Annotated in this window: 61 protein-coding genes (1 of these 61 cut by a window edge); 31 read left to right on the forward strand and 30 right to left on the reverse strand. The window is 50.9% G+C overall.

The genetic code is table 11. The features are described from left to right. On the reverse strand, positions 1-399 hold the start of the coding sequence (gene ftsY, locus QWY82_RS03720) for a signal recognition particle-docking protein FtsY (RefSeq protein WP_290260028.1). Its footprint begins 651 nt before the window's first position; only the first 399 of its 1,050 coding nucleotides appear in the window; the start codon lies at positions 397-399; the stop codon falls past the left edge of the window. A gap of 117 nt (positions 400-516) precedes the next feature. Here ftsY and rsmD point away from each other — a divergent pair, with 117 nt between their 5' ends. Both rsmD and coaD read left to right on the forward strand, forming a co-directional pair. Continuing rightward, the gene (gene rsmD / locus QWY82_RS03725) at positions 517-1,095 is read left to right on the forward strand and encodes a 16S rRNA (guanine(966)-N(2))-methyltransferase RsmD (RefSeq protein WP_290260031.1); all 579 of its coding nucleotides are present in this window, start codon (positions 517-519) and stop codon (positions 1,093-1,095) included. A gap of 63 nt (positions 1,096-1,158) precedes the next feature. Continuing rightward, positions 1,159-1,656 carry a pantetheine-phosphate adenylyltransferase gene (gene coaD, locus QWY82_RS03730; protein ID WP_290260033.1) on the forward strand — a complete coding sequence of 166 codons (498 nt, stop codon included), beginning with the start codon at positions 1,159-1,161 and terminating at the stop codon, positions 1,654-1,656. A gap of 3 nt (positions 1,657-1,659) precedes the next feature. Here the strand turns inward: coaD and QWY82_RS03735 are convergent, their stop codons facing one another. The 5 genes from QWY82_RS03735 to rpmB form a co-directional block, all read right to left on the reverse strand. Continuing rightward, positions 1,660-1,977, reverse strand: coding sequence for a hypothetical protein (locus QWY82_RS03735; protein ID WP_290260035.1), 318 nt, complete (start codon positions 1,975-1,977; stop codon positions 1,660-1,662). Positions 1,978-2,103: 126 nt separating this feature from the next. Then, complete coding sequence (mutM, locus tag QWY82_RS03740; RefSeq protein ID WP_290260036.1) at positions 2,104-2,919, reverse strand: bifunctional DNA-formamidopyrimidine glycosylase/DNA-(apurinic or apyrimidinic site) lyase; 816 nt, start codon at positions 2,917-2,919, stop codon at positions 2,104-2,106. Positions 2,920-2,928: 9 nt separating this feature from the next. Further along, positions 2,929-3,618, reverse strand: a complete 690-nt coding sequence (gene tsaA, locus QWY82_RS03745) for a tRNA (N6-threonylcarbamoyladenosine(37)-N6)-methyltransferase TrmO (RefSeq protein WP_290260038.1) — start codon at positions 3,616-3,618, stop codon at positions 2,929-2,931. Between the two features lie 61 nt (positions 3,619-3,679). Further along, positions 3,680-3,835, reverse strand: a complete 156-nt coding sequence (gene rpmG, locus QWY82_RS03750) for a 50S ribosomal protein L33 (RefSeq protein ID WP_290260040.1) — start codon at positions 3,833-3,835, stop codon at positions 3,680-3,682. A 19-nt stretch (positions 3,836-3,854) separates the two neighbouring features. Beyond that, on the reverse strand, positions 3,855-4,091 hold the full coding sequence (gene rpmB / locus QWY82_RS03755) for a 50S ribosomal protein L28 (protein WP_290260041.1): 237 nt from the start codon (positions 4,089-4,091) through the stop codon (positions 3,855-3,857). 332 nt (positions 4,092-4,423) lie between these two features. Here rpmB and QWY82_RS03760 point away from each other — a divergent pair, with 332 nt between their 5' ends. The 6 genes from QWY82_RS03760 to QWY82_RS03785 are packed head-to-tail and all read left to right on the forward strand — an operon-like array spanning position 4,424 to position 10,664. After that, complete coding sequence (locus QWY82_RS03760; RefSeq protein ID WP_290260043.1) at positions 4,424-5,518, forward strand: glycosyltransferase family 4 protein; 1,095 nt, start codon at positions 4,424-4,426, stop codon at positions 5,516-5,518. Next, complete coding sequence (wecB, locus tag QWY82_RS03765; RefSeq protein ID WP_290260045.1) at positions 5,515-6,675, forward strand: non-hydrolyzing UDP-N-acetylglucosamine 2-epimerase; 1,161 nt, start codon at positions 5,515-5,517, stop codon at positions 6,673-6,675. The genes QWY82_RS03760 and wecB overlap by 4 nt, the downstream gene beginning before the upstream one ends. A gap of 6 nt (positions 6,676-6,681) precedes the next feature. After that, positions 6,682-7,344: a YrbL family protein gene (locus QWY82_RS03770; protein WP_290260047.1), complete on the forward strand. Its 663-nt coding sequence runs from the start codon at positions 6,682-6,684 to the stop codon at positions 7,342-7,344. Continuing rightward, entirely contained in the window at positions 7,344-8,336 is a 993-nt protein-coding gene (locus tag QWY82_RS03775; protein ID WP_290260049.1) for a glycosyltransferase family protein, read from the forward strand. The genes QWY82_RS03770 and QWY82_RS03775 overlap by 1 nt, the downstream gene beginning before the upstream one ends. Further along, positions 8,333-9,526, forward strand: a complete 1,194-nt coding sequence (locus QWY82_RS03780) for an O-antigen ligase family protein (RefSeq protein ID WP_290260051.1) — start codon at positions 8,333-8,335, stop codon at positions 9,524-9,526. Before QWY82_RS03775 ends, QWY82_RS03780 begins: the two co-directional genes overlap by 4 nt. Continuing rightward, complete coding sequence (locus QWY82_RS03785) at positions 9,519-10,664, forward strand: glycosyltransferase (protein WP_290260053.1); 1,146 nt, start codon at positions 9,519-9,521, stop codon at positions 10,662-10,664. The genes QWY82_RS03780 and QWY82_RS03785 overlap by 8 nt, the downstream gene beginning before the upstream one ends. On the opposite strand, the gene QWY82_RS03790 is transcribed toward QWY82_RS03785, so the two are convergent. Then, a complete protein-coding gene (locus QWY82_RS03790; RefSeq protein ID WP_290260056.1) occupies positions 10,618-11,529 on the reverse strand; it encodes a mitochondrial fission ELM1 family protein in 912 nt (303 codons plus the stop codon). The genes QWY82_RS03785 and QWY82_RS03790 overlap by 47 nt on opposite strands. A 94-nt stretch (positions 11,530-11,623) precedes the next feature. Then, positions 11,624-12,298, reverse strand: a complete 675-nt coding sequence (gene radC / locus QWY82_RS03795; protein WP_290260058.1) for a RadC family protein — start codon at positions 12,296-12,298, stop codon at positions 11,624-11,626. Positions 12,299-12,418: 120 nt separating this feature from the next. Between radC and coaBC the strand changes: the two genes are divergently transcribed. The 4 genes from coaBC to slmA all read left to right on the forward strand — a co-directional run bounded on the left by coaBC (position 12,419) and on the right by slmA (position 17,807). Beyond that, positions 12,419-13,615 carry a bifunctional phosphopantothenoylcysteine decarboxylase/phosphopantothenate--cysteine ligase CoaBC gene (gene coaBC / locus QWY82_RS03800; RefSeq protein WP_290260059.1) on the forward strand — a complete coding sequence of 399 codons (1,197 nt, stop codon included), beginning with the start codon at positions 12,419-12,421 and terminating at the stop codon, positions 13,613-13,615. A 48-nt stretch (positions 13,616-13,663) separates the two neighbouring features. Beyond that, the gene (locus QWY82_RS03805; RefSeq protein ID WP_290260061.1) at positions 13,664-16,087 is read left to right on the forward strand and encodes a phosphomannomutase/phosphoglucomutase; all 2,424 of its coding nucleotides are present in this window, start codon (positions 13,664-13,666) and stop codon (positions 16,085-16,087) included. An 86-nt stretch (positions 16,088-16,173) separates the two neighbouring features. Next, positions 16,174-17,079 carry an acetylglutamate kinase gene (gene argB / locus QWY82_RS03810; protein ID WP_290260063.1) on the forward strand — a complete coding sequence of 302 codons (906 nt, stop codon included), beginning with the start codon at positions 16,174-16,176 and terminating at the stop codon, positions 17,077-17,079. A 113-nt stretch (positions 17,080-17,192) separates the two neighbouring features. Next, on the forward strand, positions 17,193-17,807 hold the full coding sequence (gene slmA, locus QWY82_RS03815; RefSeq protein WP_290260065.1) for a nucleoid occlusion factor SlmA: 615 nt from the start codon (positions 17,193-17,195) through the stop codon (positions 17,805-17,807). A 30-nt stretch (positions 17,808-17,837) separates the two neighbouring features. Here the strand turns inward: slmA and QWY82_RS03820 are convergent, their stop codons facing one another. Then, positions 17,838-18,470 carry a hypothetical protein gene (locus tag QWY82_RS03820; RefSeq protein WP_290260068.1) on the reverse strand — a complete coding sequence of 211 codons (633 nt, stop codon included), beginning with the start codon at positions 18,468-18,470 and terminating at the stop codon, positions 17,838-17,840. Between the two features lie 10 nt (positions 18,471-18,480). Beyond that, complete coding sequence (pyrE, locus tag QWY82_RS03825) at positions 18,481-19,131, reverse strand: orotate phosphoribosyltransferase (protein WP_290260069.1); 651 nt, start codon at positions 19,129-19,131, stop codon at positions 18,481-18,483. Positions 19,132-19,410: 279 nt separating this feature from the next. Between pyrE and QWY82_RS03830 the strand changes: the two genes are divergently transcribed. Continuing rightward, positions 19,411-20,184, forward strand: a complete 774-nt coding sequence (locus QWY82_RS03830; RefSeq protein ID WP_290260071.1) for an exodeoxyribonuclease III — start codon at positions 19,411-19,413, stop codon at positions 20,182-20,184. A gap of 83 nt (positions 20,185-20,267) precedes the next feature. On the opposite strand, the gene rph is transcribed toward QWY82_RS03830, so the two are convergent. After that, on the reverse strand, positions 20,268-20,987 hold the full coding sequence (gene rph / locus QWY82_RS03835; protein ID WP_290260073.1) for a ribonuclease PH: 720 nt from the start codon (positions 20,985-20,987) through the stop codon (positions 20,268-20,270). A gap of 107 nt (positions 20,988-21,094) precedes the next feature. Here rph and QWY82_RS03840 point away from each other — a divergent pair, with 107 nt between their 5' ends. From QWY82_RS03840 to QWY82_RS03860, 5 genes are all read left to right on the forward strand, one after another. Further along, on the forward strand, positions 21,095-21,961 hold the full coding sequence (locus tag QWY82_RS03840) for a YicC/YloC family endoribonuclease (RefSeq protein WP_290260075.1): 867 nt from the start codon (positions 21,095-21,097) through the stop codon (positions 21,959-21,961). A 13-nt stretch (positions 21,962-21,974) separates the two neighbouring features. Next, on the forward strand, positions 21,975-22,595 hold the full coding sequence (gmk, locus tag QWY82_RS03845) for a guanylate kinase (protein WP_290260078.1): 621 nt from the start codon (positions 21,975-21,977) through the stop codon (positions 22,593-22,595). Between the two features lie 107 nt (positions 22,596-22,702). After that, a complete protein-coding gene (gene rpoZ, locus QWY82_RS03850) occupies positions 22,703-22,951 on the forward strand; it encodes a DNA-directed RNA polymerase subunit omega (RefSeq protein WP_290260080.1) in 249 nt (82 codons plus the stop codon). Positions 22,952-22,974: 23 nt separating this feature from the next. Next, positions 22,975-25,071 carry a RelA/SpoT family protein gene (locus QWY82_RS03855; RefSeq protein WP_290260082.1) on the forward strand — a complete coding sequence of 699 codons (2,097 nt, stop codon included), beginning with the start codon at positions 22,975-22,977 and terminating at the stop codon, positions 25,069-25,071. 102 nt (positions 25,072-25,173) lie between these two features. Then, positions 25,174-25,557 (forward strand): RidA family protein, encoded by a 384-nt coding sequence (locus QWY82_RS03860; protein WP_290260084.1) that lies wholly within the window; start codon positions 25,174-25,176, stop codon positions 25,555-25,557. Position 25,558: 1 nt separating this feature from the next. Here the strand turns inward: QWY82_RS03860 and QWY82_RS03865 are convergent, their stop codons facing one another. Further along, positions 25,559-26,371 (reverse strand): NAD-dependent epimerase/dehydratase family protein, encoded by an 813-nt coding sequence (locus QWY82_RS03865; protein WP_290260086.1) that lies wholly within the window; start codon positions 26,369-26,371, stop codon positions 25,559-25,561. 87 nt (positions 26,372-26,458) lie between these two features. On the opposite strand from QWY82_RS03865, the gene QWY82_RS03870 reads away from it, so the two are divergent. The 3 genes from QWY82_RS03870 (at position 26,459) to QWY82_RS03880 (ending at position 30,939) form a co-directional block, all read left to right on the forward strand. Continuing rightward, positions 26,459-27,379 carry a hydrogen peroxide-inducible genes activator gene (locus QWY82_RS03870; protein WP_290260088.1) on the forward strand — a complete coding sequence of 307 codons (921 nt, stop codon included), beginning with the start codon at positions 26,459-26,461 and terminating at the stop codon, positions 27,377-27,379. Then, positions 27,372-29,456 (forward strand): ATP-dependent DNA helicase RecG, encoded by a 2,085-nt coding sequence (recG, locus tag QWY82_RS03875; protein WP_290263429.1) that lies wholly within the window; start codon positions 27,372-27,374, stop codon positions 29,454-29,456. The genes QWY82_RS03870 and recG overlap by 8 nt, the downstream gene beginning before the upstream one ends. Before the next feature lie 94 nt (positions 29,457-29,550). Continuing rightward, on the forward strand, positions 29,551-30,939 hold the full coding sequence (locus tag QWY82_RS03880) for an aminoacyl-tRNA deacylase and HDOD domain-containing protein (protein WP_290260090.1): 1,389 nt from the start codon (positions 29,551-29,553) through the stop codon (positions 30,937-30,939). 36 nt (positions 30,940-30,975) lie between these two features. On the opposite strand, the gene QWY82_RS03885 is transcribed toward QWY82_RS03880, so the two are convergent. Then, on the reverse strand, positions 30,976-32,259 hold the full coding sequence (locus QWY82_RS03885) for a dicarboxylate/amino acid:cation symporter (protein WP_290260092.1): 1,284 nt from the start codon (positions 32,257-32,259) through the stop codon (positions 30,976-30,978). Between the two features lie 75 nt (positions 32,260-32,334). Continuing rightward, positions 32,335-32,610, reverse strand: a complete 276-nt coding sequence (locus QWY82_RS03890; protein WP_290260095.1) for an HU family DNA-binding protein — start codon at positions 32,608-32,610, stop codon at positions 32,335-32,337. 179 nt (positions 32,611-32,789) lie between these two features. Here QWY82_RS03890 and QWY82_RS03895 point away from each other — a divergent pair, with 179 nt between their 5' ends. The 5 genes from QWY82_RS03895 (at position 32,790) to QWY82_RS03915 (ending at position 37,560) form a co-directional block, all read left to right on the forward strand. After that, positions 32,790-33,344, forward strand: a complete 555-nt coding sequence (locus QWY82_RS03895) for a chorismate--pyruvate lyase family protein (protein WP_290260097.1) — start codon at positions 32,790-32,792, stop codon at positions 33,342-33,344. Between the two features lie 10 nt (positions 33,345-33,354). After that, positions 33,355-34,287 (forward strand): 4-hydroxybenzoate octaprenyltransferase, encoded by a 933-nt coding sequence (ubiA, locus tag QWY82_RS03900; protein ID WP_290260100.1) that lies wholly within the window; start codon positions 33,355-33,357, stop codon positions 34,285-34,287. A gap of 75 nt (positions 34,288-34,362) precedes the next feature. After that, positions 34,363-35,064, forward strand: coding sequence for a phosphate regulon transcriptional regulator PhoB (gene phoB / locus QWY82_RS03905; protein WP_290260102.1), 702 nt, complete (start codon positions 34,363-34,365; stop codon positions 35,062-35,064). 9 nt (positions 35,065-35,073) lie between these two features. Next, entirely contained in the window at positions 35,074-36,369 is a 1,296-nt protein-coding gene (gene phoR, locus QWY82_RS03910) for a phosphate regulon sensor histidine kinase PhoR (RefSeq protein ID WP_290260104.1), read from the forward strand. 51 nt (positions 36,370-36,420) lie between these two features. Then, on the forward strand, positions 36,421-37,560 hold the full coding sequence (locus tag QWY82_RS03915; protein WP_290260106.1) for a GNAT family N-acetyltransferase: 1,140 nt from the start codon (positions 36,421-36,423) through the stop codon (positions 37,558-37,560). A gap of 345 nt (positions 37,561-37,905) precedes the next feature. Here the strand turns inward: QWY82_RS03915 and QWY82_RS03920 are convergent, their stop codons facing one another. The 11 genes from QWY82_RS03920 to QWY82_RS03970 all read right to left on the reverse strand — a co-directional run bounded on the left by QWY82_RS03920 (position 37,906) and on the right by QWY82_RS03970 (position 47,273). After that, positions 37,906-38,511 carry a DUF938 domain-containing protein gene (locus QWY82_RS03920; RefSeq protein WP_290260107.1) on the reverse strand — a complete coding sequence of 202 codons (606 nt, stop codon included), beginning with the start codon at positions 38,509-38,511 and terminating at the stop codon, positions 37,906-37,908. 43 nt (positions 38,512-38,554) lie between these two features. Further along, positions 38,555-39,397, reverse strand: a complete 843-nt coding sequence (locus QWY82_RS03925; RefSeq protein WP_290260109.1) for a response regulator — start codon at positions 39,395-39,397, stop codon at positions 38,555-38,557. Positions 39,398-39,470: 73 nt separating this feature from the next. Next, positions 39,471-39,815, reverse strand: a complete 345-nt coding sequence (locus QWY82_RS03930; RefSeq protein WP_290260111.1) for a hypothetical protein — start codon at positions 39,813-39,815, stop codon at positions 39,471-39,473. A gap of 252 nt (positions 39,816-40,067) precedes the next feature. Then, the gene (gene yaaA / locus QWY82_RS03935; RefSeq protein WP_290260113.1) at positions 40,068-40,844 is read right to left on the reverse strand and encodes a peroxide stress protein YaaA; all 777 of its coding nucleotides are present in this window, start codon (positions 40,842-40,844) and stop codon (positions 40,068-40,070) included. Between the two features lie 15 nt (positions 40,845-40,859). Continuing rightward, entirely contained in the window at positions 40,860-41,336 is a 477-nt protein-coding gene (locus QWY82_RS03940) for a DUF4265 domain-containing protein (protein ID WP_290260114.1), read from the reverse strand. Positions 41,337-41,519: 183 nt separating this feature from the next. Then, positions 41,520-41,747: a hypothetical protein gene (locus QWY82_RS03945; RefSeq protein ID WP_290260116.1), complete on the reverse strand. Its 228-nt coding sequence runs from the start codon at positions 41,745-41,747 to the stop codon at positions 41,520-41,522. A 137-nt stretch (positions 41,748-41,884) separates the two neighbouring features. Then, positions 41,885-42,607, reverse strand: coding sequence for a phosphate signaling complex protein PhoU (gene phoU, locus QWY82_RS03950; protein WP_290260118.1), 723 nt, complete (start codon positions 42,605-42,607; stop codon positions 41,885-41,887). 13 nt (positions 42,608-42,620) lie between these two features. Further along, complete coding sequence (gene pstB, locus QWY82_RS03955) at positions 42,621-43,436, reverse strand: phosphate ABC transporter ATP-binding protein PstB (protein ID WP_290260120.1); 816 nt, start codon at positions 43,434-43,436, stop codon at positions 42,621-42,623. 52 nt (positions 43,437-43,488) lie between these two features. Then, positions 43,489-44,772, reverse strand: a complete 1,284-nt coding sequence (pstA, locus tag QWY82_RS03960; RefSeq protein WP_290260122.1) for a phosphate ABC transporter permease PstA — start codon at positions 44,770-44,772, stop codon at positions 43,489-43,491. After that, a complete protein-coding gene (gene pstC, locus QWY82_RS03965; protein ID WP_290263432.1) occupies positions 44,765-46,153 on the reverse strand; it encodes a phosphate ABC transporter permease subunit PstC in 1,389 nt (462 codons plus the stop codon). The genes pstA and pstC overlap by 8 nt, the downstream gene beginning before the upstream one ends. 79 nt (positions 46,154-46,232) lie before the next feature. Further along, entirely contained in the window at positions 46,233-47,273 is a 1,041-nt protein-coding gene (locus QWY82_RS03970) for a PstS family phosphate ABC transporter substrate-binding protein (protein WP_380736106.1), read from the reverse strand. Between the two features lie 169 nt (positions 47,274-47,442). Between QWY82_RS03970 and QWY82_RS03975 the strand changes: the two genes are divergently transcribed. From QWY82_RS03975 to QWY82_RS03985, 3 genes are read left to right on the forward strand one after another with little or no spacing between them, the layout of a single operon-like run. After that, the gene (locus tag QWY82_RS03975) at positions 47,443-47,967 is read left to right on the forward strand and encodes a TRAP transporter small permease subunit (RefSeq protein ID WP_290260125.1); all 525 of its coding nucleotides are present in this window, start codon (positions 47,443-47,445) and stop codon (positions 47,965-47,967) included. After that, complete coding sequence (locus QWY82_RS03980) at positions 47,964-49,328, forward strand: TRAP transporter large permease (RefSeq protein WP_290260126.1); 1,365 nt, start codon at positions 47,964-47,966, stop codon at positions 49,326-49,328. The genes QWY82_RS03975 and QWY82_RS03980 overlap by 4 nt, the downstream gene beginning before the upstream one ends. Before the next feature lie 36 nt (positions 49,329-49,364). Then, the gene (locus QWY82_RS03985; RefSeq protein WP_290260128.1) at positions 49,365-49,757 is read left to right on the forward strand and encodes an acyl-CoA thioesterase; all 393 of its coding nucleotides are present in this window, start codon (positions 49,365-49,367) and stop codon (positions 49,755-49,757) included. Between the two features lie 73 nt (positions 49,758-49,830). Here QWY82_RS03985 and QWY82_RS03990 read toward each other — a convergent pair whose 3' ends face one another. Both QWY82_RS03990 and uvrD read right to left on the reverse strand, forming a co-directional pair. Further along, positions 49,831-50,955 carry a TRAP transporter substrate-binding protein gene (locus QWY82_RS03990; protein WP_290260130.1) on the reverse strand — a complete coding sequence of 375 codons (1,125 nt, stop codon included), beginning with the start codon at positions 50,953-50,955 and terminating at the stop codon, positions 49,831-49,833. Positions 50,956-50,985: 30 nt separating this feature from the next. After that, positions 50,986-53,163 (reverse strand): DNA helicase II, encoded by a 2,178-nt coding sequence (gene uvrD, locus QWY82_RS03995; RefSeq protein ID WP_290260132.1) that lies wholly within the window; start codon positions 53,161-53,163, stop codon positions 50,986-50,988. Between the two features lie 156 nt (positions 53,164-53,319). Here uvrD and hexR point away from each other — a divergent pair, with 156 nt between their 5' ends. Continuing rightward, positions 53,320-54,171, forward strand: coding sequence for a transcriptional regulator HexR (hexR, locus tag QWY82_RS04000; protein ID WP_290260133.1), 852 nt, complete (start codon positions 53,320-53,322; stop codon positions 54,169-54,171). 62 nt (positions 54,172-54,233) lie between these two features. Here the strand turns inward: hexR and QWY82_RS04005 are convergent, their stop codons facing one another. Together QWY82_RS04005 and QWY82_RS19890 are read right to left on the reverse strand one after the other, a co-directional pair. Continuing rightward, the gene (locus QWY82_RS04005) at positions 54,234-54,827 is read right to left on the reverse strand and encodes a PDDEXK family nuclease (RefSeq protein WP_290260135.1); all 594 of its coding nucleotides are present in this window, start codon (positions 54,825-54,827) and stop codon (positions 54,234-54,236) included. Continuing rightward, the gene (locus tag QWY82_RS19890; protein WP_353958674.1) at positions 54,793-55,047 is read right to left on the reverse strand and encodes a helix-turn-helix domain-containing protein; all 255 of its coding nucleotides are present in this window, start codon (positions 55,045-55,047) and stop codon (positions 54,793-54,795) included. Before QWY82_RS19890 ends, QWY82_RS04005 begins: the two co-directional genes overlap by 35 nt. Positions 55,048-55,155: 108 nt before the next feature. On the opposite strand from QWY82_RS19890, the gene QWY82_RS04010 reads away from it, so the two are divergent. After that, positions 55,156-56,331, forward strand: coding sequence for a DNA methyltransferase (locus tag QWY82_RS04010; protein ID WP_290260136.1), 1,176 nt, complete (start codon positions 55,156-55,158; stop codon positions 56,329-56,331). Between the two features lie 147 nt (positions 56,332-56,478). On the opposite strand, the gene QWY82_RS04015 is transcribed toward QWY82_RS04010, so the two are convergent. Further along, positions 56,479-56,898: a hypothetical protein gene (locus tag QWY82_RS04015; protein WP_290260138.1), complete on the reverse strand. Its 420-nt coding sequence runs from the start codon at positions 56,896-56,898 to the stop codon at positions 56,479-56,481. Positions 56,899-56,986: the final 88 nt, after the last annotated feature.

Genomic DNA, 56,986 nt, shown 5'->3' on the forward strand with positions numbered 1-56,986 from the left:
GTCGATAACGAGCGGCTTTTCCACCGGCAACAGCAGCTCGCCGAGCGCCTCGCGCAACAAGGCCAATAGCGCCTGGGGATCTTTTAATTGTTTGCGCGCAACGCTGTCAGTCAAAGACGCAATAATATCGGTGGTTGCCTCTATACCGACATCGGCAACCAACAATTGCGACTCCAAATCTTCTAGCAGCTCATCATCAATGGCCTTTTTACCCAAGAACAGGTTGCCAATGCCTTCGGCAAATTGACTGCGGGTGCGGCTCAGCCCGGCCCGAATACGGGCAAACAGGCTCGGCTTATCGGCCGGTTGCGGCGCCAGTTCGGGCGCAGGCACCTGCTCGACCGACTCAGCACTGGGCGCGGCTGGCTGTTCTTTTTTCTTAAACAACTTGGAAAACATCGGTACTCACTAACTAAAATGGCGTTAAAATGCGCGCGCAAACTGGGGCGCGCTGCCCAGATTGGATAAAAGAGCGCTATCCTACCACTCCCAGCGAAAATTGAGTTGACCCATTGCATGAAAAACCGCCAAGCCTCTGCCAGCCATCAAGGCGGCCAGCTAAGACTCATTGGCGGTCAATGGCGCGGGCGAAAGCTCAGTTTCCCGACCCCAGACGGCCTCAGACCCACGGGCGATAGAATCCGCGAGACGCTTTTCAACTGGCTCCAGGCTGATGTGGTAGACGCCCGCTGTCTGGACCTGTTCGCCGGTTCAGGGGCTTTAGGCTTAGAGGCACTGTCCCGTGGCGCTGCGCACTGTACGCTGTTGGAACTTAACAAACAGGCTTGGCAACAGTTGCGACACAACTGCGACTTACTGAAAGCGCAAGGCGCCGATGTTCTCAATGTCGATAGTCTGGCCTGGTTAGCACAGACCGACCAACAATTTGACCTGATCTTTCTCGATCCGCCCTTTGCCCAACAACTATGGCAACGCGCCATTGAATTGCTGAATCGATCGAACTGCCTTTCCGATCAGGCGATTGTCTATGTGGAAAGCCCAAAAAACCTTCCCCTGGAAACGCCACCCCATTGGCACTTGAGCCGAGAAAAGGTCGCGGGTGAAGTTTGCTACCGGCTCTATCGCTTACTTTAAGAAACGCCCCCAGCTTGATACTATCGCCAGCTAAATAACGCCTTCTAAATATTTGGTGACTGAATGCGCACTGTAGTTTACCCCGGCACTTTCGACCCGCTAACCAATGGTCATATTGACTTGGTTGAAAGGGCCTGCCGTTTGTTCGACAAGGTCATCATTGCCATTGCGGCGAGCACCAAAAAGAATCCGCTCTTTACCCTCGAGGAGCGCGTAGCGCTAGCGCACGAAGTGCTTGGGCATCTACCCAACATTGAAATTTGTGGTTTTGATATTTTATTGGCGGATCTAGTAAAGCAGAAGCAGGCCCAAGGCGTACTGCGCGGCCTGCGCGCCGTATCTGATTTCGAATATGAATTTCAGTTGGCGAATATGAACCGAGCGCTGCTGCCAGAAATGGAAAGCCTCTTTCTTACCCCTTCCGAACACCTATCCTACATCTCGTCCTCACTGGTGCGAGAAATAGCGTCGCTGGGCGGAGACGTAAGTAAATTCGTGCACCCCTTGGTGAAGGATGCACTCATCGCACGCTATAAAAAGAACACCGACAAGCAGAAGTAGGTGTTACTCGACGTCGTGCTGGTAGCCAGGCGTGGTGCAACCTAAGCAGCGGACAAAGGTGGTCTCACCTGGGCCAACCACTAAGGTCTGAGCAGACTGCTTAACGTTGCCGCCAGCGGCAGAGAAGGGCAGGGCCACCAGAAACGCGGCTGTGCCTAACACCGTTACACCCAACATGACGGGACGCACAATCACCAGATCTAATGCCATAGCGGCCGCAGATGGATCTTCCAACTCGCCGTCTTTAGCAAGCGCAAAACTAGACATGGCTAAACAAGTGGTTAAAGCAACGGCTCTAACGCTCAATTTTTTCAGATTCACAGCGAGTCTCCTCAGTTATCGTCCTGAGTATGCCATTACTACTTGGGCAAGTACCGGACTTTACGCATTGTACATAAAGTATAAAGCCATCAGTGGCTTAGCGTCGAATGCTAATGTGCAGTGTAGCTAGTGCTGGCAATTGGCACAATATACCGTGGCGCGATTGCTGACGCGAACTTCTTTCAACGGGGTGTGACAGACTCGACAAGGTTCGCCGCCACGCCCGTAAACTAACAACTTCTGCTGGAAGTAACCCGGTTTACCATCGCCGCCGACGAAATCTTTCAACGTAGTTCCGCCCTGCGCAATGGCCTTGGCGAGCACGGATTTTATATGCCCCACCAATAACCGCGCCTTCGGTAAGCTCAAGCTGCCCGCGGCTCGGCGCGGCCTCAGCCCCGCCATGAACAACGCCTCATTAGCGTAGATGTTGCCCACGCCCACGACAACATGGCTATCCATAATAAAGGTTTTCAGGTTTTGCTTTTTCGCGCGCGACCGCTGATACAAATACTCAGCGGTAAATGCCTCGGACAGCGGCTCTGGGCCAAGCGAGACCAACAACTTATGGGTCAGCACATCGCCCTCAGCCCAGAGCCAACAGCCGAAACGGCGCGGATCGGTATAGCGCAGGCCGGTGCCATCGCTGAACTGCAAATCCACATGATCGTGCAAACCTGGTGGCTCTTGGATGGAAATAACCCGCAGGCTGCCCGACATGCCAAGGTGCACCAACACATGACCGCGCGCAAAACCCAAGAGTAAATACTTACCCCGGCGCGAGACCGAGCGCAAGGTTTGGCCTTTTAACAGCACCGCTAACTCGCCTGGGATAGGCCAGCGCAGCGAAGGGTTGCGCACGACCAAGGCTGTGACTTTTTTGCCCTGTGCATGCGGCTCTATACCTCGACGGGTGGTTTCGACTTCGGGTAATTCCGGCATACCAACTCCTTAGCTGCGCAATGGTTGCAGAGCGATCACTTCAATCGACCAGACTCCAGGCTCAGCGGCTAAATAGCGCCACTGGACATTGAAATCGAGTAAGTGCATACCGTAAATTCGATCCGGCTCGGGGGTCTGATAGGCTGGACGCGGGTCTTGGGCTAAAACTTCGACAATCAGCTGCGCCACCGCCGGATTAATAGAAAGGCCCTGTGCAAATTCAACTTTAATGGGCTCTGGCGCCGCAGGTGCAAGTAGATTGCGCGCAGCGGGCACCAGATCCACGTAGGGTAGGTAGGGTTTAATATCGACCACCGGCGTGCCATCCACTAAGTCCACCCCCGAGAGCCAAAGTAACACCTTGGCACCATCGACTTCGACGCGATCTAACCTCACTACGGAAAGGCCTAAAGCGTTTGGCCGCACCGGCGACCGACTAGCGAAAACCCCAATACGTTGATTGCCGCCCAGCCGCGGTGGCCTGACCTTGGGGCTTTTCGACGCCGGGCTTTGGTGGAAGATAAATTGTAGCCACACATGGCTAACACTCTCTAGTCCTTGCACAGCATCGGCCTGATTGTAGGGCGGTAGAAGCTCTAGACAGGCGCAAGCAGAAGGCGCCAAGGCCGGCTGGCGCGGCACGCCAAACTTCTCCTTGAAACAGGAGTGCACGATACCGATAGTTTGAAGTGTGTGCATAGCGGCTGGCCAGATACGAAAAAGCCCGGCATTACCGGGCTTTTTCAAGGTGAAAGATCAATTACTTGATCTTGCCTTCCTTATAAACCACGTGCTTGCGAACAACGGGATCATACTTTTTGATCTCCATCTTCTCAGGCATGGTGCGCTTGTTCTTGTCAGTGGTGTAGAAATGACCAGTACCGGCACTTGAGTTCAAACGAATTAAATCACGCATGGTATTTGCTCCAGCTAAATTAAACGGCTTCGCCGCGCGCGCGCAGGTCAGTCAGCACTAGGTCGATGCCACGCTTGTCGATGATGCGCATGCCTTTGGCAGATACACGCAACTTAACAAAGCGCTTCTCAGACTCAACCCAGAAGCGGTGTGAGTGAAGATTGGGCAAAAAACGACGCTTGGTGTGGTTTTTCGCGTGGGAAACATTGTTACCGGTAACTGGACGCTTACCAGTAACCTGACATACCTTGGACATCGTATTGCCTCGTCTGTAAATCGTTCTCGACCCACCAAATGGATCAGAGGTTGCAAGAAATCTGTGTATCGGGGGCCACCCGGAGAGCAGCCATAGGCGCCCCACCAGAAAGAGCCGCGTTTTATACCAGAAAGAGGGTCGGCATACAACAAAAAAAGCTTTTGATTGGCCTACTTCATTGATCATAGCGGCTGCAGGCGACAATCGTTATCATTGTCCTATTTTTATCTCACTTGAAATTCACGCCCCAATCAGCATTGGCCATAGGTAAGGGAGGGGCGTTAACGCCCGACCACTATATGTGGTCGCCAGCCACTTGAAGAGCTAATTTAATGAAAGTTTTAATGGTTACTACCGATTTTCCACCCACCGTTGGTGGCATATCCGCACATGTATACGAATTAGCCAAAGCCATGGTCAGTGCAGGTCATCACGTTTCAGTGCTATCGCGACGGCATACCACCTCAGAAGCCGAACGAGAAGAAATGGACGGTATTAGCGTCTATCGCATGTTCTATCGGGGACCAGGCTTCTTATACGGGCTACAAATTAATCGTAAAGTGGCGGCACTGATACCTGTAATTAAGCCCGATATTATTCACATTCACGCCATGCGCCCGCTTGAATGGTCCAACATAAAGGACATTCCCTTAGCCTATACCAACCACACATCGGGTTACCTGAAGCGTTTGCGCAAAGGCGGCTTCCGAAGGCTTTGGCTGTTAAAACGTCTATTTGCAAAGCCAGCTTTATTTCTCGCGCCAAGCCGCGAGTTGCTTGAAACGCCCTTTGCTATCTCAAGTGAGAAGTTATTCATTCCCAATGGGGTGGATGCCAGCCGTTACGCTCGTAACTCTCAGCTTCGCGAGAAAATTCGTGCCTCTCTTTCTATTGCACCTGACGAGCGACTTTGCATTATCACTCGGCGCCTAGTCTGGAAAAACGGGGTGATTTTTTTAGCCCGCGCGAGTGAGTTTGTAACTAATCCGAAGTTGAAATTTCTGGTCATCGGGGACGGCCCTGAACGCCAGCAAGTGGAAGAGGTGTTTAAGCACCATTGCGGTGATCGCGTTACATTTTTAGGCAGTAAACTACACGAAGAAATTATTCAATATTACAGTGCCGCCGACTTTTCCGTTCTACCGTCGCTGATGGAAGCTACTAGTATTAGCGGTTTGGAAGCCATGGCTGCCTCGCTACCATTAGTTGGAACCCGCGTCGGAGGTATCCCAGACTTAATAGAAGAAGGTGCCACTGGCTTTTTATGTGCGGACCAAGACCCGAAAGGATTGGCAGACGCCATTAATCGAGTACTCAATTGCGATATCGACGCTTTCGGCAGAGCCGCCAATAAGCGCGCCACTGAGCACTTTGATTGGGCGCAAATCGCCTCGCAAACTGTTACAGCCTATGAGACCGTTTTATGAAAAAGGTAATGCTAATTTTCGGCACACGCCCTGAAGCGATAAAAATGGCGCCGCTCGTGCACGAACTCAAAAGCCGACCACATGAATTTGAAACAACCGTCTGCATTACCGCGCAGCACCGTGAATTTCTCGATCAGACATTAGCCACCTTTGAAATCGAACCCGATTTTGATTTGGATATCATGCGACCCGGCCAAGATCTATATGACGTCACAACGAAATCGCTAACAGGCCTACGTGATGTTTTCTCGAGATACCGACCAGATATCGTTTTGGTACATGGAGACACAACCACATCCTTTGTTTCAGCCTTAGCTGCTTTTTATCAGCAAATTCCAATAGGCCATGTGGAGGCAGGGTTGCGCTCGAATGACATCTACTCACCCTTTCCCGAAGAAGCAAATAGGCAACTAACCTCCAAACTCGCTAACATACACTTTTCACCGACCGAGAAAAATAAACAGGCGCTGATAGCAGAAAACATTAGTCAAGACAACATTTTAGTTACCGGCAATACCGGCATCGACGCATTATTTTTAATTTTGGAAAAGCTGACTCAAGGGACCGATTATAAACGTGAAGTCTTGCTACAGATCGCAAACGCAGGCTACAAGCCAGCCATCGCAAATCAGCTAAACCAAAAAATTCTTCTGGTCACAGGTCACCGAAGGGAAAACTTCGGGCAAGGGTTTATCAACATCTGTAAAGCGATCAAAGCAATCGCACAAGCACACCCTTATCTCGATATTATTTATCCTGTGCACCTGAACCCCAACGTTAAGAAGCCGGTCTTTGAGATGTTAAGCGGATTAGATAATGTCTATCTAATCGCTCCGCTTTCCTATGAGCCTTTCGTTTTGTTAATGACACATGCATACCTCATTTTAACCGACAGTGGCGGGCTACAAGAGGAAGCACCCGCTCTCGACATTCCCACACTGGTCATGCGTAACAATACCGAAAGAGCCGAAGCCATTGAAGCTGGTACAGTCAAACTTGTCGGCACCAACAGTGAATCTATTTTTGATGCCGCCAATGAATTACTGAGTAATTCATTGAGTTATAACGCCATGTGTACAGCGTCTAATCCGTTTGGCGACGGGAAGGCATCTAAGCGAATAGCCGACCACCTCGCCAAACCAAATTCGATTAACTGATCCTGTATGACAGTACAACATCAGCTCTGGCAGGGCTATCAAATTATTGCGCGTGGCGCCAATCGCATATGCGTGCAAGACCCCGCAAGCACCGACCAATGTATCAAGTTTGATCTTCCCAGTGAGCAAGCAAAACCTGGCTTAGCAAATTGGTTGCGCCGACGTAAAGCCATGCTTTTTCCTAACAATAGCTTTGCCGATCAGGAGTTTAGAAAATATAAAGCACTTGAACAACGAATTGGAAATGCAGCTCGAAATCACATTGCCCAATGTATAGCGCTGGTCAATACATCTTTTGGACGCGGCTTAGTTTGCGAACGCGTTTACAACCAAAACGGCACGGCTGCACAACCCATTTACTACTATTTTGAACATGAATCCACCCTAAGTTCAGACGCACTCATCGATGCCATTTATAAATTCGGTGACTTTTTGTTGAGACATGACATTCCACTTTTTGATTTAAACCCAGGTAATTTATTAGTACAGCTTAATAACAGTGATAACAAGTGCACTATTTACTGCATAGATTTAAAAAGCTTGGGTCAGTGTAAGGAAATTATACCGCTTTCGCTTTGGTTTAAACCCTTAAGAAAAAAGAAAATTCAAAGACGAATTAGCCGTTTAGCAAATGCCGTTCGCGCTAGAAAATTTAGGAAAAGCCCCTAATGAAGCCCATAAAAATATTACATTGCGCGAATTTCAGTGAACTTAAAAATGCCGAAACGTTCTATTCGATTGATAGAAAGTTATCCAACGGCCTAACGAGAAATGGGCACTTTGTATATAACTTTAGCTATCGAGATATCGCCAAGTCAGAGCGCAAATTTTTTATAAAAAGCATTGGCAAAGGTGCCATGCAAAAAAGGCTAATAACGACCTTAGATAATTTACAGCCGGACTTATTGTTATTAGGCCACACTGAGCTAATCTCGGAAAACTTACTTGCCACTATAAAACTCAAGCATCCAAACCTTAAAATTGCAATGTGGTGGGTAGACTGGATTCACAACCTAAAGCATCAAGCTAGTAAAATTCATTATGTCGATCATTTTTTTATTACTACAGACCCAATTGAACTTAAAAGTTTAGGAATCGATGACGATACACTTAAAAAATGCCATTACCTCCCCAATCTTTGCGATAGTTCCATCGATAGCTTTAAAGCCTTTGAGAATGGGAAGTATTCCTACGACCTTTTATTTATTGGGCGGTATGACGCCGAGCGTGCACCCCTGTTAAACCATATTCAAGACAAATATAGCAACTACAAACTAGGTATTTTCGGGCAAAACAGAGAAAGTTTAGTTTTTGGCGCTGATTTCTATCGTGTTTTATCAAACTCAAAAATTGCATTAAACTACAGCAGGTCAAACACGCTGAACAAATACTCCAGCGATAGATTAATACAACCAGTAGCCAACGGCGTACTTACCCTTTCAGCCTATTTTCCAGGCTTAGAAACTTTGTTCCAAACTAACGAAGTTCCATCCTTTTCGAATTTCGATGAACTTGACGATTTGCTCGAACGCTATCTAAAAGATGACGAAGCGCGACGCGGAGTCGCACGAGCGGGTCACATGCGCGCACATAAGGACTATGAGACCCTATCTGTAAGTCGAGCAATGTTAGAAATTATCTATCAGGAGAAGCTTTCTTGATTCAATTTTTCAGTGCTATCGTTGGACTATGGATATTTTCCATTCCGTTTAAGAACGCTTTATTTGAACTCTCATCGGCATTTCTCATAGGCTCGACTGCACTCGTCGTCATAGCAAACCGACTACAAAACCAAGTGAAGCACATACCCGCTTTGCCAAAAAGCCTAGCCTTAAGTTTTATGGCTGCGGCCGCAAGCCTTTTTATTGCCAATTATTTTGGCCGTCAAATGCCTTCCGGCTACTGGGTTAGCGCACACTTCATTGTTCGTTACGGCGGCATCTTTTGCTGTCTTTACTATCTGTATTGCCAGGGATACCTAACCAGCAAAACAATTTTTAGAGCTACAGCCCTAGCACTTATCGCTCAGGCCGGACTTGGCATGGCACAGCTTTTACTGCATTTCGACATTATTAGAGATCAGGTCGTCACAACGGGAACGCGTATTTATGGCGGCACATTTAATCCAAACCCTTTTGGCTTATTAATGGCCATAGGCGCCTCCCTTGCTTTCGCCAGACTGGTTAAATTTTCCCACTTAGAACTAAAAAAGTTTCTATTGTGCACGGCCTTGTTAATATTTTTTGTATTCTGTCTACTGCTGTCAGGCTCGCGTTCATCTTGGATAGCCTTTGTGGTATTTTTATTTGTTATCGCGCTCACAACTGGTCGTGTTTTTATCAAGCGCATCCCAATAGTCATTTCAACAACAGTGGGCATAGGCCTAGCCGTATTTCTTTTCCATCCAATGACAAGCACCAACATCGATCGGCTTTTTTTGAGTGACAGCTCATATCGGTTTACTATTTGGCAGACAGCATTTAAATTGTTTCAAGAGGCGCCTTTTTTTGGCTATGGTTTCGGAGATTTTTCTGGGCTGTCTGGACTGCCCTTTGCCTCTGTTCATAACAGTATTATAGAGCTACTGTTATATACAGGATTGGTTGGGCTGTTATGCTACGGTTTTCTATTAGCTAACATACTCAAGCTTTTATGGCAGACAAGTTCACAGATTTTATTCGCAATTTTTACAGCTATGTTGTTCGCATCCCTGTTTGATCACAGCTTAATTGATAGTAAAATTTTCCTATCTTGCACAGTAGTTATCGTTGCACAAGCTGCCATCCGCTGGGTTCAAATACAAGCTACAGCGGCACCTACACATCAACAGCAGTTACCAAACCGTGAATAAACTTACTGTAGTTCAAGTACTGCCTGAGCTTAACGGCGGCGGGGTCGAACGTGGCACCTTGGAGATTGCCGAGGCCTTAGTCGCTGCCGGTCACCAATCTATCGTCATTTCTGCCGGCGGGCGTTTAGTGGCAGAGCTTGAGCAAAAGGGCTCTCAACATATCAATCTTGCCATCCATAAAAAAAGCTTGTGGTCTTTACGGCAGGTTTGGGCGTTACGAAGACTTTTTCTAGAGCTGAAGCCCGACATTATCCACCTTCGTTCACGCTTGCCTGGATGGTTATGCTACCTCGCTTGGAAGACCTTACCGATTAAACACCGGCCACATTTCATCACTACCGTACATGGTCTACATTCGGTAAATGCCTACAGCAAAATTGTTGTCAAGGGGGAGGCTGTCATTGCAGTGTCTGACACTGTGATGGACTACATTAAGACAAATTACCCCGATTGCTTTGGTCCCCACTGCCAACGTATTTATCGCGGTATCGACCCTGTTGTATTTCCACGAGATTTTAGACCCAGTGCCACTTGGCTTACTACTTGGCAAGCGCAGTATCCTCAACTGTCCGGGCACAAGGTGCTCTGCCTGCCGGGTCGCATTACACGTTTAAAAGGCCACTTAGAGTTCATCGAACTTATTCATGAATTACATCAGAAAGGACAAGTCGTATTCGGCTTGATTGTGGGTGGCGACGACCCGAGGCGCCAAGGCTATTTACAAGAAGTGAAGCAACGCATTGCCGAACTTGGTTTAAGCAAATACATTATTTTCGCCGGTCATAGAGCGGACATTAAGGAAATTTACGCGATTTCTGATCTAGTATTTTCGCTTTCTACCAAGCCCGAGTCTTTTGGCCGTACCGTTTTAGAACCTCTGGCAATGGGTCGACCGGTTGTGGCTTACGATCACGGTGGCGTAGGGGAAATAATGGCGGCGCTTTACCCAGCTGGCCGGGTGCCCTTGAAAGATCAGGCGGCGCTACTCGAAACGACGGAAAAATTGCTACAAGCACCTAGCACGCCTAGCGAAAAAAACCCGTTTCTATTAGCCACGATGATTAACAAAACCTTGGCGCTTTATCAAAATATTAGCGCGGAAAAAAGCGTTCAGCCAACCAACTTGCCGCACGCTTAGCCTCCCATAGGGGGGGCTTTTGGTCCAGTTTCTGCAGCTCGTTGCGCGCCTCGAAGGTAACCACACGCCCTTCAGAAATCAAGGTTTGCAAACCCGCCTGTATGCGTCCTGTCACTGGATCAGGCAAACTCAGCAAGCCTGTGGGCGCGCCCGATGTAAGCGCCTCGTAAACCATGGAAACGCTATCAGGTGTTACCCATACCGGCGCGCTCTCGGCAATTTGATTCACCAACCAACCCGGCGCGGTGTTCAGGTGCGAAAGGCAAGTTAAATTAGGAAGATTGTGTTTATTAAGCTCGGCTAAAAAACTTGCCGGGGTTCGTCTCGAATCGGTCAACAGCCATTGTTTAGCTGGATTTTCACTGCACAAACGCTGCACTTGACGCACTAGAGCTGCATCATCCCAACCATAATGTTTAGACGGCCCACCAATCAACACTAGCCCTGGGCTATCGTGCCTGCGCACGGCGCTGGGCTGTACGTGATTCAGGACACCGCGAGTCACTAACACATTATCTCGCCGAGGCGGCGAATCGTGCTCAGGTACGATGGCCGCATCAAGCCAAGCATAAGGAAAATTTGGTCGCATCAGTAAGACAGCCGGCTTGTCAAAGAATCGCTTGCTCGCCAACAACGCGCGCTGGGTACCGGAGCCTGCCGATACAATTAGATCCGGTGTCGGCAGGTCGGGGGCTAAATTTATTCCGCGCCAAACAGTCATCAGACCTAACCGCGCGTTGTCATTAACGAAATGATATTGGGCGCCAATTTGCGCACTGAGCTGCTGGGCCAAACCCAGCAGCTGATTGAGATGACCAGGCTTTTGATCAGTAATCAACCAAATAGTCGGTGAATCCTTACTCATTACCGCTCCAAGGCTGGCCGGCCATAATGGCGCTGAACGTGTGCGCGCATTCTAGGCCTGGTGACAGCGGGATCGCAAGAATCACCCTTGAGCCCTATACCAAGCCACGCTCCGCTAACGACGCACAGTAACCATCACCCACAATGAGATGATCCAAGACCCGAATATCTACCAGCGCCAGCGCTTCTTTTAATCGACGGGTAATGGCTATATCAGCCTGGCTAGGTTCCGCGACACCGGAGGGGTGATTGTGTACCAAGATCACCGCAGCAGCCGTTTTGAGTAGCGCGCATTTGACCACGTCTCTCGGATACACAGATGCGCCATCTAAGGTGCCTTCAAACAGATGAACAAACTCAATTAGCCGATGCTGGGCGTCTAACAGCAGTAATGCAAACACTTCCCGGTCTTTGTGGCGTAGCTGCGCTTGCAGGAAGCGCGCTACTAAGTCGGGACTGGATAGCATAGCGCCACGCTTCAACTCCGCGTTCAAATGCCGGCGGGACATCTCCAACACCGCCTGAAGCTGGGCAAACTTGGCGTCGCCTAAGCCTTTTCCCTGAATAAAATCCTCTCGACTTGCCTCCAGTAGCGGCCGCAAGCCGCCAAATTTGGTCAGCAGGTCGCGAGCCAAATCCACGGCCGTTAAGCCGGCGAGCCCAGTGCGCAAGAAAATGGCTAGAAGCTCTGCATCCGATAGCACCGCCGAACCCTGTGCCAGTAATTTTTCCCTTGGGCGTTCGCCCGCAGGCCATTGGCTGATGGCCATTCGATCCTCCTTGATCACTTATATGGCGAGATTTCACACGCTTGGCGCGCGTCGACTACGATAGTCACGCCGACAATGGTATCTTAGCCCCTTACTCAAACCTTGCCAGCCACAGGTGCTATGTCAAGCCTAATCAATAAACACGTACTACTGGGTGTCAGTGGCGGTATCGCCGCCTATAAAAGCGCCGAACTCATCCGTCGACTTAAAGATTTAGGTGCCGATGTGCGCGTAGTCATGACCTCGGCGGCGCAGGAATTTATTACCCCGTTAACCCTGCAAGCACTATCGGGCAACCCAGTTTACACCGAGCTTTTAGACCCAGAGGCCGAGGCCGGCATGGGTCATATTGAGCTAGCGCGTTGGGCCGATATTTTTTTCATCGCCCCCTGTACGGCAGATCTTATCGCGCGCCTAGCCTTAGGCCAAGGCAACGACCTACTTACCACCATCGCACTGGCCTGCCAAGCGCCCTTAGCCCTAGCGCCGGCCATGAATCAGGCGATGTGGAGCCATGCTGCAACACAGGATAACCTCGCCCTGTTAATCAACCGTGGCGCCAAGGTATTTGGCCCTGACAGCGGCAGCCAAGCCTGCGGCGATACCGGCTTTGGCCGTATGTCCGAGCCGGCAGTATTAGCGACACAACTGAGCGAGTGCTTTAGCTCTGGGCTACTAAGCGGCTTGAATGTTGTTATTACCGCTGGACCGACCCGCGAAGCCATAGATCCCGTGCGCTATATCAGCAACCATAGCTCCGGCAAAATGGGCTATGCACTGGCCCAGGCCTGTGCCGAGGCTGGCGCTCGCACCCGTCTCATCAGCGGGCCGACACAACTGAGCTGCCCGGCCAATGTCGAGCGCATCGACGTCACAAGCGCACAGGAAATGCTGGATGCTGCGCTAGCTTGTAAAGCTGATATATTCATCGGTGCCGCTGCCGTCGCCGACTATCGCCCCGAGACCATCGCCGAGCAAAAAATCAAAAAGCAGGGCGCCGATACCGGCACAACAACGCTGACCTTGGTTCAAAACCCAGATATCATTGCCACCATTGCCAGCGATATCAACAAACCCTTTGTGGTTGGCTTTGCAGCTGAAACGGAAAATGTCGTCAGTTACGCCCGAAGCAAATTGATTAAGAAGCGCTTAGACTTAGTAATTGCCAATGACGTATCCCGTCAAGACATCGGCTTCAATAGCGACGACAACGCTGTAACGCTAATTTCAGCCACTGGTGAAGAGTACCTAGAGCCACGCAGTAAGTATCAGTTAGCACTAGAACTCGTTCGACGAATTGCTATCGCCTATCGCTAACCAGCAAACTTAATTTTGACCATTTTATAGATACACAAGGAATCGAAGGTGTCTGCAGAGCAAAAGCCGAAATCACCAAGCCCAAAAAAGCCCAAGCAAACCCCCTATTTTTTGATCTTTACGCTCGCCTCGCTTTTACTAACGGCACTTTTGGGCTGGGTGGGCTTTCAGCAATTCGTTGTTAAGTCCGAAGCTAACACTTTAAGAACATTGGCCGACGTCGAGCTTAAAAAGCGCGTTGGCGCCATTGAACAGTGGATCAAAGCCCTACAAGTAGATGTAGCCCAATTTGGCGAAAGAGATGCATTGGCAACGGCCGTTGCCTACCAAGACGAAAATGTTATCGCAGATTATCGCCGTGCTGTTGATAAAAGCATCAAAGGCGTTAAGCATATTGATTTTTTCCCGCGCGGAAGCGCCGAGCTCAAACAAGACGCCGAATTCCCGATTAATTTCGTGCAAATGGATTTAATCTTTACCGCAGAATCACGCCAAACACTTCTGCCAGAAGCGGTTCGCATCAATAACACTTGGTTCATTCAGATCGCCACCGGGCTACCTACCGACCCGGCCAGTCCGGCTTTAGGCTCAATGCTGGTTACCTTAGACGCCGATGCCTTGCGCCAGCTATTGAAAAATCAGGATCAACAACTTGGCCAAACAACCGTCAAGCAAGTTTTCAATTCATCATCTAGCAGCACTTTTTTAAGCTCGGGCGTAGGCGACTCGGAACTAACTTTAGTCGAACAAGTACCGGGCAGCAATTGGCACGTGGAGTTCGTGCCCTCCTACATGTTGATGGAGCGCGCCGCTATCAACCCCATTCCCTTCATCGTTGGCTGTATTGTCGTTTTCCTGGTTTTGATATTTGTTAGCGCCTTTGCATCGTGGAAGTTACTTGCACATCAAGCGGTTCAAAAGGCTCATAAAGCGCGCGAAAAGGCCATGATGGCCGCTAAGCCTTCGCAAGAGAAAGGCGCGCTCGATATTGAAGTAAAAGAAGAAGACAAAAAACTGTTGGGCAACAAGGAAGGCTCTCTCGCGCCGCCGGTAGCAGCCTCATCGAACCAAAGTTCATTAGAACAAACAGAAGATAACAGTGCGCTGAAAAAGATTTTCCGTGCTTACGATATTCGGGGCGTGGTGGGCGAGCAATTAACACCTGCGTTTGCGGAAACTTTAGGCAAAGCCTTAGGCACTGAAGCGCTCGAGCTTGGCGAATCTACCTTATTAGTTGGCCGCGACGGCCGAGTGCACAGCGAAGAACTCAGTATTAACTTGATCAACGGCATTTTGAGTACCGGCTGCAACGTTATCAATATAGGACTGGTGCCATCACCCGTACTCTACTTTGCTTGTGCCACCATTGGCAGCACCAAGAGCGGCGTGGTAGTAACCGCTAGCCATAACGCTGGCGAATACAATGGTTTTAAAATGGTGTTAAACGGCAATACGCTCACCGCCGACGCCATTAACGCCATCTATACCCGTATTCAACGCACGCAATTTAGAACTGGCAGCGGCGTAGAACAAATGGAGGATGTTTGCGCAGATTATATCGATCGCATTTTTTCCGATGTAGCCCTCGCTGGCGATGTGAAATTAGTGATCGATGCCGCCAATGGCGCAACAAGTGAAATAGCGCCGCAGCTATTCGAAGAACTAGGGTGCGAAGTAGAGCCCTTGTACTGTGAAGTAGATGGCCGCTTCCCCAATCACCAGCCCGATCCCAGTCGGCCGGAAAACCTCAAAGCCCTGATCGCAAAAGTGCAGAGCTCCGGTGCTGACTTAGGTGTTGCCTTTGACGGCGACGGCGATCGCTTAACCATCGTGACACCTAAGGGGCAGATTATTTGGCCAGATCGACTTTTGATGCTGTTCGCCAAAGACATTGTCTCTCGCAATCCCGGCGCCGATGTGCTCTTCGATGTTAAAAGCACGCGCCAGCTCAACAGCTTAATTACCAGCTATGGCGGCCGGCCTATCATGTGGAAAACCGGCCACTCGAACATGAAACAAAAAATGATCGAAACTGGTGCGTTATTAGGCGGCGAACTTTCAGGCCATATTTTCATCAAAGATCGCTGGTTCGGTTTCGACGATGCTATGTACGCAACGGCTCGATTGCTCGAGATCATGACCCTGCGCGATCAGGATATCGATAGCATTTTTGACGCTTTCCCGGTGCTGCCAAGCACGCCGGAAATTCTTTTGCCCTATCCCGAAGAGAAGAAATTTATACTCGTCAATAAGCTCATTGCCGACGGTAATTTTCAAAGCGGAAAAATCACTACCATCGACGGCCTCCGGGTCGATTTTGCCAAGGGCTGGGGGCTGGTCAGAGCATCTAACACAACGCCGGCGCTCACACTCAGATTCGAAGCCGATAGCGACGAGACTATCGAGCAGTTAAAAGGATTATTTAAACGAGAAATAGCCAAAATTGATCCTTCACTCGCGCTCGACTTTTAATCTTGAGTGAATTCAATACTGGCTGTCGAATTAATGAGTTTGGTTGCTATAACGCCTATAAAAAATACTAGTCACAGAGGTTAAAAATGTCACTTTCACGCGACAACGCCATGCAAATTGCAAAGGTACTTACCGAGTCCTTGCCCTACATTCAGCGCTTTACGGGTAAAACCATCGTCGTCAAATTTGGCGGCAACGCCATGGTTGATGAGGCTCTACAAAACAGTTTCGCTCGCGATATCGTTTTGATGAAGCTTGTCGGACTAAACCCTGTTGTTGTGCATGGCGGTGGGCCTCAAATTGGTCAGCTCTTGGAAAAGCTCAGTATTAAATCTGAGTTTGTGGACGGCATGCGCGTTACCGATAGCGCCACCATGGATGTAGTAGAAATGGTTTTAGGCGGCTCGGTGAATAAGCAAATTGTCAGCCTCATTAATCGCAACGGTGGCAAGGCCATTGGCTTGACAGGTAAAGACGGCAAACTCATTCGCGCACGCAAAATGACCGTGACCCGAAAGACGCCCGGTATGAATGCCTCCGAAATCGTCGACATAGGCCATGTGGGCGAAGTAGCAGCGATTAACACCGAAGTTATCGACATGTTAACCAACAGTAACTTTATACCCGTGATAGCCCCCGTTGGCGTCGGGGCAGATGGCTCGGCCTACAACATAAATGCCGATCTAGTGGCCGGGAAAATTGCTGAAGTACTGCAGGCGGAAAAGCTGATGTTATTGACCAACGTCGCCGGCTTACTCGACAAGCAGGGCCAAGTGCTCACGGGTCTATCAACCCAACAAGTTGATGATTTAATTGCAGATGGGACTATTTACGGCGGCATGCTACCAAAAATTTCCTGCGCCCTAGATGCCGTTAAATCCGGCGTCACCTCGGCACATATTGTCGATGGCCGGGTGGATCATGCAGTTCTGCTTGAGATTTTTACCGATACGGGAGTTGGCACTAAAATAACTAACGCAAAATCTGAATAGATTTGCACTAGAATAGGTTTGGCTAGACGCCAAACCACTTTTTTTCGTTGAAGCACAGCGCCAATGTAGCTAGGATAAGCGGTTACATCTGATCAAAGAATTCCGAAGGTCTTATGACAAACTCGTCTACCAAGGTATCCCGGCGCCAGCAGATTCTAGAATCCCTAGCGCACATGTTGGAAACCAGCCCTGGAGCCCGCATCACCACCGCGGCATTGGCAAAAGAAGTAGGCGTATCTGAAGCAGCTCTTTACCGGCACTTCCCCAGCAAATCGAAGATGTTTGAAGGCCTAATCGAATTTATTGAGGAAACTCTCTTCTCCAGAATTGGCCTGATACTTAGCGACGCGGATGCCGCCGAAGCCCGCTGTCAAAAAATATTTTTCCTGTTGCTCACCTTTACCGAGCGCAACCCCGGCATCACCCGCATATTGACCGGTGATGCCCTAACCGGCGAAACCGAGCGCTTGCATACCCGTGTGCAACAATTATTTGAGCGTATTGAAACGCAGATTAAACAAATATTACGCGAAGCGGAAATCCGCGAAGGCCTGCGCCCCAAACTACCCCTAACCGCTGCCGCAGGTTTATTAATGGCAACTGCGGAAGGGCGCATCGCCCAATTTGTGCGGTCTGGCTTTAAGCGCAAACCAACTGAGTTTTGGGGGGAGCAGTGGCCGGTATTGATGCAAGATTTTTTTTACGAGCCAATCGCCCAGTTGAATTAAATGTAAAAAAGGCCGCTCGAGCAGCCTTTTTTATTTCTTTGTGTGTATTAAGCTAAACCGCTCTTTATCCAACTCAAACTTTTCGGCAATATCTTCGTATTCCCATTCCCGCTGAATATATTTTTCACGGGTATCTTCGAGCTCCTGCTGCAAGCCCGCTAAGGTATCGTAAATCACCTGCGGCACCGGCTGGCCTCGACGCTCAAAACTCGCGCCTCTGCTGTATTCGCTCCGCACTTGCCCTTGTACCGTATTTAAATTGCTGATGAGGATAGACATACTGGCTTCAATATCGGCCAGCTTTCTCTGCTTAGCCGCCTCAATATCCTCCACCGTACTGTAACGGCGCAGCAGTGCGGCATCCCATTCATCTAGCTCTTGTTGCTCGGCTTTTTTCTCAGCCGCGCGCTCCGCTTCTTCACCGGTTAACGCCCGTGGAACTACCTTTAATACCACACCAGACAGGCTGACAATTTCATAGCCATTTTGCGCCGCTTCTGCCGGCAGCGAATGGTGCATGACCTTGGCGCCCGCCGCATTTGTGTAGCGGTAAAAAACCTTTTCGCCAACCAGGTCGCCAGTCTTGCCATCATCTGCAGGTAACGCAAACGCCGCAGAGGAGGTTAGGAGGCTGAAGGCCAGCCCGGTGATCCACTTTCTCATAACATTGCCTTTACTCGTTGTTAATGCCGTAAGTCTTACGATATTGACGAATCTTTTCTACCATCGTTACTTGGCTTGGATCGGCTTCAAGATAACTGATAATGTGGCCGAGGTTAATAATGCTGATCACCGGTATGCCAAACTCTTGCTCAACTTCGGTAATCGCCGACAGCTCGGCCTTGCCCCTCTCTTGCCGATCTAGGCCGATTAAAACCGCGGCGGGCTTGGCCTTAGCCCCCTCAATAATAGCCATCACCTCGCGTATTGCGGTACCCGCGGTAATCACGTCATCAATAATTAATACCTTGCCCTGCAGTGGTGCGCCCACCAAGCTACCACCCTCGCCATGTGCCTTCGCTTCTTTTCGGTTGAAGCAATAGGGTAAATCGCGCCCATGATGATCGGCTAAGGCAACCGCCGTGGTCGCAGCGAGGGGAATACCTTTATAGGCCGGACCGAAGATAAGGTCGAAATCAACGCCTGCGGTTTCAATGGCTGCGGCATAAAACCGGCCCAAGTCGGCCAGTGCGCTACCGGTTTGAAACTTGCCGGCATTGAAAAAATAGGGGCTAACACGGCCGCTCTTGAGCGTAAATTCGCCAAAGCAGAGGGCCTGATGTTTAATCGCCAGCTCAATAAATGCGCGCTGGTATGTTTGCATGATGAATTCCCGTATCAAAAACTGAAGTTCTGAACTATGTTTAAATCTAGACGTTTAATCTGAACGTTTAATCTAAACTCTATTTCAACGGAGGTTAGATTTGGCTCAGCCTATTTACTGGGTCGTTATTTTGGCACATTTGGCTGTTTCGCACCCTAGCTAAAAATAAATGTCGTGGTACCGAAACTAAAACAGCCTGAGTCGTGTCTTATAAACCCAATGTTTACAAAAACTTATAACACTCGGGTATCATACACAGTCCGTTTTTAAGGGGCTAACATGCGCATTATTAATCTCAGCGTCGATGGGTTACACCAGGCGGCACAGCGCGGTCTGTACGACTGGCTGGAAGAGCAAGACGCTGACATCATTTGTCTGCAGGATTTGCGGGCACTGGAATATGAGTTGGACCACGATGTTTTTCATCCGAAGGGTTACAACGCCTATTTTTTCGATTCCGGTGTTAAGCACTACAACGGCGTAGCCATCTACAGCCGGCAGGTGCCCAAAGCCCTCATCTACGGCTTCGGCTTTGCTAGCGGCGTGGATATGGAGGGTCGCTACTTGCAGATTGACTTCGATAAAATCAGTATCGGCAGTCTACTTGCGCCCGCAGCCATGGCGGCGAACGAGTCGCAGGAAGTCAAAATGAAGTTTTTTGACGACCTGCAAGCGCACCTGATCAAGATCAGCCGCAAGCGTCGCGATTATGTGTTTTGCGGCAATTGGGCCATGGCGCACAAGGCCCGCGACGTAAAAAATGCCAGCGCGCACGAGGGCGATGTGGGCTATCTACCGCACGAGCGCAATTGGCTAAACCAGCTATTCACCCAAATTGAATACACCGATGCCTTTCGCAAGGTAAATAACGATGCCGATGAATACAGCTGGCTGCCCACCGAGGGCGACTTGAATGGCAGCGAATGGCGAACCGATTTCCAAGTGGTTTCCAACAATCTGGCCAACCGCGTTGAGTACGCAACCATATATAAGGGCCAATCGTTTTCTAGCCACCGGCCGGTGATCATCGACTACGATCTGGAAATTGAATAGATCTCATCAGGACACCAGACAGTCAGAAATAAAAAGGGCCAAAAGGCCCTTTTTATTTCTATCTGCTTAGAATGCAGTAGACACTAACTCGCTAACGCCGCTTTCTGCAATTGATGCAGCTCGGCAATGCCTTTCTTCGCTAGCGCTAACATAGATGCAAACTCAGTCTCGCTAAACGGCTCCGCTTCTGCTGTGCCCTGAATTTCGATGATGCCACCGTCGTCGCCGAGGACAATATTCATATCAGTTTCGGCGCTTGAGTCTTCGGGGTAATCCAAATCCAACACTGGCTCACCTTCATATATACCCACAGAGACAGAGGCAATCATGCGCTTGAGCGGTGACGATTTGATCATGCCTTTGGCGATCATGGCATTAATAGCATCCACTAAAGCGACGCAAGCACCGGTAATCGAGGCCGTACGGGTGCCGCCATCGGCTTGAATAACATCGCAATCAATAGTGATCGAGTTTTCACCCAGTGCCTTGAGATCCACAGCTGCACGCAATGATCGACCGATCAAGCGCTGAATTTCTACCGTGCGGCCACCCTGTTTGCCGCGCGCCGCTTCACGACCCATGCGGGTACCGGTGGAGCGGGGCAGCATACCGTACTCGGCAGTTATCCAACCCTGGCCCTGACCGCGTAAAAAATGGGGCACACCGGCGTCCACGCTGGCGGTGCAAATCACCTTGGTATTACCAAACTCCACCAGAACTGAGCCTTCGGCATGGCAAGTGAATTGACGGGTGATACGCACGGGGCGCAGTTGATCGACGCTTCGGCCGCTGGGTCTTTGCATGAAAATACCTTTGAGATTGGGTTTAGCTTAGGACGTAATGGGGCGATTATACCGGCGATTGGCTGTGGTAACATGCCAAGTTCACAGTGCTTTTGGGAAACAGGATTATGCCGCGCAGTATGACGGGCTTTGGCCGCATCGAAGCCAGCTTTGACTGGGGTAATTTGAGTTGGGAGGTGAGGAGCGTCAACCATCGCTACCTAGAGCCACATTTTCGCCTGCCGGAAACTCAACGCCAATGTGAGCCCGCGCTGCGCGATGTACTGCGCAAAGTATTGAACCGCGGCAAGGTAGAGGCGACGCTACAACTTCAGGTGGGCAAGGGCGACAACAGCGAGCTCTGTCTCGATAGCCAACGCATCGATCAAATCATAAACGCGGTCGAGCAACTTGGCCGGAGCAACGCTAACCTCGCCCCTATCAACCCACTAGAACTGCTGCGTTGGCCTGGTGTGGTAGTTGAAGACAGCCTCGACCACGAGGCTCTCAACGCCGCCGTGGTACAAGGGTTCGCCGACGCGCTAACCCAGCTAAGCGCAAACAGAGAGCGCGAAGGCGCTGAGCTCGGCCAGTTTATCGAGCAGCGTTTAGCAGCCATCGCCGAGCAAGTTGCCGAAGTGCGCAAGCTCATGCCCAGCATTTTGCAGGCACAAAAAGAAAAGCTTGTGGCTCGCGTGGCAGAGCTAAATGTACAGCTTGAACCTGAGCGCATCGAACAAGAAATCGCTTTATTGGCGCAGAAAGCCGATGTAGACGAGGAGCTCGATCGCCTGAGTGCGCACATTACTGAAGTTCGGTTAACCTTAAAGAAATCCGAACCCATCGGTCGCCGGCTCGACTTCTTAATGCAAGAGTTAAACCGCGAAGCCAATACACTTTCATCTAAGTCGGTGGTGAGTGAAACCACCCAGGCGGCGGTGGAGCTGAAAGTATTAATCGAACAAATGCGCGAACAAGTACAGAACATCGAATAGGCGGCCAATGACTATGCAAAACTCTCGCGGCAATCTATTTACCGTATCGGCACCCTCTGGTGCCGGCAAAACCAGCCTGGTTGCGGCCTTGATCGAGGCCATGGACGGTATTCGCGTGTCGGTATCCCACACCACCCGCGCCATGCGCCCGGGCGAACAAGACGGGGTGAACTATCACTTCGTCAGCCGGGACACCTTTACCGAGATGCTCAACAACACCGCCTTCCTTGAACACGCGCAGGTATTCTCTAACTTTTACGGCACCTCGAAAGCCTGGGTTGAACAGCAACTCGCCAGCGGTATGGATGTGATTTTAGAGATAGACTGGCAGGGCGCCGAGCAAGTGAGACGCTTGATCCCCGACACCATTGGCTTATTTATTTTGCCGCCCTCCAGAGAGGCCTTACATCAGCGCCTCACTGGGCGCGGCCAAGACAGCCAAGACATCATTGACGCGCGCATGAAAGAGGCGATCAATGAAATGACCCACTATGTCGAAGCCGATTACCTAATCATCAACGACCAGTTCGATGTCGCCTTAGCAGACTTTAAAGCCTTGGTGATGAGCCAGCGCCTAACCCAGCAACGGCAAGCACAAAGACATCAGCCTTTATTGGCAGAGCTATTGAGCTGACTGGTTGTTTTGCGTACACTTGCCAGCCTTTTTCTCGGCACCCGTCGAAGGGCTAATAGGCTATTATCAAGACTGGGTGTTTTCACTGGTTTACCGGAATAAAATTTATGGCACGCATTACCGTTGAAGATTGTCTGAACCATGTTGATAACCGTTTTGAGTTGGTTATTGTGGGCAGCAAGCGCGCTCGTCAAATCGCTGTTGGCGGCAAAACCCCATTGGTGCCTGAGGAAAACGACAAGCCCACCGTTATCGCCCTGCGCGAAATCGAAGAGGGTTTGATCGACGCATCCATTCTGACTCAGAAAGACGAGCCAGAATATGAAATCGAAGCCCCCATGCTTACCGAAGAGTAATGCGTACTAGGTAGGAGGCAGGATTGCAAACCATCGACGCCCTCGCGCATCAACTTTCCTCCTATTTAGAACCCGCTCAAATCAATTTGGTCCGTCGCGCCTATCTCTATGCAGAGCAGGCGCACGACGGTCAAAAGCGCCGCTCCGGCGACCCCTACATCACCCACCCACTCGCCGTTGCCGTGATTTTGTCGGGCATGCACATGGACCATCAAAGCTTGATGGCCGCCATGTTGCACGATGTCATCGAAGATACTGGCATCGCCAAAGTCGCACTGGGCGACCAGTTTGGCGATACCGTCGCCGATCTAGTGGATGGCGTCAGCAAACTGACCCAGATCGAATTCGAATCTCAGGCGGAAAAACAGGCGGAAAACTTTCAAAAAATGACCTTGGCCATGTCGCGCGATATTCGCGTAATTTTAGTCAAGCTGGCCGATCGGCTACACAACATGCGCACCCTCGGCGTTATGCCGCCGGAGAAAAAGCGCCGCATCGCCCGGGAAACACTGGAAATTTACGCGCCTATCGCCCACCGACTGGGCATGAACGACATGCGCATCGAATTTGAAAACCGCGGCTTTTCCGCCATGCACCCGCTGCGCGCCAAGCGCCTCAAGGCGGCCTTGCAAAGTGCCCGCGGCAACCGCAAAGAGCTGGTCGATCAGATCAATCAAAGCCTGCAATTGCGACTCGAGGCTGAACACATTAACGCCTTAGTCATAGGCCGCGAAAAGCACCTGTACAGCATTTACACCAAGATGCGCTCGAAGAAGAAGTCGTTCAAAGAGATTATGGACGTCTACGCCTTTCGCATCATCGTCGACTCAGTGGACACCTGCTACCGTACCCTAGGCGCCATTCACAACCTCTATAAGCCCATCATTAGCGAATTCAAAGACTATATCGCCATCCCCAAAACCAATGGCTATCAATCTTTGCACACAGTGTTGGTGGGTATGCACGGAGTGCCCATCGAGGTGCAAATTCGCACTAAAGAAATGGATGAAATGGCCAATAGCGGCATCGCTGCGCACTGGTTGTACAAGGCCAACGACAACCCCAACGCCAGCCACTTGCGGGCGCGCCAATGGGTCCAAGGTCTACTCGAAATGCAACAGCGGGCGGGCGATAGTTTGGAGTTTATCGAAAACGTCAAAATTGACCTTTTCCCCGACGAAGTCTACGTATTCACGCCAAAAGGCCGCATCGTTGAGCTGCCTAGCGGTGCGACGGCGGTGGATTTTGCCTACGCCGTACACACAGATGTAGGCAATGCCTGTGTAGCATGTCGCATTAATGATCGGCTCGCGCCCCTGTCGCAGACACTGCAAAGCGGCCAAAAAGTCACCATTATCACCGCCTCAAGCGCGCAACCTAACCCCAGTTGGCTGAATTTTGTCACCTCGGGCAAGGCGCGCTCGGCCATTCGTCATTTTCTCAAGCACCAGCGCCATCACGAATCCATCGATCTCGGCCGCCGGTTGTTAACCCGCTCGCTGGCCGATCGCGGTATCGACCTGCAAAACTTGGACAAGGATGAGCGCAAAGCCTTGCTCAAAGAGTGCGGGGTTAACTCGCTCGAGAGCCTGTTCGAAGACGTAGGCCTGGGCAAGCGCTTGCCCCACGCGGTGGCCAATTTAGTGCAATCGGAAAACAATAAAGCCAATAGCCAATCGCCGCTGATGATCGAATCTTCCGACGGCATGATGATTAGCTTCGCGCGCTGTTGCCGGCCCATTCCTGGCGACCCAATCCTCGGTCACATCAGCGCCGGCAAAGGCTTGGTGGTACACCACGATACTTGCCGCAACATCGCCGAGCTGCGCGAAAACCCAGAGAAGATATCCATCGTCAATTGGTCGCCCGATGTGAAAGGCGAGTTCCCGGTGGATATCCGGGTCGAGGTGGAATCGGGCCGCGGTATCATCGCCAACTTAGCCACCCGGATTACCGAGCAAAACGCCAATATTGAACAGATTCAGGTGCACGAGCGCGATGCCCACAACAGCGTGATTAACCTGACCATCGATGTCAGCGGGCGGGTGCATTTAGCCAATATTATTAAACGCCTGAAAAGCTTGCGCTCGGTGATTCGCATTAGTCGGCACCGCAATTAGCGTTCGACAAACACCCACCACCTAACCGGCGTACCTATTTGACGACTCGCTAGTCAGCGGCTTAAGCTGGCCGTTTTTATTCACCTGTGACAGGACAAGACCATGACCAACAAAGCCATCATCAGCACCGACAAGGCACCCGCCGCCATTGGCACCTATTCGCAGGCGGTCAAGGTCAACAACACCGTGTACTTGTCTGGCCAAATCCCGCTTATTCCAGAGACCATGGAGATGGTGGGCAACGATTTTCGCGCCCAAGCGACACAGGTGTTTAAGAACCTCAGCGCCGTGTGCGAAGCCGCCAATGGCAGCTTGGCGCAAATCGTTAAGTTGAATTTGTACTTAACCGACTTGAGCCACTTTCCCGTGGTCAATGAGGTGATGGCGGAATTTTTTGAAGCGCCTTACCCAGCCCGCGCCGCCGTCGGCGTTAAAGAGCTGCCAAAAGCGGCGATGTTTGAAGCCGAAGCGATTATGGTTATCTAACCTAGCTGGGCTGGAGCTTATCCAGCCCATAACCCTCGCGCCAGCTGGGGTAGCGAAAACGAAAACCACTGGCCAGCAAGCGCGTATTGCGCAGCCGCTTGCCAGAAAAAGGTGCGCCGGCACTAGCGCTCGGCGCCGGTCTTTGCAGGGCCGTTGCCAAAGCGCGCACAACCTCCCCTAACAACACCGGTTCGCTATCGGTCACCAAATAATGGCTTTCGGGCGCCTCGAGCTGCAGTAAATGCGCCACTGCACTGGCACCATCGTCTACATGAATTCGGTTACTGTAGGCCAATAAATTGCGCGAAATCGGTATTCCGTGGCGAACCTGCTCAACTAAGCGTGCGCGGCCGGGGCCGTAAATGCCGGAAAAACGCGCAATAATGACCTCTAAACCAGCATTCAACAAAATTCCTTCAGCCTCCAACAAGCGCACGCCGTTAAACTGGCTTGGCGCTACGATACTGGTTTCATCCAACCATTCACCTTGGTTTTGACCATAGACGGCGGTGCTAGAAACAAACAGGATGCGCGGCCGCAATTGGCGCTGCGCTAAAAGCTCAACCAATAAAGCCATAGGTTCAACATAGGCGCGGCGATAACCCTCATCGCTGCGCTCGCTGGGTGTGAGGGTCACCACAATCTGATCAAATCTTTGCTCTAACAACGCCCCCATGGCCGCAGCATCTAGGGCGTCTAGTTGCCGGCAAAAGGGCTCAGGTCTGGGGCTGCGCCTTATAGCCACGATATCGCCGGGCAATAAAGGCTGTAAACGTTGCGCCAAATCGCCAAAGCCAATTAATAGAGTTTTCAACGGATTAGATTCCATAAATAGGGGCTATCGATATAACAGGTTCTGATATAAAGTCGCAATCATACGTGAACCGGTCGGAAAAATGCCATGACGCTCAATGAATTGCGCTATATCGTCACGCTAGCGCAAGAACAACATTTCGGTAAAGCCGCCGAGCGCTGCTATGTGAGTCAGCCGACCTTGAGCATTGCGGTAAAAAAGCTCGAGGAAGAGTTGGGTATCGCGCTATTTGAGCGCTCCAAAACCCGGGTTCAAGCGACGCCCCTAGGCGAGAAAATTGTCACCCAAGCGCAGCTCGTGCTCGAGCAAGCGGCGGCCATTAAAGATATCGCTAAATCGGGCAAAGACCAGCTCTCTAGCCCCCTGCATGTGGGCGCTATTTTCACCATCGGCCCCTACCTATTTCCCCATTTTATCCCCGAATTGCAGCGAATAGCGCCAAACATGCCGCTTTATGTTGAAGAAGGTTACACCGCAACTTTGCGCCAACGGCTGCGCAAGGGCGAGCTCGATGTGATCATTGTGTCGCTGCCCTTTACCGAGGCCGATGTGGTCACCCAAACCCTATATGACGAGCCCTTTGTGGTGCTCATGCCAAAGGATCACCCATTAGCCGCATTCGACGTGATTGATACGCCGCAATTGCACGAATACAACGTCTTGTTACTCGGCGAAGGCCACTGCTTTAGGGATCAGATACTCGACGCCTGCCCAGCGCTGCTAGCCAGTGCCGACCCCAAAGCTGGGCATATTCGAACTGCCTCCAAAGGCAGCTCGCTCGAGACCTTACGGCATATGGTGGCGTCAGGTTTGGGTATCACTATCCTGCCTTACTCGGCCGCCGAGGCCACGCGCTACGCCGACGATCTGTTGGTCTGCCGCCCCTTTGCCGAACCGGCGCCTCGCCGAACCGTTGCCATGGCTTGGCGCGCCAGCTACCCGCGCTTTAAGGCCATTGACGCCCTGCGTGCTTCGATCAATCAATGCCACTTACTTGGTAATGACTAGCCCGGCACCGACACTGGATCGGGTTGAGCTAACAGCGCTAAAAGGCGTTGGCAAGGCCCTGGCCGAAAAGCTCACCAAGCTTGGTCTACACAATGTACAAGACCTCTTGTTCCACTTGCCCTTGCGCTATATGGATCGCACCCAAGTCACCCCCATAGGCGCGCTGCAACCACAGAGCACGGTGGTTATCGAGGGCGAGATTAAAGCCGCCGATATCGTGTTCGGCAAGCGCCGCTCGCTGGTGGCGAAACTGCAAGATAATACCGGTACCATCACACTGCGCTTTTTCCACTTTAACCAAGCGCAAAAGCAAAGCTTGGCCAAGGGCGTTCGGCTCAGGTGTTTTGGCGAAGCGCGCCGAGGCGCCTCTGGCCTAGAGCTGTACCACCCAGAATACGAATTGGTCGACCAAAATACCGAGCCGCTGGCAGATAAGTTGACCCCAGTATATCCAGCCACCGAAGGCATCACCCAGCCGCGTATTCGCACCTTGGCGCAGCAGGCGCTAACGCTGCTTAGCGCGCAAAGTTTGGCCGAGTTGCTACCGAAAGATTTACAGCAGCGCTACCAACAATGGCCCTTGGCACAAGCGCTGCACTACTTGCATCAGCCGCCCAAGCAGGCCGACGTCGAGCAACTAACGCTCGGTGCGCACCCAGCGCAGCAGCGGCTGGCCTTCGAAGAACTCATGGCACACCACGTTAGCTTGTTGTCTTTGCGGCAGCAGATTCAATCCGAAGGCGCGCCGGCCTTGCCATTAAATACCGATCGACTCGACGCCTTCCTGAACAATTTACCCTTCGCACCCACCCAAGCGCAGAGTCGAGTCGCCAAAGAAATTGCCAGCGATCTGGCCCAGCCTCTACCCATGCTGCGATTAGTGCAGGGCGATGTGGGCTCAGGCAAAACCCTGGTGGCAGCCATGGCAACCTTGCAGGCTATTAACAATGGTTTTCAAGTGGCGCTCATGGCGCCCACGGAAATACTCAGCGAGCAGCACCGGGTTAACTTTTGCCACTGGTTCGAACCGCTCGGCATTAGCGTTGGCTGGCTCACCGGCAAGCAAAAAGTCGCCGAGCGGCGGGACCAACTGGCAGCCTTGGCGGACGGCAAGACACAGTTGATTGTCGGCACCCACGCACTGTTTCAAGAGCAGGTGGTGTTCGCCGATTTAGGCCTAGTGATCATCGATGAACAACATCGATTCGGCGTCCATCAGCGGCTAAGTTTACGGGAAAAGGCCGGCAGCGAGCGGCGTCCACATCAGCTCATTATGACCGCCACACCGATTCCAAGAACCCTAGCTATGAGCGCCTATGCGGATCTGGACTGTTCGGTTATCGATGAGCTGCCGCCGGGGAGAAAGCCCGTGACCACGGTGGTGATCAATCAAGATAGGCGCGACCAAGTGGTACATAGGGTGCGCGAGGCCATCGGCCAAGGGCGCCAAGTATATTGGGTCTGCACCTTGATCGAAGAGTCCGAAACCCTCACCGCGCAAGCGGCACAGGCAACCCAAGAGGAGCTGGCTTTAGCCCTGCCCAATGTTGCTATCGGCCTGGTGCACGGGCGGTTGAAATCGACGGAAAAAGAGGCGGTGATGGCGAGCTTTAAGGCGGGCGACATCCCGCTGCTGGTGGCCACTACCGTGATCGAGGTAGGCGTCGATGTGCCCAACGCCAGCTTGATGATCATCGATAACCCAGAGCGCCTAGGTCTGGCGCAACTGCATCAATTGCGCGGCCGAGTAGGGCGCGGCACGGCGGAAAGCCACTGTGTACTGCTCTATTCAGGGCCATTGTCCAACCACAGTCGAGCTCGTTTGGAAGCCATGCGCAGCTCTAATGACGGCTTTTTCATCGCCGAGAAAGACCTAGAGTTGCGCGGCCCGGGCGAAGTGCTTGGCACCCGGCAAACCGGTGAAATGGCATTTCGCATCGCCGATTTACAGCGCGATGCCGATTTAATTCCTCTTGTTCGAGAGGCCGCGACAAATTTATTACAACAATATCCAGCGCACGCCCAAGCGCTTACGCGAAGATGGCTAGGTTATAACGAGGTCTATGCCAAAGTGTAGATTTAGACGCCAGTTATTCTAAGAAGTGCCTATCCGATGACCTACACTTAACTACACTTTACAGTGCAGACGATGATGGATCAAAGGAGCCTCTGTGCCGCTATCAAACAGTGTTACGCAATTTCTGGATAAGCAACAACTTGAATACCAGCTTACCGCCCCCCTAGATGCTCCTATTTGGCACGATCAGCAACTTCGTAACAATGGCGCCGCAAGAGCAACGCTACTGGAAGACAGCAACGAGAAGGTGCTTGCTATTTACCCAGCCGATTCTCTTCTCGACTTAAGTGCCGTTAACCGTCTGCTCGGTCGCGAGATGCAGGCCATAGCGCCAGCCATACTCGATACGCTGTATGAAAAACACCACCTTTCCTCGGTACCGGCACTGCCGGGCTTAGCCGGTATGAGAACCGTTATCGAGCAGAGCTTATACCAGCGAGACCCGTTATTTTTAGATGCTGGTAGCCGGGAGCAGATGCTAGATTTGTCGCAAATATCTTTTAAAACTCTGGCTAAAGACGCGATTAGCGGTGAAATATCCATTCCAATCAGTAAAATTGAACAGCCGACTCAAGCCAGCGACCAAGACATTATTCTGGCCTCGGTGCGCCAATTCACCGAGCTGCGGGTCAAGGAGCGATTAGAGGAAACCCTCGAGCTTCCACCCCTACCGGAAACCGCGCAACGCATTATTAAACTGCGTGTCGACCCAAATGCCGACATCAGCGATTTAGCCAACATCGTCGAAACTGACCCTAACTTGGCAGCGCAAGTGGTGAGCTGGGCCGCCTCGCCCTACTATTCGGCTCCTGGCAAAATCAAATCCATTCACGATGCCATCGTTCGTGTGCTCGGTTTCGATATGGTACTTAACCTAGCGCTGGGCTTAGCGCTTGGAAGGAACCTTGCCATGCCAAAAGACGGGCCTTTCGGCGTTACCCCTTACTGGCGCCAATCAGTGTACATGGCGGCGGCGATGGAGGGCTTAGTCACTGCCATTCCGCGCGAGAACCGGCCAAGCTTTGGTATGGCCTATCTATCCGGTTTACTTTTTAACTTCGGCTATTTGGTGATGTCAGAAGTGTTTCCGCCTTACTTCCACAAACTCTGTCGCATGATGGAAGCCAACCCCCATGTAGATCACACCTTGGCAGAAAAACATTTACTGGGTTTAACGCGGGATCACATCGCCAGCTGGCTCATGGATTTGTGGAACATGCCGGAAGAAATTGTCTTTGCGCTGCGCTACCAGAACGAGCCTAATTGCCAAGGCGAGCACGCGTCCTATGCAAAACTGCTGTTTGTCGCTCGGCGTTTACTGTCTCAGCGCGGCTTGCAGTGTGGCCCCAAATTAGACATACCGGCCTCGGTCTTCGAAGACCTGGGCCTAGACCCAATAAAAGCCGAAACGACTATCGACAACATTCTCGAGTGCTCGGTGGAACTCGAAAACATTGCCAACCATATGGTCCCAGCTGCCTAGGCGGCGTCGTTAAACGCACCGACAGGCGCGTTATCTTCAGGCGATATGGCCCGGTAGCGACGGGTCTTCGTTGAAACGCGCTTCATCTAACATGCCTTCACTTTTAGCAACCACTAACGTAACCATGGCGTCACCACAAACATTGACCGCGGTACGGGTCATGTCCAGCAATCTATCGACGCCAATAATTAACGCTATACCTTCGACCGGCAAGCCCACTTGCTCTAATACCATTGCCAGCATAATCAAGCCGACACCGGGCACGCCGGCCGTGCCGATAGAGGCTAGGGTGGCCGTTAAAATAACCATCATGTAGCCGTTCAGGCCAATATCTATGTTGTAGGCTTGGGCGATAAACGCCGTGGCGACGCCTTGCATAATGGCCGTGCCATCCATGTTAATGGTGGCACCCATGGGAATGGTAAAGGATGCCACGCGGTTGTCGGCACCCATCTCATCGCGCACGGCGCGCAGCGTCACAGGGATGGTGGCGTTCGAAGAGCTCATGCTAAAGGCAAACAACATGACCGATTTCATCTTGCGCAAAAACATCAATGGGCTTAACCCTGTGAAAACACGCAAGGCGAGGGGATATGTACCGAGACCGTGAATAAATAGCACAAACAGTACGGTGAAAAAATACACCAGTAAATTGGCAAAGGCCTCTAAACCCAAATCCGCGGCCATTTGCGCCATCAAACAAAACACACCGTAGGGCGCGAAATTCATCAAGATCACCACCATTTTCAGGTTGACCTCGTTGAAGTCGTTAAAAAATGCCGCAACCCGTTTGCCCGCCTCGCCGACCCGAGACATTGCAATACCCACCAGCAGGGCAAACACGATGATTTGCAGCATATTGCCCTGCGCCATCGCCTCCACCGGATTGGTGGGCACAATGCCCAAAATCACATCTTTCAGGGATGGCGCTTCATTCACCACAAAGGTGGCTTCAGTGCTCAGGTTAAAGCCGGCACCCGGCTGAATAATGACGCCGGCAACCAGCGCCAAGCTGATCGCCACCGCCGTGGTTGCCATATAGAGCAATAAGGTCTTGCCCGCCATGGGCCCCATGCGCGTGTTATCGCCTAAGGAGGCCACACCACAGACCAAGGACACAAACACCAAAGGCACCACTAACAGCTTTAACAGCGCTACGAATACCTTGCCACCCAGGTCAAACAAGCCGCTGACTAAAAACTGATCTACCCAAGCATTGTAAACCCCGGCCAACCAGCCTTCGCCCTCGGCAACGTTAAACATCCCCCCAATGAACAAACCTAAACCCATGGCAATTAAGATACGGCTGGTTAAGCTCATAAACGGTTCCTGTTTTAGTTTTATTGTTAGTCTAGGGAGGGGAGAGCCAGCCAAGCTAGCTCAGTCGGGCGAACTTTAGCTGTTTACGGCGTCTTTCAAACCTTTTCCAGGCTTGAAGCCAACGGAAACGCTGGCGGGAATTTGAATGGTTTCACCAGTTTTTGGGCTTCTACCGGTACGGGCGGCGCGTTTTCGCTGGGAAAAAGAACCAAAGCCAACAAGGCTAACCACATCGTCGCGCGACAGCGCATTGGTGATTTGTTCCAAAATTGAAGACACCACCAAATCGGCTTTGTCTTTGGTTAGGTCCGCTGTTTCTGCAACAGCAGCAATGAGATCTGATTTATGCATGGAGAATCCGTCCTGCGTTTTTGTTTGTTTAGTCCAATTAGGACGTAATGCTACCGCCTTTCCACAAGCCAGCGCCAGCGCCAATGTCGATTGCCCCGCAAGCTTGCGCCTCATAGAATAGCGCGCCTAGACAGGTTTATTTGTCTAAACACACCGCATATTTGCAATTAGGAAGGCCATTGCCCATACATTATCGACAACGCGAGCCCCTGTGGCGGCCCGCCGCGCAAAAAGGCTGGCAACTGCCGCGCGACTTGGCGCCTTGGATTCTAGACCAAGGCTCACTCACCGCCCGCTTGCAGGCCCACTGTCAGGGCCAGTTCGACGTTCAGCTGCTAAACCAAGGCTGGGGCCAAGCAAGACCCAGTGAATTATTGGTGCTGAAATGCCCGTCGCGGCAAAAGATGTTAGTGCGCGAAGTCATTCTCAAGGGGCGGGGTGAAAACTGGGTTTTCGCCCGCAGTCTGGTCCCTTATACCAGCCTGACCGGTCGACTTAAAGCCTTAAAGTACCTAGACAATAAGCCCCTCGGCGCGCTGCTATTCCAAGACCCAAGCATGCGTAGAGACCCGCTAGAGGCCGCCGCTATTTGCGCCGAGCACCAGTATCTACACCCTGACTTGAAATTGCCGGTTGCCGTCGACTTGTGGGGCCGGCGCTCGGTTTTCTACATCGACAAGAACCCACTACTGGTGAGCGAAGTATTCCTACCAGACTTTCTCGCGAGCCTTTAAGGAACATCACATGGCCAAGGATCAACCCAGGAAGTCAACCGCAGCAAAAACGCGCTCGACCAAACCAGCGCGCCAAGTAAAAGCCGGCACCTCGACCCTAGGCGCCTATTGGCGCCTAATGCGCTTTGATAAACCCATCGGCACCTTGTTGTTACTCTGGCCCACGCTCTGGGCGCTCTGGATCGCGGCCGATGGCACACCCAGTTTGCGAGTGCTCGCTATCTTTGTAGCAGGCGTCATTGTTATGCGCGCGGCGGGTTGTGTTATTAACGACTACGCCGATCGCAAGGTCGACGGGCAAGTGGCTCGCACCAAGTCGCGCCCTCTGGCAACCGGCGAAGTGACGCCGTCCGGCGCGTTATTGTGCTTCGCTGGGCTCATTATCTGCGCCTTTTTTCTGGTCCTGCTCACCAACCTATTAACCCTTTCGCTGGCCTTTGGTGCCTTGGCACTCGCAACGATTTACCCCTACATGAAACGTCACACCCACTTACCGCAAGTGGTGTTGGGCGCCGCCTTTGCCATGAGTATTCCCATGGCCTTTGCCGCCGTGCGCGGTGATCTGGATAACGGCATCTGGCTCATATATACAGCCGTAGTACTCTGGACCGTGGCCTACGATACCTACTACGCCATGGTGGATCGCGCCGACGATTTGCGCATTGGGGTTAAATCCACCGCCATACTGTTTGGCGAACTGGATCTCGTGATTATCGGCTGTTTGCAGCTAATGACACTGTTTGCGCTGTGGTTGGCGGGCGATCACTTTAAGCTTGGGCACTACTATCTCGCCGGCCTAGCTGGTGCCGCTTTGCTGTTTATTTGGCAGCTCTGGCTCAGCCGCAAACGCCAACCTAAGGCCTGCTTTCAGGCCTTTCTTAACAACAAATGGGTGGGCGCGGTGATATTTGCCGGCATACTGGCTGATACCCTGCTAGCTTGATTAGAGGCCTCGTCATATAACTGTCATCTAACCGTAATCTAATACAGGTCCAACCAAAGTGCAGACGAACCGGTTATGAGCAAAAAGACCATTTTGATCATCGATGACGAACCCTCCATTCGCGACATGTTGCGCGTGGCCTTGGAGATGGCAGACTACCGCTGTCTAGAAGCGGAAAATGCCCAGCAGGGTCACGCCTTGGCGATTGATGAGAAGCCCGATTTAATCCTGTTAGACTGGATGATGCCGGGCACATCGGGCATCGAGCTAGCTAGGCGGTTAAAGCGCGAAGAGATCACGGCCAAAACCCCCATTATCATGCTCACGGCGAAGGGCGAGGAAGATAATAAAATTCAGGGCCTAGAGACAGGCGCCGATGATTACATCACTAAGCCGTTTTCGCCGCGCGAGCTGATTGCGCGGTTAAAGGCCGTGCTGCGCCGTATCGAACCCGATACACCAGAACAGCCCATCACCGTCGATCAATTGTGCCTAGACCCCATTAGCCAGCGCGTTACTATCGCCGATGAGCCGGTGGATATGGGTCCAACCGAATACCGCTTGCTGGCTTTTTTCCTGACCCACCAAGAGCGCGTGTACAATCGCGGCCAGCTGCTCGACCACATCTGGGGCGGCAATGTGTATATTGATGAGCGCACGGTAGACGTTCACATAAGGCGCCTGCGCAAGGCTCTATCCATGCAAGAACACGACAGATTTGTGCAAACCGTGCGCGGTTCGGGCTATCGATTCTCCACCAAAGTCGCCAGCAAATAAGGACGTTTCGTGTTAAGAGGATTTCATGCCGAGCTCAAGCGCGTCGCCCTGTTCACCACGCTGTGCATTGGTTTTGGCCTGGCCAATGGCTCCGTGCTGGTCACGCTGTTGCTGGGTTGTACCCTCTATATCTTTTGGATGCTTTGGCAAATACGGCAGCTGGATTTGTGGCTAAACCAGCGCAAAAAATCGCCGCCGCCGGAGGCCAGTGGGATTTGGTCTGATATTTTCGAAAGCATTTACCGGCTGCAAAAGCGCCAGGAAAAAGAGTCGGATCGCGTGAGGCAGGTGTTAAATCGCGTTCAGGAAACCACCGGCGCACTGCCCGATGCGGTGCTGTTACTCGACAGCCGGGGCAATATCGACTGGTGGAACCCAGCTGCCGAGCGCCTCTTTGCCTTTGAGAAAACCGACCAAGGCCAGCCACTGGTGAACTATGTGCGCAACCCCAAGTTTGTCGCCTACATGGAAAACCAAGACTACCGGCAGCCGCTCGATTTACCCGCCTCGCGCAATAAAGACCAGCGCCTGCAGTTCCAAGTCACCCGCTATGGCCAAAACGAACGGCTAGTGGTGGCGCGCGACATTACCTCGCTGCACAAGCTTGGGCAAATGCGCAAAGATTTCGTCGCCAATGTATCGCACGAACTGCGCACGCCACTGACGGTACTCAAAGGCTATTTAGAGACTCTCGCCGACGCCGACGATAAACCCGAGGCCTGGCAGAAACCACTCGCGCAAATGCAACAACAGTGTTCGCGCATGCACATGCTGGTGAACGACCTAATTGCGCTTTCGGTGCTCGAGACAGAGGTTAATCCCGAGCGGCATCAGCCGGTTGCGCTCTATCCACTGCTCAACCGGCTAATCGACGAAACCCATTCGGTGGCGAAGCAGCCGCGCAATCTGGTGTTAAACTGCGCTGACGATATCGCCATACTCGGGGTAGAAAAAGAACTTCAGAGTGCCTTCGGCAACCTCATTACCAACGCCATTAAATACACGCCTAACACCAGCACCATCACCGTCAATGCGCGCAAAGATCAATATGGCCTGCAGGTGGAAGTGGCCGACAACGGCCCGGGTATAGACGCTAAACATCTGCCGCGCTTGACCGAGCGCTTCTACCGAGTAGACGACAGCCGCAACAGTGCCACAGGCGGCACAGGCTTGGGTTTAGCCATCGTCAAACACGCCCTGTCCCGCCACGACGCGCGGCTCGACATCAGCAGCCAAGTAGCCAAGGGTTCGAGTTTTACCTGTCACTTCCCTAAACAGCGACTGCTACAGATTACACCTCAATAACTAGCGCGCGCGCCGCTACCCAAGTAGGCGAGCAAACCTTAGTATGGCGCCATGCTAAATATCGAACTCGTTGATACCATCGAAGCCATAGGTGCCAACACCTGGCAGAGTCTTTTGCGCAGTCGCTACCCCTTTGGCCGGTACGATTTTTTGCACGCCTTAGAGCAAGCCGGCTGCGTCGGTGCGGCGTCGGGCTGGCAGCCTCAATACTTGGTGGTTCGAAACCCGGCGCGACAGATCATTGCCTGTGCACCCTTGTATTTGAAACAACATTCGTGGGGTGAGTACGTTTTTGACTGGGCCTGGGCCGAGGCCTTTCAGCGCGCCGGTAGACCCTATTACCCCAAATTGGTCGCCGCCATTCCCTTTACCCCAGCCTGGGGCCCGCGCATGTTCGGCCAGCTAACCCCAGCGGAGTTGCTGCAAGTGCAGCAGTGGTTGGAGCAACATGTTGAGACAGAGCAATTGAGTAGCTTGCACTGGCTACTGCCAGAAGCCGCCGCGAGTGAGCAATTAAGCGCCCGGTGGGCGCAGCGGCAAACAGCCCAGTTTCACTGGTTTAACCGTAGTTTTAACGATTTTAACGAGTTTTTAGCTACATTTAACGCCAGAAAGCGAAAGTCGCTATTGCGCGAGCGGCGCAAGGTGATGGAGCAGGGTGTTCATTTGGTTCGCAAATCTGGCGCCGACATCAGCGCCGCCGACTGGCGCCTGTTCTATCAGTGCTATCACACCACCTACCTAAAGCGCTCAGGCCGGGCCGGATATCTCAATTTTGATTTTTTCCAGCGCCTTGGCGAGGTGATGGCGGAGCAAATGATGATGGTGATCGCCCAGCGCGGCGAGCAAACTATCGCCACAGCCCTGTGCTTTTTTGATGATGAGACCCTTTACGGTCGCTATTGGGGTTGTCTAGAGGAGGTTGAATGTTTGCACTTTGAGGCCTGTTACTACCAAGGCATAGAGTTCGCCATAGCGCGCGGCCTTAAGCGTTTTGACCCGGGCGCCCAAGGCGAGCACAAGATCCAGCGCGGCTTCGAACCCGTTGCTGTTTACTCCAACCACTACATCAAAGACACCGACGCCCGCGCCGCCATTAATCACTTCATCGCCGAAGAGCGCAACCAGACCCAAGCCTACCTCAAGGCCGCGCGCGACTTATTGCCTTATAAAAATACTGACAACGCTTAAGGTTCAGCTCCTACTTTCGAGTATCACTTTAGCCAAAGTTACACGCAGCCGGAATTATCTTAAGCTCCCACGCTGACGCCAGCTCACTTGGCGCACAAGTAATGTCCACCAGTAAAATTCAAAGAAGTAGCGCGCAGGGTCGGGCTCATGATCGATGTCGATATAGCAGCGTCTAGTAGCACTAGTCCGCACACCCACTTGTAGGCTTAGCGCCCAACTCACCCAGCCACACTCATCGAAAACCGCCAGTGCTCCCGGAACTTGCGGCTTGCGGCTTGCGGCTTGCGGCTTGCGGCTTGCGGCTCAAAGTTTTTCCTGTCTACCGTAAACTGTAAACTTCTGTCCCTAATTCTTCCGCCACACCAACAAGCGATTGTTCGCCGGCATCTCGTTATCTTCTAACGCCTTTAAATTCGCCAGCTGAGCTAGGTGTTGGATTTTTTCAAAATCGCGAATACCGCGCTCGGGGTCTTGCGCCTTTAACCACACATCGAAGCGCTCGTTACTTTCACTGGTATAGCTACCGCCGTAATTCATGGGCCCATAAAGCACAAATAAACCGCCAGAAGATAACTGCTCACCCACCTTTGCAAACATCTGCTCGACACAGGGCCAAGCCATAATATGCGCCGTATTGGCCGAGTAGATCGCGTCAATTGGTGGTAGTTCAGGCCAAGATTGGGTTACATCGAGCAAAAAGGGGCCGCGCAGATTGGGCAGATCGTACTCCGCCATCCACAGGCGAATGCCGGCGTGGTGCTCTTCTAGGTCGCTGGCAAGCCAGGTCAAATCCGGTAGCGACTTAGCGAAATGTATGGCGTGCTGACCGGTGCCACTGCCCACCTCTAATACCGTTTTAATACCATCAAACAGGCGCCGCAAATGTTGCAGAATAGGCGCTCTGTTGTTCTGGCAGGCTTGAGAAAAGGGTTTAAGGTCGATTGATTCCACAGACAACACCTAAATTATTGTTATTGAGTGCGTCGATACACGGCTACAGCTTAGCGATATATTTCGACAAGCTCTCAAATTTAGCAGGATCATCGTCCACAAAGCGAATAGTGATTTTAATCAGCCGCGTGTCCATGCGCGCCTCGGCCGCTTGTAGACTACTGATATAGCCATTTACCCGCGCCACAGCATTGCCATCAAGATCCGTGATATCTAGCACGGCAGACTCAAACAACTGTGGTAATTGATCGGTGCGCTGGATAATACCGTTTAACGCCTGCAGCGATAGCTCACGGATTAAGCAGTCCAGTTGCTGACCCGCTAAACGCAGCTGCGCCATGCCTTTTTTCGATTTCGCAGGGGCTTTAGCAGCCGCCTTTGGCTTGGCTTTCGGAGCCAAAGCCTCAGCGGCTGGCACTGAGACAGCTGCCGGCTTGCCAGTAAGAGCTTCGATAGAGCCAAATGCCACGCCTTGTGCGCCAGCCGCCGGCCGGCTAGTGGCGTCTATTCCCAGGCGTTTCAATTGTTTTGACACTTTGGTCATCAACTCGTCAGGGGTAAACGGCTTGACCAGATAATCGGATACGCCCGCTTGTACCGCCTTGACCACAAATTCCCGGTCGCCTCGGCTGGTAACCATCACAAAGGGGGTCTTAGCATGGGCTTCCGTGGCTCTAACCCACTGCAACAGTTCCTCGCCAGACATACCTGGCATTTCCCAATCCGACAAAATAATATCGACACTTTGCTTCTTAAGAATCGACACGGCTCGGTGGCCATCGGGCGCGTCGAACAGGGTAACCCCGGGCAGCAAGGTTCTAAGATTTTTCTTCACCATATCGCGAATAAAACTGGCGTCATCAACCACCAGAATGCGTGCAGACATTCCACAACCCCTACATAAGCGTTAACTTATAGCCTAGCAGGCAAGTGCGAAATGGGCTGGTTAGGATGGCATTTTATGCGTAGGCGGAAAGGGGCTGATCTACTAACAAGGCATTATTCAAACAACGGCCTAGCTGCTTGGTATCGGCCAACCAGGCTAATGGGACAGGGAAAAATTGGCTATCGACGTCCACGCCCGTGGGCTTGAGTGGGCGGATACCGGGCAAGAGCTCGGCGGCAACTTGGTGACCCAGTTGTAAATAGAGGGTGTTATTGACAATTAAACCGACCAGCTGGCCGTGATAACTGATGCTGACAGCGTTAAATCGATGACGGGTTTCGACCGTCGCGGTGCGGCTTCCGCCAGCCTTTTGCAATTGCTCGATGACATAGTCGACAAACGCTAGATCTTGCTGCATGGGTCACTCCAGTGGCTTTGCGGTGCCTTCTAAGGCGCTGCAAACATTAACAGGGGTGACTGCGTTTACCCTTTATTATGGTTGTTGGCTGTAGCAACTAAACACTCTATGCACTTTCGAAATAACAGAGATCTAGCTGAAGCCACTGAGGCAAATCCACCGTGCCGCTACATTACCAGTAAGCAAAAAACCTGCAAGACGGATTTGGACTAAAAAGCACGCCAAACTATTTCAAATAGACTATCAAATAGATTAGCTAGCCGTTTTACGTTTGAATACCCATTCAGTGTCACTAGAGCTGGCCGCATCAAATGCGTAACCATCGGTACTAAAAGTCTTTAAGCCATTAACGTCGGTTAATTGGTTTTCAATAACATAGGCTGCCATCAAACCGCGCGCCTTTTTAGCGAAAAAGCTAATAATTTTGTACTGCCCATTTTTATAATCTTTAAATACTGGGGTCACAATCGGCTTGTTCAGTTGGCCTTTTTTCACGGCGCGAAAATATTCCGCCGAAGCAAGATTAACCAATACATCGCTACGGCTAGCTTGTAATTGTGCGTTTAACGCCTGGGTGATTTTATCACCCCAAAATGCGTACAAGTCAGCGCCTACTGGATTGGTAAATTTCGTTCCCATCTCCAGGCGGTAGGCCTGCATTAAATCCAATGGGCGCAATAGCCCGTACAAGCCGGATAAAATGCGCAAATGTTTCTGCGCAAAGCTACGCGCCTTAGCGTCAAAATTTTCCGCTTGCAAACCGGTATACACATCGCCTTTAAAGGCCAGCATGGCAGGCTTGGCATTGCTTGAATCAAAGGGCTGTTGCCAGGCGTGAAAGCGATCAAAATTCAACGTGCCAATTTTATCGCTAACACTCATCAGTGCAGAAATATCGTGTGGCGATAACTTTTTCAACTCATCAATAAGTACTTGTGAATGCTCGAGGAAGCCGGGCTGCGTCGCTTTCGCCATTTTCCAAGGCGTTTCAAAGTCTAAGGTTTTTGCTGGCGAGATAACCAATAACATCAATAACTTCCCGTTTTATTCAGGCGCGAGTATAGATTGCCACCAATTCAACGGCGTTTTGCCGTCTTGGGGGTCGTAAACATTGCCGTACAGCCACATACACTCTTCGTCGAGGCAACCATTTAAAATATCTTCGATGACGGTAAAACCCAAACTCACGTGCACGCTGTAAACCAACATACGTGGGGTTTCGATATCCAGTTCACCGCCTAATTTTTCCAAGGCCGGGGTTAACTGCTCAGCTACGGCATGGATGTCATCGCGAGAAAATACGCGAATGCATAAATTGCCGCTGCGACGAACAATTTCAAACTCCTGCGTCTGCGCATCAAATTTAATATTATCGCCACTTGCCAGGCCCTTGACGAAAGCCGGCGACTTTACCAACTGTAAACTTTGGTCTTCATTGACCCGTACCTGAACTTTTTCCGCAACGGGCTGACCTTGCGGGTTAAGACCGGCAAAAATTTCGATCACTTGAAGAGCATTCATAACAAATCCTAGAGCAGAACGACGGGCGAATAGCGGGGGATTATAGGGCAAGCTTGGGTCTAACCCAATGGACTATCTAATCTAACAACCTCAGTCTTATCAAAGAGCCTCAACCTAATCAAAGGACCTCAGCCTAATCAGTGAGTATCAACCTAATCAAGCGGTATCGGTCAGTAAGCGACATCAGCGGGAGCGACAGACATAGGAGCCCAGCTCGCGCTTGCGGCGCTCGCACTCTCGGCGTAAATTTTCGCAGGCGGTGGCTTTACCGGGCGCCGTGGGTTTCTTTTCCAGACAATAGTCATAGCGCTCAGACAGCTCGAAGTCCGACATTCGCTCAATCCGCGAGGGTTCACAGGCGACAAGTAATAGGGCCGTAGCGAGTAGAATAAGATGGGGAGCAGGGGTCACGGGTCAATCCGAACTGAAAAGAATGCCCCATTATACGTAGTTAGGCGACGTCCGCTAGATTAGCGAGCAGACGCACTTTGGCACATTTGTTCTAGTCGTTAACGCCAAAACCGCCAAACAGCGGCTTGGCGCGAGACTTACGGCTTTTTACTGTGCAATTTAGCTTCGGCTTCATCCAAACTGATGTGGCGAATATCCAGCCCGCGCACCAAATAGATAACATGTTCGCAAATATTGCGCACATGATCGCCAATTCGCTCCAGCGCGCGCAGCGCCCACAAAACGTTCATCACCCGAGAAATCTCGCGCGGGTCTTCCATCATGTAGGTAACCAGCTCGCGCATGGCAGTTTTATATTCGCGGTCCACAAGCTTATCGGCTTCAACCACTTTCAGCGCTGCATCGGCGTCAAAGCGGGCAAAGGCATCCAAGCCCTGGTTCATCATGGCCGCCACGCTCGCGCCGATATGACGAAGCTCGCTGGCGCCGCGGCTGTTAGTGCCGGCGCCCGATAACTCAATCGCCATCTTGGCCACTTTTTGCGCTTCGTCACCAATGCGCTCGAGATCGCGGATAGCCTTAATAACGGCTAACACTAAACGCAAATCCGAGGCTGCAGGTTGGCGCCTGGCTAGCACTAAGGTAGCCTGCTCATCGAGTTCAAGTTCGAACTCATCCACTTTGTCTTCGTTAACAATTACTTTCTCGGCTAAGGCCGTGTCTCCGCTTTCGATGGCGGCAACGGCATCTGACACCTGCTGTTCCACCAAGCCACCCATCTCTAACATTTGGGTGCGCAATGCTTCTAATTCAGCATTAAATTGACGAGAAATATGACGATCGAGATTTAATTTATCCACAGCTACTGCTCCATCAGCCGAAGCGGCCGGTTATATAAGCTTCTGTTAAGGCGTGATCTGGGTTGGTGAAAACTTTTTCCGTTTCATTCACTTCAATCAGCTTACCCAAATGGAAATAAGCTGTGCGATGTGACACCCGCGCCGCTTGTTGCATCGAGTGAGTGACGATGGCGATGGTGAAGTTTTCACTCAACTCCGCGATCAGCTCCTCAACTTTAGCCGTCGCAATGGGATCGAGCGCTGAACAGGGCTCATCCATTAAAATCACCTCGGGGCTAACGGCAATGGTGCGCGCAATACACAAGCGCTGCTGTTGGCCACCGGAAAGGCCCGTGCCAGGACCATGTAACCTATCCTTCACTTCATTCCACAAGCCCGCTTTGCGCAGTGAGGTTTCAACAATTTCGTCGAGTTCGGTGCGTCGTGTCGCAAGGCCATGCACTTTGGGGCCATAGGCAACGTTATCGTAAATGCTTTTTGGAAAGGGGTTGGGCTTTTGAAACACCATGCCCACGCGCGCGCGCAACGGCACTACATCCAAGCTTGGATCGTAGATATCTTGCGATTCCAACATCAGCTTACCCTGCACTCGACAAATATCGATGGTGTCGTTCATGCGATTAAGGCAGCGTAAAAATGTCGATTTACCGCAGCCGGAAGGGCCTATCATCGCGATCACTTGGTTGCGGCCGATATCGAGATCGACACCAAATATCGCTTGCTTGTCGCCGTAGAAAACATCGACTCCACGCATAGACATTTTTGGATCATTTAAAAGCGGCTTTCCTACAGTGGTTTCATACTCGGCATTTTGTTCTGCAATATTCATTGTTTCACTCTTAACTACATGGGTCATGAGAAAGATTACATATCGCGCTGAATTACCAGCGGCGTTCAAGTTTACGGCGCAACAATACCGCCAGAGTGTTCATTAGAAATAAGAAGCCTAACAACACCATAATAGCGGCTGAGGTCTTTTCAACAAAGGCGCGCTCTGGGCTATCGGCCCACAGATAAATTTGCACTGGTAGCGCGGTCGATGCATCCATAATGCCGCCCGGTACATCGACAACAAATGCCACCATGCCGATCATCAACAGCGGTGCAGTTTCACCTAGCGCCTGCGCCATGCCAATGATGGTACCGGTTAACATACCCGGCATGGCGAGCGGCAATACGTGGTGCAAGACCACCTGCATTTTCGAGGCGCCAAGGCCAAGCGCCGCTTCGCGAATCGACGGCGGCACCGCTTTAATAGCCGCCCGGCTGGAAATGATAATCGTGGGCAGGGTCATTAAGGTTAAAACTAAACCACCCACCAACGGGATGGAGCGCGGCATCTCGAAAAAATTGATGAAAATCGCCAAACCCAACAAGCCAAAAATAATGGAGGGCACCGCCGCCAAATTGTTGATATTTACCTCAATTAAATCGGTCCAGCGATTCTTCGGTGCATATTCCTCTAAGTAGATGGCCGCTGAAACGCCTATCGGAAACGACAAAAGCAGCGTGACTAACACGGTAAAAAATGAACCGGCGGCCGCGCCTAAAATACCTGCCATTTCGGGCTCGCGCGAATCACCGCTGGTAAAAAAAGTGGTGTTAAAGGAAGTGCGCAAAGCCTGCTTTTCTATTAGCCCATTTAACCAAGCTAGCTGTTGCTCACTCAGGCGCCCGGTGAAGGCTTCTGAACCGTCGTCGCTACGGCTTTTGAACCAGGTGTCTACGTCATCGTCGGCTAACAACCAAAACCCTTGCGTGCTGTTAATCAGCTCTGGGTTGGCTTTCAGCGTGTCTCGCAAACTGTAGCTGGCGCCGCTACTAATTAGTGCGGTCGCGGCTCGCTTCTCTCGACGATCAGTAATATTTAGCTCTTGATATAACGAGCGCTTTATTTGACCGTCGAAATCGGCCATTAGATAAACGTCTTTCGCTGCCAAGTCGGTAAGACCTAGGTCTTGCGCATTCAGATCTACAGACAAATAAATTTCCGTGGACAGAAAGCCTTTATAGCCCTTGCCAATAATATCGGTAAATAGAACCACCAGACAGGTTAAACCAAACAGCACAGACGCTATGCCGTACCAGCGGAAACGTTTTTCGGAGCGATAGCGCTTGGCTAGGTTCCGATTAACAATATCGATGGTTGATTCACTTTTACTCATATTGTTCTCGGTATTTTTTCACAACGTGGAGCGCAACAAAATTTAACGCTAAAGTTGTTACAAAGAGCATCAATCCCAGTGCGAATGCCGCTAGGGTTTTTGGACTATCAAATTCTTGGTCACCCACAAGCAGAGTAACAATTTGCACTGTGACTGTGGTGACGGATTCGAGTGGGTTAGCGGTAAGTTTTGCCGCCAATCCCGCCGCCATGACCACAATCATGGTTTCGCCAATGGCGCGCGACACAGCTAGCAGAATACCGCCCACCACGCCGGGCAATGCCGCTGGTAGGACTACTTTTTTTATGGTTTCAGAGTGGGTGGCACCCAGCGCCAGAGAGCCATCTCTAAGCGATTGCGGCACGGCGGTAATAACGTCGTCAGCAAGGGAGGAAATAAAGGGAATGATCATGACCCCCATCACCAAACCAGCGGCTAGCGCGCTTTCACTCGAGGCCGAAAAGCCCAAACTAAAACCGGCATCGCGTACCATCGGCGCAACGGTAAGGGCGGCGAAAAAACCGTACACCACAGTTGGAATACCGGCCAGAATTTCCAGCATGGGTTTAACCACCAATCGGACGCTTTTGTTTGCGTATTCGGCTAAATAGATCGCAGCCATTAAGCCAACCGGAACGGCAACCACCATAGCAATTAAAGAGATCAACATGGTACCGGCAAACAGCGGCACGGAACCGAAGGCGCCAGAGCTTCCAACTTGATCTTCTCGCATCGCCATTTGTGGACTCCACTGAGTGCCAAACAAGAATTCTACGGGCGAGATAGATTTAAAAAATTGCAGCGATTCAAACAGCACGCTTAATACGATGCCAATGGTAGTAAAGATGGCTAGACACGAGCACAGCAACAGGGCGAAACTGAATGCCGCCTCTACTTTTTGGCGCGCGCGCAGGCTTGGCGAAACGCGACTCCAGCCAAACAATAGGCCCAGAATGGCAATACTTAACAAGGTTCCTGTTAAAGCCAACTGGTTAATTCTTAAAATGCTTTTTAAGCTTTCCGCCGCACTTAACATTTCTGCAGACTGGCCATCAGCGCTTAAGTGGCCTTGAGAAAGGTTGGTGATGGTATTAAGTAAAAGCCCGACATCTGAGCCTGAGAGATTTTGTTGTGTATCTGATAAGCGGTCTATCACTAGCCACTGAATAATTTGGCCATCGAGCAGTTGCCATAAGCCCAACACGATTAAGCACGGCAGCGCGCACCAAAGTGCCGTCAACATCCCATAATAAAATGGCAGTGATGCGAGGCGGCTGGTTCCACCAATAGCCTGCGATTGCAGTACCGACCGACCACGGCCCAAGACAAAGGCAAAGGCAAACAGGGCTAAAAGTATTGTCGCTAAGGTTAGAGGCTGCATAAATTTCATTGTTCTCTATAAAACAATCGTCAGGTACCGCTTAGTACCTGACGATTGGGTCGATCATTAGTAACAGCTGTTACAGGGTTTTCAAGCTTTTTACATCTGCAGCCATTTTGGTGCGCTTGTCTTTAGACATAGGGATCATGCCTTTTTCAGTCAAGTAACCATCATCACCCCAGGCTTTTTCGCTGGTGAATTCAGCTAAGTACTCAGCCATACCAGGTACTACGCCGATGTGCGCCTTCTTCACGTAGAAGTACAAAGGACGCGAAATTGGGTAAGAGCCGTCGGCAATGGTATCAAAGGTAGGTTCTTTACCATCCACTTGAGCGGCCTTCACTTTATCGCTGTTTTGGTCGAGGAAGCTAAAACCAAAGATACCCAAGGCATTGGGGTTGGCATTTAACTTTTGCACGATCAGGTTATCGTTTTCGCCCGCTTCGATGTATGAACCATCTTCGCGAATATCATGACAGATGCTCTTGTACTTGTCTTTGTCGGCTTTTTCTAAAGCTTTCACCCAAACAAATGTCTGACAACCACCTTCCATTGCCATCTCCAAGAACGCATCGCGCGTACCAGACGTTGGTGGTGGGCCAAGTACTTCGATTTTATTCGCTGGTAACGCCGCGTTAACATCTTTCCAAGTTTTGTAGGGGTTGGGAATCAGTGCTTCACCGCCCTTAGGGTTGGGTACTGATTTAGCCAGCGCCAAAAACAAATCTTTGCGGGTAACGCTGAATGCAGGCGCGGCTTTGGCGTTTGCAATGACGATACCATCGTAGCCAATCAATACTTCAACAACATCCTTAACGTTGTTTTCAGCACACATGGCCAGCTCTGAATCTTTGATGGCGCGCGAGGCGTTAGTCATATCGGGGAATTGCACACCGACACCGCTGCAGAATAACTTGAAGCCACCGCCGGTACCGGTAGATTCAACTTTTGGCGCCTTGAAGTTAGTGGAGCGGCCAAAGCGCTCGGCAACGGTGGTTGAGAAAGGGTATACGGTAGATGAACCAACGATGCTGATATGGTCGCGAGCAGCGGCTTGCGAGGTCATGGCAACGCCCATGGCGGTAGCGAGTAGGGCTGCTGTAGTAATAAGTTTGTTCACGGAATTCTCCAAATGGGACGTGGGTTTTGTGACGTCCGCTACTTTATGTAGCTTAGGTGACAATTATATGAAAGCGAGATGACAGTATTGTGACAAGTCGATGGCAAGTAGCTGGGGCCCCGTGTTATGTATAATGCCAGCCAAAAAACCCTCAATAAGAAACAATAAGATGGACTTTGCGACCCTTATCCAAACCCAGCGCCGCCTCTGCGCAATAACCAGTGCGCTCGGGCGAGCCGTAGCCTGGCTAACCCTGCTAATGGTGCTGCTGACCAGCTGCGTGGTGCTTTTACGCTACGGCTTCAATATTGGCAGCGTCGCATTACAGGAAAGTGTCACCTACTTGCATGGCATCGTGTTTCTGTTAGCCCTCGCCTATACCGCCGATACCGATCAGCACGTGCGTGTAGACATCTTCTACCGCCGCTTTAGCCCACGCACCCAAGCCTGGGTTAACTGTTTAGGCAGTTTGGTTTTCCTCCTGCCCTTCGCGGTTTACCTGCTTTGGGTAACTTGGCCATTCTTTGTCAACGCTTGGCACATTCGGGAGACCTCGGCCGAAGCGGCTGGCTTGCCCTTTGTTTATCTATTGAAGGGTCTACTGCCACTCGCGGCCGCCAGTTTGGTGTTGCAAGCCATCGGCCAGGTGCTCGGCCAATTAGGACATTTAGTAACGGGGGAGTTCGAATCATGATCGAATACCTGCCGTTATTTCTCTTTGCCGCGGTCTGTTTAGCCTTGATGCTAGGCTACCCAGTCGCCTTTACGCTGGCGGGTGTGGCACTCATATTTGCCGGACTGGGCATTTTATTGGGGCATTTTGAGCCCAACCTTTTATTGGCGCTACCGGACCGGCTCTACGGCACCCTAACCAACGTCACGCTCATTGCCGTGCCACTGTTCGTCTTTATGGGCGTCATGTTGGAGCGCTCTCGCCTCGCTGAGGACCTGCTTAACAATATGGCCCGCGCTTTCGGCCGGCTTCCGGGTGGCTTGGGTATTTCGGTTATTTTGGTGGGCACCTTGCTTGCCGCATCCACCGGTATCGTGGGTGCCACGGTGGTCACCATGGGGTTAATGTCCCTGCCCGCCATGCTCAAACGCGGCTATTCGCCCGAACTTGCCACCGGCACCATTTGTGCGACCGGAACACTTGGCCAGATTATTCCGCCCTCTATCGCTTTGGTGTTGCTGGGAGATGTCCTCAGCGGTGCTTACCAGCAGTCCCAACTGGCGCAGAGCATCTACAATTCCGAGCCGATCTCCGTGGGCGATCTGTTCATAGGTGCACTGGTACCCGGGTTATTACTGGTAGTTATGTACCTCGCCTACTTGATTTTTACCGCCTGGCGAGCGCCCAATTTAGCCCCCGCCGGCGATGATGAAAAACCGGAGTGGGGTGCTTTTTTATCGAGTTTAATCCCACCTATCTTATTGATTTTATTGGTATTAGGCTCAATATTAAGCGGTGCTGCTACGCCTACAGAGGCGGCCGGCGTAGGCGCGCTAGGCGCGCTAGTGCTAGCACTCTTTAAAGGCAAACTCAGCAAAGCCGTGCTTACCGATGTGGTGCAATCCAGCACCCGCATTACCGCCATGGTTTTTGCCATTCTCATTGGTGCCTCGCTTTTTTCCTTGGTGTTCAGGGGCTTAGGTGGTGAAACCTTGGTGCACCAGCTGTTCGACGGCCTGCCTGGCGGGGTTTTCACAGCCACACTCTTAGTGATGCTAGTGATTTTCCTGCTTGGCTTCATTCTCGACTTTATCGAGATCACCTTTGTGGTTGTGCCCATCATCGCGCCGGTGTTGTTCACCATGGGCGTAGACCCCTTATGGCTCGGCATCATGATCGCCATTAACTTACAAACCAGCTTTCTAACCCCACCTTTTGGCTTCGCCCTATTCTACCTGCGGGGTGTAGCGCCAGATTCTGTCTCCACCGGGCAGATTTACCGTGGCGTGGTACCTTATATTGTGATCCAATTGTCGCTCCTTACGCTCCTAGCAATGAAACCGGAGATAGTAAGCTGGCTACCGGACCTGCTCCGCAACTAGCCAAAGCGCTGATGTATCTATAACGAGAAATAAATAATGCAAAACGAAGACGAGAGCCCCACACCTAACGGCCAGCTAATGCTGCAAGCACTCACCCTACCGGCCGATACCAACCCCAGCGGCGATATCTACGGCGGCTGGCTAATGACCAAGATGGATCTAGCCGGCTCCGTTTCAGCCCAAGCCATAGCGGGCGGCAGAGTAACCACCGTGGCGGCCGGTTCTATGGTGTTTTTGCGGCCCGTGCCCGTTGGTGCCTGTGTAGGCTTTTATGTAGATGTTGAAGAAGTGGGGCGCTCCTCCATTCGCACACTGGTGGAAGCTTGGATACTCGACCCACGCGGTGGCGAGGCACAAAAAATTACCGAAGGTGAATTTGTCTTTGTCGCCATCGATGGCAACGGTAGAACCCGCCCCATTCAAAAATAAGGTTAGCTATCTAGCCTTGCTAATACGATATAAGACCTAACGGAGAGGCCAGCACCGGCCTCTAACATCGAATCTACCGGCTTTGGTAGTAAGCCTCTTCTGAAATTTTATGATACTGCTGGGCTTGGTTTAAAAAGCTTTCATAGTCAGCGTAAACTTTGGCAAAGAATGGATCTTTACCCGACTGCTCGGCGTACATTTGCACAGAAATCGCTTTCAACTTCTGCAACACGTCATCGGGTAAACGCCGAAGTTGCACGCCATGTTTATTCACCAATTCATTCATTGCGCGATTATTGCGCGCGGTATATTCATCGAGCATATCTTGATTAACGGCGCGGGCGGTCACCTCTACCAATTTTTGTAAGTCCTCTGGCAAAGATTCCAGCGCCGTTTTATTAATCAACAGCTCAAGCGTAGGGCCCGGCTCGTGCCAACCCGGGTAATAATAATATTTTGCCACCTGATGAAAACCGAAGGCGAGATCGTTATAGGGGCCAACCCATTCGGTGGCATCTATCACCCCGGTTTGCAAAGATGTATACAGCTCGTTCCCGGGAATGTTCACCGCCACGCCCCCGGCGCGAGTGAACACTTCACCGCCTAAACCGGGAATGCGCATTTTTAAGCCTTGAATATCGGCCAGCGAATTGATTTCCTTGTTAAACCAACCGGCCATCTGCACACCAGTGTTACCGCCGGCAAAGGGCACGATATTAAACGGCGCATAAGCCTCGCGCCAAAGCGCGCCGCCATTGCCATAGTGCAACCAACCATTCATCTCCTGCGCGTTCATACCGAAGGGCACAGAGGTAAAAAATGGCGCCGCCGGAATTTTTCCCTTCCAATAATAAGCCGCGCCATGACCCAGCTCGACGCTGCCGCTCGATACCGCATCAAACACACCGAGGGCGGGCACCAATTCATTGGCACCGTAAACGGTTACCTCCATGCGACCCTTGCTGGCCTCGTTAATCCACTTGGCAAAATTTTCTCCCGCCATACCAAGGCCTGGAAAGTTTTTCGGCCAAGTAGTCACCATACGCCAATGGTATTTCTGTTGATTTTTTAGCTCGCCCTGTTCAAAACTCAATTGCGCCGCCGGCTGAGTAAAAACCAAGGCGTAAAATAAACCGACCACCAAGGCGACGAGTACAATAATCACCAGGGGCACTAATGTTTTTTTGCTGCTATCCATAGTCAGATTTTCTGTAGTAAATTTATTATTCTAAACGGCTTCTAGTTTTGCCAACCGCAATACCAACCACTTCGAGCCTTCATCGCGAAAATTAACTTGCACGCGAGCGTTTGCACCCTGGCCTTCAAACTGGGTGATCATACCCTCGCCAAAGACTGGGTGGCTCACGGTTTGTCCCAAGTTAAAGCCAGTTTCTTGCACCACCTCTTGCTGATTATCCCAACGCGAGGGCGCCGCGCGCTGGAAAGACACTGGCCGGCTAAAACTGGCTTTAACTCTAACTTCTTCTAACAAGTTGCTAGGTATTTCCTTAACGAAACGGGAGAGGGCATTGTAGGTTTCGCTGCCGTACATACGCCGCGATTCTGCATAAGTTAAGTACAACTTTTCCATCGCCCGGGTAATGCCCACATACGCTAAACGACGCTCTTCTTCCAACCGGCCCGGCTCCTCCATAGACATTTTATGGGGGAATAGATTTTCTTCCATGCCGGCTAAGAACACCAAGGGGAACTCTAAACCTTTGGCCGAGTGCAAGGTCATAAGTTGCACGGCGTCTTCGAATTCATCCGCCTGCTGATCGCCAGCATCCAATGCAGCGCCATCTAAGAACTCGGCAAGATCGCTGATATTTTCATCCTCTCCCACGAAGCTGCCGCAGGCGTTAATCAGCTCCTGCAAGTTTTCCACCCGCGCCTGACCTTTTTCGCCTTTCTCGTTTTTATGAAATTCGAGTAGGCCTGAATCTTTAATCACCTTATCGACCATTGGCCCCAAGGTTAGCTCGCTAGTGTCTTGTTTTAACTGCAGCACCAACTGCTGAAAGGCTTCCACCGCGCCTCGCGCCCGCGCCGCCAAGATTTTTTCCTGCACCATTTTATTGGCGGCGCTCCAAAGAGAACTGCCTTCGGCGCGGGCAAACTGGCGAATGGTATCCACCGATTTTTCGCCAATACCGCGCGTCGGGGTATTCACCACGCGCTCGAAGGCGGGGTCGTCGTGCGGGTTATTAATAAGACGTAAATAGGCCAAGGCATTTTTAATTTCCAAGCGCTCATAGAAGCGCTGGCCACCATAGATGCGGTAAGGCACTTGTTCGCGTAACAGCGCCTCTTCTAACACCCGCGATTGGGCATTCGAGCGATACAAAATCGCCACTTGATCTAAACGCGCATTGGGCTGGGTGTGCCACTGCTCAATGCGCTCGACGATAAAACGCGCCTCGTCTTGCTCGTTATAGGCGGCATAGAGTGCGATCAGCTCGCCCTCGTCGCCATCGGTCCAAAGCTCCTTACCTAAGCGGCCTTGGTTGTTGTCAATCACCGCATTGGCGGCTTTCAAAATAGTGGCGGTGGAGCGGTAGTTTTGCTCGAGCCGTATAATTTTGGAGCCCAAAAAATCGTCGCTGAAGCGCTGAATATTTTCTATCCGCGCGCCGCGCCAGCCGTAAATCGATTGATCGTCGTCGCCCACCGCCGTCACAAAGGCAGTTTTACCGGCCAAGACTCGAAGCCAGGCATATTGCACGGCATTAGTATCTTGAAATTCGTCCACTAAAATGAACGGAAAGCGCTGTTGATAATGGCGCAACAAGGCCGCGTTATCGCGCAACAACTCCAACGCGCGCAACAATAATTCGCCAAAGTCCACCAAGCCGCTGCGGTTACAGGCCGCTTCATAACCACGATATATAGCCAGGTGGGTGCGGGTGTAAACATCGCCCGTATCGTCCACATGGGCGGCGCGCCGGCCCTCATCCTTTTGCCCGTTAATCCACCATTGGGCTTGTCGCGCCGGCCACTGTTTCTCATCCAACTGCAGCTCAGCGCAGACGCGCTTAATCATGCGCAATTGATCGTCGCTATCGAGAATCTGGAAGTTTTGCGGCAGCTTGGCGTCTTGCCAATGCATCTTTAATAGCCGATGAGCAAGCCCATGAAAGGTACCCACCCACATTGCGCGCGGGTTCAACCCGAGCAGCTCTTCCAGCCGCGCACGCATTTCGCGCGCCGCCTTATTGGTAAAGGTCACCGCCATAATCGATACCGGCGACACCCGTTCGACTTCAATCAGCCAGGCAATGCGGTGCACTAACACGCGGGTTTTACCGCTGCCGGCACCAGCCAATATTTGCTGGTTGCAAGGCTCGGCGCTCACAGCTTCGCGCTGTGCGTCGTTAAGTTGGTCGAGTAAGCGTGAGACGTCCATGCACCATCTTTTAGCTGTATGTAGGAAAACTACAAAAACATAGCGTTTTTACTACATATTTGAATAAAATAACGATCTAAACCGAGCACAAACGGATGGCTCTGGGAAGATCGACGCAAATACCGGTTTTTAACTGTACTTTATAGGGAGAAGGCCTTGAAACCCGCGCTAATGACGCAAAGAATCAGCGACGCCATTTTAACGATGCGCAAATCAGAACGCAAAGTCGCCGAATTCGTATTGACCAACCCCGCCGACATCATACACATGCGCATTGTCGACTTGGCAAAAAAAGCCGAGGTGAGCGAACCTACGGTGGTACGCTTCTGCCGCGCCATCGGCTGCGAGGGCTTTCAAGACTTCAAACTCAATCTGGCCCAACAGCTAGCCTCCAGCCCCAGCTTCGGCCAAATAGCCGTCACCGATGAAGATTCCGTCGCCGATTACAGCCACAAGGTGTTTGACTCCACCGTCGACACGCTATTAAAAGTGCGAGACTCGCTCAACCCAGAGGTGATGGATCGCGCCGTCAGCGCACTGTGCAAAGCCAACCGCGTGGAGTTCTTCGGTTTCGGCGCCAGCGGTGCGGTAGCGGCCGACGCCCAACACAAATTTTTCCGCCTACAACTCGCCACCGCTGCCTACTCAGATCACCACATCCAACACATGAGCGCCATGAGCATGCAACCTGGCGATGTCGTGGTCGCCATTTCACAATCGGGCCGCACGGAAGCGTTAATCAATGCTATTGAAGTAGTCAGAAGTGTCGGCGGTATCGTCATCGCCATAGCACCCTCCAGTTCCCCGGTCATTCAAAAGGCCAGCATCGCCATTGAAGTAGATGTTGAAGAGGACATTGAAATCTACACGCCCCTGTCATCGCGCATCGCGCATTTAGTGGTGATTGATGTATTGGCCATTGGCGTGGCGCAGCATAAAGGGCCGAAGCTGCACGATCATTTGTTTCGATTGAAGCAGGGGTTGCGGAAGTTGCGAGTGCAGGGATAGGAATATCTTTTTTAAATTAGTCAAAAATGACCAACTAACAGCGGCCATTTTTGATCCATATATTATTTACTAAATTTCGCCATTCCATCAGTTCCCTTAGGGATGAGCGGCACAGAAGAATCTAAATTATCGTGCTCAATTTCGTAAACAGCCAGATAACCTTGCAATAAATTGAGATTTTTATACATGGTGAAATAGGGACTCAACTCCTGAAAATTACCTACTCTATCCGTTAGATAGGTATAAAAAGGCCTCGACGGCAAAACAAGAACCCCTCCAACCAGTTTGTTTTCCAACATCCCGCACGCCATTTTATTTAAGGCTCTATGTGAGGATGATATATTTCCAGTCTCCCATTCCAAAGCTAAGAACTGGCTGTTTCCTATCGGTTTAACAGCATCTAATGGTCCCGGCTTGGCGTCAGTTAATATTTGCAACCGCTCTTCGAGCTTCCACCCATTTAACTCAAGATGTTGCATACAAGCATCTTTAATTATTTTGACGCCATTTCCCTTTGGCACAGGATTTATTGTAAAATTATTTCTCCCAAGGGGCCAAACGACTTTGCTTATAGCCTCATCAATTTGAGCTAGGTATTTTTCCTTTGCAGGGAAACTACCTTTATTTATTAACACTTCTCGACGAATTATTTTCATTAAAACACTCCATTGTTTGCTTAACTAATTCCTGCGGCGAGATATCTAACGATGTCGATAACGACACGATGGATGAGAGTGAAGGCTGTCTCTGCCCTCGCTCTAAAAGAGAGATAAACGTTCTATCTAACCCAGAATTCAAGGCTAAAAACTCTTGGCTAATTGCCATTTCCGACCTGGCTCGCTTAAGGACTAAACCGAAGGCCTCCTCTAATTTCATATCACCACCTCGATCGCGATTCTCAGCTTTTCGAAGACAATGGTCGACGGACTATAGTCTACAGCGTTGATTTAATGTTATTATTTACGACTTAAAGTGGGGGGACGCATGGGCTATTCAAACCAATTTTTCAGCGCTATTGGGATTAATACTAAGAAGGACTTGGCTTTCTTTTCTAAGAAGTCTTTCATACCCATAGAAAGACTAAAGTACTACAACGATTTTAATCTTGTCCCGTCTGGTCAGGATTTAACTAAAATCGTCTCCATATTAAATATCACAAATATTGAATTAAAAATAAGAATGGGTAGGTTAGACGCCGAGATTGCTCATCTATTACAAAATAATATAGATCAACTCTCTGATATTTTAGATAAGTCAAAAACACCACTGCAGAAGGAAAGTAGAAAACTACAGGCTAAATTTAAAACTCGTTTAGGGAAACTGTATCAAGCAGATTGTTTAGATTTCCTACAAACTATTGAAAGTGATTCCATTGACCTGGTTTTTGCCGATCCCCCGTTTAACCTGAACAAGCTTTATCCGTCTAAAATTGACGATCAAATTAAAGCTGAAAAATATATTCAATGGTCGGAGCAGTGGCTATATGAGTGCATCCGAGTACTTGCTCCTGGTGGTGCACTGTTTATCTGGAATCTGCCAAAATGGAATACAATTCTGTCCAATTATATTGGCAACTACTTAAATTTCCGAAATTGGATAGGTGTTGATATAAAATACAGCCTACCAATACAAGGTAGGCTTTACCCATCACATTACTCCCTGCTTTATTTTGTTAAAGGTGATAAACCTAAAGTTTTTCATCCAGACAGGCTTCCTATGCAAACTTGTCCTAAGTGCGTCTCTGAACTCAAAAACTACGGCGGGTATAAAAACAAAATGAATCCAAATGGAATTAGCCTTACTGATGTTTGGTTAGATATCCCGCCTGTACGACATGCAAAGCATAAACGTAGAATTGGCTCAAACGAACTATCGTTAAAGTTGCTAGATCGAATCATTGAAATGGCCAGTGATGAAGGCGATCTAATTCTTGACCCTTTTGGAGGTTCTGGGACAACTTATATGGCGGCCGAATTAAAGAAGCGTCGATGGATTGGATGCGAAGTTGGGCCTGTAGGCGACATTATTGATCGATTTTCATTGAAAGATGAAGAGCGAGAGTTATTAAAGCGCTATAGAGGCGGTATTAATTCTCTTTTCCCAATTGACGTAAGGAAAAAAAGAGAAACTTTTGGTTTATGGACATGTGAAACTCTTTGACTCTTTGCAATAGCTTTAGTTGACACCTGCCCTTAGATAATACTACGTTTATTAGCGTTAGCCTCATTGTACAAACTACTAAGTTTTTTACCTGTTCAAGGTGAAATTAACGACCTTCTATTGGAAAGGCTTCTTTCGTTTTTCTTACTAATTTAAACGAAACTTCTCAATTCGTTGACCACCTTCCGATCCCGGCACCAATTCCAAGATCATCAATAGATTGGCGGGTTGTTTGGTTAGCACTTTTTCGACCTTGCCATTGGAGTAAGTCCATACATCCGGTGAAAGAGCGTTGTCTGGCACATACTCTTCTAGCACAAACCCTGCCCCATCGGGACTTATTCGCAATATTCCAACGCTACCAATTAAGCCTTCTGTATATAGAACGCCAATTTTTTGTGTCGATTTAACGTCGCCGAGCCCTTTTGAATTCCACGCTCTAAAATAGATTTTTGATTCGACATCAATACTCAATTGTGGATTGAATTCTTGGGTTTTATTTTCTGCACAAGCCATCAAGGGTAGAAATGAAAAAATGATAGCAAATATTTTTGGCGTGATATTCATATTTCCTACCCACACTTTACTTTTGACATGGTTAAAGGGTCGGCGTGAATTAGCTTTTTGTTACGACCCAACAGACCTAGGCTTTTCC

This window comes from Simiduia curdlanivorans (assembly GCF_030409605.1).
In the GTDB taxonomy this organism is placed as follows: Bacteria; Pseudomonadota; Gammaproteobacteria; order Pseudomonadales; family Cellvibrionaceae; genus Simiduia; species Simiduia curdlanivorans.

Bases quoted from the DNA above. Each gene is read 5' to 3' on its own strand.
- rsmD (WP_290260031.1), top strand. From the start codon at position 517: ATGAAAAACCGCCAAGCCTCTGCCAGCCATCAAGGCGGCCAGCTAAGA.
- QWY82_RS04005 (WP_290260135.1), bottom strand. From the start codon at position 54,827: ATGAAAATAATTCGTCGAGAAGTGTTAATAAATAAAGGTAGTTTCCCT.
- QWY82_RS03870 (WP_290260088.1), top strand. From the start codon at position 26,459: ATGACGCTCAATGAATTGCGCTATATCGTCACGCTAGCGCAAGAACAA.
- uvrD (WP_290260132.1), bottom strand. From the start codon at position 53,163: ATGGACGTCTCACGCTTACTCGACCAACTTAACGACGCACAGCGCGAA.
- QWY82_RS04015 (WP_290260138.1), bottom strand. From the start codon at position 56,898: ATGAATATCACGCCAAAAATATTTGCTATCATTTTTTCATTTCTACCC.
- pstB (WP_290260120.1), bottom strand. From the start codon at position 43,436: ATGAATATTGCAGAACAAAATGCCGAGTATGAAACCACTGTAGGAAAG.
- QWY82_RS03820 (WP_290260068.1), bottom strand. From the start codon at position 18,470: ATGAGAAAGTGGATCACCGGGCTGGCCTTCAGCCTCCTAACCTCCTCT.
- yaaA (WP_290260113.1), bottom strand. From the start codon at position 40,844: ATGTTATTGGTTATCTCGCCAGCAAAAACCTTAGACTTTGAAACGCCT.
- recG (WP_290263429.1), top strand. From the start codon at position 27,372: ATGACTAGCCCGGCACCGACACTGGATCGGGTTGAGCTAACAGCGCTA.
- QWY82_RS04010 (WP_290260136.1), top strand. From the start codon at position 55,156: ATGGGCTATTCAAACCAATTTTTCAGCGCTATTGGGATTAATACTAAG.
- QWY82_RS03925 (WP_290260109.1), bottom strand. From the start codon at position 39,397: ATGTCTGCACGCATTCTGGTGGTTGATGACGCCAGTTTTATTCGCGAT.
- ubiA (WP_290260100.1), top strand. From the start codon at position 33,355: ATGGCCAAGGATCAACCCAGGAAGTCAACCGCAGCAAAAACGCGCTCG.
- QWY82_RS03975 (WP_290260125.1), top strand. From the start codon at position 47,443: ATGGACTTTGCGACCCTTATCCAAACCCAGCGCCGCCTCTGCGCAATA.
- QWY82_RS03885 (WP_290260092.1), bottom strand. From the start codon at position 32,259: ATGAGCTTAACCAGCCGTATCTTAATTGCCATGGGTTTAGGTTTGTTC.
- rph (WP_290260073.1), bottom strand. From the start codon at position 20,987: ATGCAAAGACCCAGCGGCCGAAGCGTCGATCAACTGCGCCCCGTGCGT.
- QWY82_RS03890 (WP_290260095.1), bottom strand. From the start codon at position 32,610: ATGCATAAATCAGATCTCATTGCTGCTGTTGCAGAAACAGCGGACCTA.
- pyrE (WP_290260069.1), bottom strand. From the start codon at position 19,131: ATGCAAACATACCAGCGCGCATTTATTGAGCTGGCGATTAAACATCAG.
- pstA (WP_290260122.1), bottom strand. From the start codon at position 44,772: ATGAGTAAAAGTGAATCAACCATCGATATTGTTAATCGGAACCTAGCC.
- argB (WP_290260063.1), top strand. From the start codon at position 16,174: ATGTCACTTTCACGCGACAACGCCATGCAAATTGCAAAGGTACTTACC.
- rpmB (WP_290260041.1), bottom strand. From the start codon at position 4,091: ATGTCCAAGGTATGTCAGGTTACTGGTAAGCGTCCAGTTACCGGTAAC.
- QWY82_RS19890 (WP_353958674.1), bottom strand. From the start codon at position 55,047: ATGAAATTAGAGGAGGCCTTCGGTTTAGTCCTTAAGCGAGCCAGGTCG.
- QWY82_RS03840 (WP_290260075.1), top strand. From the start codon at position 21,095: ATGCCGCGCAGTATGACGGGCTTTGGCCGCATCGAAGCCAGCTTTGAC.
- QWY82_RS03990 (WP_290260130.1), bottom strand. From the start codon at position 50,955: ATGGATAGCAGCAAAAAAACATTAGTGCCCCTGGTGATTATTGTACTC.
- QWY82_RS03980 (WP_290260126.1), top strand. From the start codon at position 47,964: ATGATCGAATACCTGCCGTTATTTCTCTTTGCCGCGGTCTGTTTAGCC.
- QWY82_RS03985 (WP_290260128.1), top strand. From the start codon at position 49,365: ATGCAAAACGAAGACGAGAGCCCCACACCTAACGGCCAGCTAATGCTG.
- QWY82_RS03770 (WP_290260047.1), top strand. From the start codon at position 6,682: ATGACAGTACAACATCAGCTCTGGCAGGGCTATCAAATTATTGCGCGT.
- pstC (WP_290263432.1), bottom strand. From the start codon at position 46,153: ATGCAGCCTCTAACCTTAGCGACAATACTTTTAGCCCTGTTTGCCTTT.
- QWY82_RS03940 (WP_290260114.1), bottom strand. From the start codon at position 41,336: ATGAATGCTCTTCAAGTGATCGAAATTTTTGCCGGTCTTAACCCGCAA.
- mutM (WP_290260036.1), bottom strand. From the start codon at position 2,919: ATGCCGGAATTACCCGAAGTCGAAACCACCCGTCGAGGTATAGAGCCG.
- tsaA (WP_290260038.1), bottom strand. From the start codon at position 3,618: ATGCACACACTTCAAACTATCGGTATCGTGCACTCCTGTTTCAAGGAG.
- slmA (WP_290260065.1), top strand. From the start codon at position 17,193: ATGACAAACTCGTCTACCAAGGTATCCCGGCGCCAGCAGATTCTAGAA.
- QWY82_RS03790 (WP_290260056.1), bottom strand. From the start codon at position 11,529: ATGAGTAAGGATTCACCGACTATTTGGTTGATTACTGATCAAAAGCCT.
- QWY82_RS03860 (WP_290260084.1), top strand. From the start codon at position 25,174: ATGACCAACAAAGCCATCATCAGCACCGACAAGGCACCCGCCGCCATT.
- coaD (WP_290260033.1), top strand. From the start codon at position 1,159: ATGCGCACTGTAGTTTACCCCGGCACTTTCGACCCGCTAACCAATGGT.
- radC (WP_290260058.1), bottom strand. From the start codon at position 12,298: ATGGCCATCAGCCAATGGCCTGCGGGCGAACGCCCAAGGGAAAAATTA.
- rpoZ (WP_290260080.1), top strand. From the start codon at position 22,703: ATGGCACGCATTACCGTTGAAGATTGTCTGAACCATGTTGATAACCGT.
- phoB (WP_290260102.1), top strand. From the start codon at position 34,363: ATGAGCAAAAAGACCATTTTGATCATCGATGACGAACCCTCCATTCGC.
- wecB (WP_290260045.1), top strand. From the start codon at position 5,515: ATGAAAAAGGTAATGCTAATTTTCGGCACACGCCCTGAAGCGATAAAA.
- QWY82_RS03930 (WP_290260111.1), bottom strand. From the start codon at position 39,815: ATGCAGCAAGATCTAGCGTTTGTCGACTATGTCATCGAGCAATTGCAA.
- QWY82_RS03915 (WP_290260106.1), top strand. From the start codon at position 36,421: ATGCTAAATATCGAACTCGTTGATACCATCGAAGCCATAGGTGCCAAC.
- QWY82_RS03760 (WP_290260043.1), top strand. From the start codon at position 4,424: ATGAAAGTTTTAATGGTTACTACCGATTTTCCACCCACCGTTGGTGGC.
- QWY82_RS03830 (WP_290260071.1), top strand. From the start codon at position 19,411: ATGCGCATTATTAATCTCAGCGTCGATGGGTTACACCAGGCGGCACAG.
- coaBC (WP_290260059.1), top strand. From the start codon at position 12,419: ATGTCAAGCCTAATCAATAAACACGTACTACTGGGTGTCAGTGGCGGT.
- QWY82_RS03775 (WP_290260049.1), top strand. From the start codon at position 7,344: ATGAAGCCCATAAAAATATTACATTGCGCGAATTTCAGTGAACTTAAA.
- rpmG (WP_290260040.1), bottom strand. From the start codon at position 3,835: ATGCGTGATTTAATTCGTTTGAACTCAAGTGCCGGTACTGGTCATTTC.
- gmk (WP_290260078.1), top strand. From the start codon at position 21,975: ATGCAAAACTCTCGCGGCAATCTATTTACCGTATCGGCACCCTCTGGT.